The following is a 53,887-nucleotide window of genomic DNA, read 5'->3' as shown; positions in this document are numbered from 1 at the left end:
GCCGTGCCCCCCGCCGGGGCGGTCGCACCCGCCGCCGCGGGCGAGGGCCTCGCGTTCGACGCCAAGAGCCGTCGACTCGCCGCGCTCGCCGGGCGCGAGGTGGTGCTGTACACGGTCGACGGCGGGCTCAAGGAGGTCGCGCGGATCGACGCCGGCGCCCGGGCCCACCAGGTCGTGCCGAGTTACGGCGAGCAACCCTACGGCGACTTCCTCGTGGCCACGGACAACGGCGTCATGACGATCACCGGCGACGCGGGCTCCACGCAGCGCATCGAGGGCGGCGCCCTCACGGTCAGCCTCTACGGCGGCGAGTCCGGTGACGCCGAGAAGGTCTGGGGAATCGCGGGAACTCCGGCGGGCGAGATGAAGCTCCTGCGGGTGTCCGACCAGCCCCGCACGATCACCGGCCCCGTCGAGGCGAGCCGAGTCCTCACGGACGGCTCCGACGTGGTGGTCGTGGACCGACTGCAGTCGTCGATCACCCAGGTCGACGTGGCGGGCGGCAAGATCGGCAAGGGCCTGCGGGTGGGCCGCGGCGTCACGAACGCGACGATCACGCCGGACGGACGGGTCTTCGCGGTGGACACCGGCAAGAACCAGGTGATCGGCTACACCGCCGCGCCCCTGATGGAGCGGTTCCTGTACCCCGAGAAGGGCTCGCCCTGGGCGGTGGACTACGACGAGACCGACAAGCTGATGTGGGTCACCCGTACCGCGACGAACGAGGTGGTGGGCTACGCGCTGAACAGCGGCATCCCCGAGCAGCGGAAGCTGTACCCCACCGTCCGCCAGCCCAACGCGATCGCGGTGGACGCGAAGACCGGGACCCTGTACGTGCAGTCGGCGACGGGCGCCGGCATCCAGGCGATCCCGACTCGATAGGGAACGGACATTGACCAGCAGCACCCGGAGCGCCCCCGACGAGGACGAGTACGATTTCCTGCCGTTGCGATTGCCGCGGGAGGTCTCCCGGGTGACCGCGGCGATGCGGCTGACCATCGAGGCCGAGTTCGGCGGGTGGGAGCTCTCCCGCGTGCGGCTGTACACCGACGGCTCGCGCCGGGTCCTGCTGCGCCGCAAACGCACCAAAACGTCCGGCATGCTGCCGCCGGACGCCACGAAGGGGTTGTGAGCACCATGTCCGCGCTGTCCCAGGCGATCTACCGATCGCTCCTGAACGTGCTGTTCCTCGTCTCGCCCGAGCGGATCCACCACTGGGTCTTCGGCCTGATCCGGGGCACCACCGCCGTCCCGCCGGTGCGGGCCGGGATCCGGCAGGGCCTCGCGCACCGCGATCCGATCCTCGAGCAGACCGTCTTCGGCGTCCGCTTCCCCGCACCCGTCGGCCTGGCCGCGGGCTTCGACAAGAACGCCCGGGCCGTCAACGGCTGGGGCGCGCTGGGCTTCGGCTTCGCCGAGATCGGCACCGTCACGGCCCACGCGCAGCCCGGCAATCCCACGCCGCGGCTGTTCCGGCTCCCCGCGGACCACGCCCTGATCAACCGGATGGGCTTCAACAACTACGGCGCGGGCGCCGCCGCCAACGAGCTGCGCAAGCGCGACGCCGGTCCGTCCGCCGTGCCGATCGGCGCGAACATCGGCAAGACGAAGGTCACTCCGCTCGAGGGCGCCGCCGACGACTACCGGATCAGCGCCATGCTGCTCGGCCCGCTGGCCGACTTCATGGTCGTCAACGTCTCCTCCCCCAACACCCCCGGCCTCCGCGACCTGCAGGCCACCGAGTCGCTGCGCCCGCTCCTGCAGGCGGTGCTCGACACCGTGACCGTGCCCGTGCTGGTGAAGATCGCCCCCGACCTCGCCGACGAGGACGTCGACGCCGTCGCCGACCTGGCCGTGGAGCTGGGTCTCGCCGGCATCGTCGCCACCAACACCACCATCAGCCGCGCCGGCCTGTCCACCCCGGACGCCGAGGTCGAGGCCATCGGCGCGGGCGGCCTCTCCGGCCGCCCCGTCAAGGCGCGCTCGCTCGAGGTGCTGCGGCGCCTCGCCGCCCGCGTCGGCGACGACCTGGTGTTGATCTCCGTGGGCGGCATCGAGACCGTCGACGACGTGTACGAGCGCATCCGTGCCGGCGCGTCGCTGGTGCAGGTGTACACCCAGTTCATCTACGGCGGCCCCACGTGGACCCGTTCCGTGCACAAGGAGCTGGCGGCGCGGCTGCGCGCCGACGGCTTCGCCTCGATCGCCGAGGCCGTGGGCGTGGACCGCTGACGCCCTGACCGCACGACGAAGGCCGCGCCCGGGGACTCCGGACGCGGCCTTCGCGGTGGATCAGACCTGCGCGTACGTCGCGGTGATCGAGCCTCGGGCGATCGCGGCGCCGAACAGGTTGAACCCCAGGTAGGCGGGCGTCGCGGTGGCGGGCAGGTCCAGCTTCTCCACGCCGAGCGCGTGCACGACGAAGATGTACCGGTGCGAGCCGTGGCCCGCGGGCGGCGCCGCGCCGACGTACCGCGGCAGGCTCGCGTCGTTGTTGAGCGTGAGGGCGCCCTCCGGGAGTGAGCCCGGCGCACCGTCGCCGGCGCCCGCGGGGAGCGAGGTGACGGAGGCGGGGATGTTCGCGACCGCCCAGTGCCAGAACCCGGAGGCGGTGGGGGCGTCGGGGTCGTAGCACGTGACGGCGTAGGACTTGGTACCCGCGGGCGCGCCGCTCCAGGACAGCTGGGGCGAGACGTCCTCGCCGCCTGCGCCCATGATGCCGCTGCGGTGCGCGACGGGCAGTTCGGCACCGTCGACGATGCTCTCGGAGGTGACGGTGAGCGCCGGCAGGACCGGCAGCCCCGCGTACGGATCGAACGGAACGGTCATCTCGAAATCCTCTCGTGTTGCGCGGTTCTCGGGTTTCTAGGAGTTCATCAGGAAGTGCTCGAAGACCTGCGTGCCGAACTTCAGCGCGTCGACGGGCACCCGCTCGTCGACGCCGTGGAACAGCGCCGCGAAGTCCAGCTCCTCGGGCAGCCGCAGCGGCGCGAAGCCGAAGCAACGGATCCCCAGCTTGGCGAACGCCTTCGCGTCGGTCCCACCCGACAGCATGTACGGGACGGTCCGGCCGTCGGCGTCGAACGCGAGGATCGCGTCGTTCATCGCGTCCACGAGGTCGCCGTCGAACTGCGTCTCGTAGGAGTCGAGCTTGGTGATCCACTCCCGCTCGATGTCGGGGCCCAGGATCTCGTCGAGCTCCCTCTCGAACGCGGCCTGCCGGCCGGGCAGGACGCGGCAGTCGATGACGGCCTCGGCCGTCTGCGGGATGACGTTGGCCTTGTACCCGGCGCGGAGCATCGTCGGGTTCGCGGTGTCGCGGAGCGTGGCGCCGACGATGCGCGCGAGGCCGCCGATCTTGGCGAGTTGCCCCTCGAGATCCGGGCCGTCCACGTCGATGTCGATCGTCGACTCGCGATCGAGCGCCCGCAGGAATTGGATCACCGTGTCCGTGAGGACCAGGGGGAACTTGTGCCGGCCCAGCCGCGCCACGGCGTCCGAGAGCAGGGTGACGGCGTTGTCCTCGTGCACGAAGGAGCCGTGCCCGGCGCGGGCCTTGGCGGTGAGCCGCATCCAGCACATGCTCTTCTCGGCGGACTCCACGAGGTACAGGCGCCGCTTGTCGCCCGACGGGGTGTCGACGGTCAGCGAGAAGCCGCCCACCTCGCCCACGGCCTCCGTGACGCCCGTGAACAACTCGGGGCGGTGCTGCACCAGCCAGTGCGACCCCCACGTCCCACCGGCCTCCTCGTCGGCCAGGAAGGCGAAGGTGATGTCGCGGGGCGGGACGGTGCCGGTGGACTTCAGCTGCCGCGCGAGCGCCAGCATGATGCCGCACATGTCCTTCATGTCGACCGCACCGCGGCCCCAGACGTAGCCGTCCTCCACGGCGCCGGAGAACGGGTGCACGCTCCAATCGGCGGGCTCGGCGGGCACCACGTCCAGATGACCGTGCACCAGCAGCGTGCCGCGTCGGGGATCGGCGCCCTTGAGCGTGGCGAAGACGTTGCCGCGGCCCGGTTGCCCGGACTCCACGTAGACCGTCTCGTAGCCGACCTCCTCGAGGCGGGCCTGCACCCAGCGGGCGCACTCGGCCTCCCCCTTCGTGGTCTCGAGCTCACCGGTGTTGGAGGTGTCGAATCGGATGAGGGCGCTCACGGTCTCGACGACCTCATCGAGCGCGTTCACTGCAGTAGCCACACCCATATGAGTACCACGGAGCGCCGACCGCACCGTCGTGCCCGCGGGGGTCCCGACGTGGCGATTTGGTTTCGCGGGCGGGCGTGGATTACTGTGAACGAGCTTCCCAGCGCGGGTGGCGGAATGGCAGACGCGCTAGCTTGAGGTGCTAGTGTCCTATTAACGGACGTGGGGGTTCAAGTCCCCCTCCGCGCACAGAACGAGAACCCCGGCCCCGGCCGGGGTTCTCGTGTTTCCGGGCAACGGATTCCGGGCATCGGATTCCGGGCGACGGATGTTCTTACGGAATGATGACATCGCAACGCCCCGCGACGTATTCGCCCCGTACGGGAGGTCCGGCGCTTCTACGCTCTCATCGTGAAGATTTCGAGGAAGAACGTCGGCATCCTGGGCCTGCACGTCATCCGCGCGGGCCTCGTCATCAACATCGGCTGGAACGGCGTGGCCAAGTTCACGGCCGAGGAGGCCACCGCGATCGAGCCGCTGGTCCGTCGCAGCCCGCTGATGTCGTGGCTTCTCGACGCCGCGCCGCTGCGCACGGTGTCCTCCGCGATCGGCGTCGTCGAACTGGGTGTCACCGCGCTGCTCGCCGCCGGCACGACCTCCCAGCGCGCCAACGACCTGGCGGTCCTCGGGGCGGCCGGCATGTTCGTCGGCACGTCCTCGTTCCTGGTCACCTCGATCGATTACGACCTCGGGCCGATGCCTCCCGATCCGTTCATCCTCAAGGACATCGTGCTGCTGGGTGCTGCGCTCGCGCTGGCGGTCGGCACACCGGCGTTCGAGAAGGAGGGCGCCCCGATCGCTACCGGAGCGATCGAGGCCTGAGACTCACTGCACCGGCTGCGGCGCGAGCACGATCCGGTGCGTCGGCTCCCAGAGCACGTCGTCGTGCAGCGAGAGGAAGCTGTACTCGACCTTCTCGGTGCCGTCCGATTCGTCCAGCCGGAGGCCCGAGAGCCGCCCGGCCGCCAGCAGCCGGCCCTCCGCGTCGAAGATCCGCGCATCCCGATCGGTGATGGCGTCGTAGTCCGCGTGGAAGGCCTCGTACAGTTCGCGTCCGGTGAACGTGTCCATACCGTTCATGGTCCTCCCGTTCGCGCCCGTCCGCGACGAATTCCACGGCGTATCGGACATTCGGAACAGTTCCCCCGAACCTGTCCCCGCAGCGCCGGAGCGGAGCACGACGGCGCCCCGTCTGGCAGTCTGACGATGTGCCTGAGTCGATCGAGCCCACCCGTCTTCGCAAGCTCCGCGACATCACACCCGTCACCCGGTTCGGGGTCGGCGGCACGGATCTGGGCGTCGCCTGCCGCGTCGACGACGAGGTGCTCTACGTCTTCGGCGACACCTTCGAGGGGCTGAGCATCGGCGCCGGCGAGTGGCGCTCCCCCGTCGGCCTGTTCGGCGACCGCAACGGCGTCATGAGTCGCGCCGCCGGCCCCGATCCGGAGCGCGCCCGGCAGTTGCTCGACTACTCGCACGACACGGGCCTGTTCACGACGATCCTGCCCACGACGTGCATCCGCGTCGACGGCGCGTTGTACCTGCACACGATGACGATGCAGAGCCTCGACACCGTCGTGCAGACCGGCCTGTGGCGCAGCGACGACGGTGCCGCCACCTGGCGGGAGGTGGCGCAGTACAACGCCGGCCACGCGGACGGCGCCTGGTGCATGTGGGCCCTGTGCCCCGCGCCCGACGGCTACACCTACAACGTCTCGACGGGCGGCCTCACCCGCGACAAGGGACTGCGACTGCACCGGATGCGCACCGAGACCCTCGGCACCCTCCGCAACGGCGTCAACGTCGAGTGGGAGTCCTGGGGCTGGCGGCCGGACACGGGCTGGGCGTGGGGCAACCCGCCGACCGATCTCGCGCTCGGCCAGGGCTACGGCGAGCTCAGCCTGTCGATCGTCGAGGGGACGTGGGTGCTGACCTACTTCGACGCGGCGGGGTACCGGATCGCCGCGCGCTTCGCCGACCGGATCGACGGTGTCTGGTCCGATCCGGTGACGCTGCTGCAGGGCAGCTCGTGGCAGGACGAGGACCACGCGGCCGGCCGGGTGGCGCAGCTCTACGGCGGCTACCTCGTGCCCGGGTCGACGATGGAGTCCGCGCGGCTCGTCGTCTCGCAGTGGAACACCGCGGTGGGCCACCCGTACAAGTCGATGATGTTCACCGGCGCGCTGCGCCGCCCCTGACGCTCAGCTCCCCTCGGGGGTACTCGTACTCGGCGGCGTGACCGCGGCGATCGCGACCCGCGGTTGAGCAGAACATGTTCTAATCCGGGGATGGAGGACGCCTTCGCCCCCGCCCGGCTCGGCCCCGTCGACCTGCGCAACCGGATCGTCAAGGCCGCGACCTTCGAGGGCCGCACGCCCGACGCCCTCGTGACCGACGACCTGATCGAGTTCCATGCGGAGTTCGCCCGGGGCGGCGTCGCCATGACGACGGTGGCCTACTGCGCCGTGGCGCCGGAGGGGCGCACCGAGCGCCGTCAGCTGTGGATGCGCCCCGAGGCGGTCCCCGGGCTGCGCCGGCTCACCGACGCGATGCACGCCGAGGGCGCGGCGGCCGGGGCCCAGCTGGGCCACGCCGGTCCCGTCGCCGACGGGGCCGAGCACCGGCGCCCCGTGACGCCGAGCCGGATGATCAGCCCGTTGGCGCTGCGTCCCACTCTCCGTCCGGATACGACGCACGTCCGCGAGCTGGTCCGGGCGCACGCCGACGCCGCCCTGCTCGCCGAGGAGGCCGGCTTCGACGCCGTGGAGCTCCACTTCGGGCACAACTACCTCATCAGCGCCTTCCTCAGCCCGCTCCTCAACCGCCGCCGCGACGCCTACGGCGGCGATCTCGCGGGCCGCTCCCGCCTGGCCCGCGAGGTCGCCGAGGCGGTCCGCGAGGCCGTCGGCGGGCGCCTGGCCATCACCGCCAAGCTCAACATGACCGACGGGGTGCCCGGCGGCCTCAGCCCCGACGACGCCCTGCGCACCGCCCGCCGGCTCGAGGCCGACGGCACGCTCGACGCGCTCGAACTCACGGCCGGGAGCTCGTTGCTCAACCCCATGTACCTGTTCCACGGCACGCCGCCGCGCCGCGAATTCGCCGCCGCCTTCCCGAGCCCGGCGCTGCGGGCCGGCCTCCGCGCCGCCGGCCCGGTGTTCCTGCGGGAGTACCCGTACCGCCCCACCTACCTGCTCGACCTCGCGCGACGGTTCCGCGCGGCCCTGACGATGCCGCTGATCCTGCTCGGCGGCATCGCCGAGCGCGCGGCGGTGGACCGGGCGATGAGCGAGGGCTTCGAGTTCGTGGCGATGGGCCGAGGCCTGCTCCGCACCCCCGATCTGGTGCGGCGCATGCAGGAGCATCCGGGCGAGCCGGACCGCTGCACGCACTGCAACCTCTGCATGCCGACGATCTACACCCGCACCCGCTGCCCGGTCGCTGACGCGGAGGCCGGCTGACCGTCAGGCAATGCCCGGGACCTCCGTCGCCGCGAAGTCGGCGAGGGCCTCGTGCACGATGTCGGGGATGTCGCCGGACACGTTCACCGTGACCCCGAACTCGTCGGGATCCAGGGGCTCGAGGATCTCCAACTGCGATGCGAGCATGCCCGCCTTCATGAAGTGGCCGGCGCGGCTGCCCATGCGCTCCTGCAGCAGTTCCTCGTTGCCCGTGAGGAACACGAAGTAGACGCTCGCGCCCGCCGCCCGGATCCGGTCCCGGTACACCCGCTTGAGCGCCGAACACGCCACCACCGTGGGCCGGCCCGCGATCATCTCGTCGCGCAGATAGGCGCCGATGGTGCCGAGCCAGGGCCACCGGTCGTCGTCGGTCAGCGGATGCCCGGCCGCCATCTTGGCGCGGTTCGCCTCGCTGTGGAAATCGTCGCCGTCGGCGAAGCCCCGGCCCAGGCGGGCGGCCAACTCGGCCCCCACCGTGGACTTCCCCGAGCCGGATACGCCCATCACGCAGATCTGGATCGTCGCCATCGGTCGAGTACATCACGCCCGCCCGGGCGGGCGCGGGGCAAGCGCGCACCTGCCGCCCACGGGCCCGCCGACGGGCACCGCATAATGGACCCGCACGAGGGAGGGAGACCGGATGCCAATGCCCGTCGTGGCTGCGATCGCGGTCGTCGTGCTCCTCGCGCTCACCCTGGTCGCTGCGGAGGTGTGGGCCCGCGCCCGGGTCCGTTCGGAGATCGTGCGCGCGGCCGCGGAGCCGCTCGGCGCCGCGCCGACGGTCACCCTGGGCCCGCGCCCCGCCCTGGGCCCGCTCGCGCGGCACCGTCGGATACCGCGGCTGCACGTCGACACCCGCCACGCCGCGGCCGACCCGCGGGTCCTGGTCCTGTCCGCGCGGGCGATCGACGTGGTGCCGGGCGACGAAGCGATCGCCGTCGGGTCTCTCGATGCGACCGCCGAGTTGCGGCTGTCCTGGATGCGGCACCTGGTGGACACCACCCGGGACGGGGCCGAGGACGCCGCGATCGTCGTCCGCTCCCTCACCCTGCTTCCGCGCCGCCGCTCGGTGGCCGTCACCGTCGGGCTGCCCGTCGCCTTCGGGCTCGGCGTGGACGTGCGCGTCGTGGTGGCCGCGTCGGTCCGGGACGGCCGGGTCGCGCTGCGCGCCACGGACCTGTCGATGCCGGTCAGCGTGGTGCCCGTGCCGATCCCGATCGCCTGGGCGATCGACTCGTGGATCGCCGCGCTGCGGGCGCGGATCGTGCCGCCGGCGGTCGACGCGCTGACGATCACCGACATCCGCTGGTCCGACGACGGCGTGGTGGTCGACCTCACGGCCCACGAGGCGACGGTGCCCCTCGGCCGATGAGGGACAATCGTCCCCATGCCCGAACCCACCGCCCCGATCTCCGCCGACGATCTCGCCGCGTTCCACCGCGTGCTCGAGTCCGCCGCGCTGCTCGACGACGGCGACCCCCAGTCCATCGAAGTGCAGCGCGCCGTCGGGCACATGTTCAAACTGCTCAAGCGCGAGCGCCGTAAATCGGCCCGGGCGAAGGTCAAGGCCGCCGACCGCGACGTGCTCGAACGCACCGCCACGGGCAACGCCGAGCGCATCGACGACGAGACGGCCGGGATCCTGCTCTCCACGCCCACCGTCGGCGACAGCGCGGGCGAGTTGCTCCGGCCCCAGAGCTGCTACATCTGCAAGCAGCCGTACACGCGGATCGACGCCTTCTACCACCAGCTCTGCCCCGAGTGCGCCGCGTTCAGCCACGCCAAGCGCGACGCGACGACCGACCTGACCGGCCGCCGGGCGCTGCTCACGGGCGGCCGCGCCAAGATCGGCATGTACATCGCGCTGCGCCTGCTGCGCGACGGCGCCGACCTCACCATCACGACCCGATTCCCCACCGACGCCGCCCGCCGCTTCGCCGAGCTCGCCGACAGCGCCGAGTGGCTCGACCGCCTGCACATCGTGGGCATCGACCTACGCGATCCGTCGCAGGTGAGCGCCCTCGCCGACGCCGTCGCCGCCCGCGGTCCGCTGGACATCATCATCAACAACGCCGCGCAGACGGTGCGCCGCTCCCCCGGCGCGTACTCCGCGCTGGTCGACGCCGAGGCCGGCGACGTACCGGCCGAGCTCGCGAGCCGGATCATCCGCTTCGGCCGGGCCAGCTCCGCGCATCCCGCCGCCCTCACGGAGGCCCTCGACGGGCACACCGGCAGCGTCTCGGGCGACCTCGCGGCCCTCGATCCGGCGGCACTCACCGCGCTCGCGCTGCGGGGCGGCTCGTCGTCCGCCGCGCGGGTCGAGGACGGAACCGCGATCGACGCGGGCGGCCTCCTCCCCGACCTCGTGCACACCAACTCGTGGGTGCAGACCGTCGAGGAGGTGGAGCCGCTCGAGCTGCTCGAGGTGCAGCTGTGCAATTCCGTGGCGCCGTTCATCCTGATCTCGAAGCTGCGTCCCGCGCTGGCCGCCTCTCCCGCGCGCCGCAAGTACGTCGTCAACGTCTCCGCCATGGAGGGCCAGTTCGGTCGCGGGTACAAGGGCCCCGGCCACCCGCACACCAACATGGCCAAGGCGGCGCTGAACATGCTGACCCGCACCTCCAGCGCCGAGATGCTGGAACAGGACGGCATCCTCATGACCGCCGTCGACACCGGGTGGATAACCGACGAGCGGCCGCACCACACCAAGATGCGCCTCGCCGACGAGGGCTTCCGCGCCCCGCTGGACCTGGTCGACGGTGCCGCCCGCGTCTACGATCCGATCGTCCAGGGCGAGAACGGCGTCGACCTCTACGGCTGCTTCCTCAAGGACTACAAGCCGTCGCCGTGGTGACCGGCCGTCGCGCCGCCCCGTGATCCCGGTCGGACCCGGGCGCTAGGGTCTGAAGCTGTGGCGGAAACGAAGGTCCTGTTCGACTGCGACACCGGCGTCGACGACTCCCTGGCACTGCTGTACCTGCTGAGCAAACCGGAGGTGGACCTGCTCGGCATCGTCTCGACGGCCGGCAACGTGCCGGCGCCGCAGGTCGTGGAGAACAACCTCGGCTGGCTGGAGCTGCTGGGCCGCACCGACATCGAGGTGTTCCCCGGATCCGACTCCCCCCTGTCGACGCCGCTGATGACCACCGAGGAGACGCACGGCCCGTTCGGCGTCGGCTACGCCGAGCTGCCCACGCCGGGCCGCGGACCGTCGGAGATCTCGGGGCCGCAGGCCTGGTCCGACCTGACCCGCGCGCACCCCGGCGAGGTGGTGGCGCTCGTGACCGGCCCGTGCACCAACCTCGCGCTGGCCCTGCGCGACGATCCCGGGATCCTCGCCCGCCTGCGCCGCCTCGTGATCATGGGCGGCGTCTTCTGGCACCCCGGCAACACGACGCCCACGTCGGAGTGGAACGTCGCGGTGGACCCGGAGTCGCTCTGGGAGGTGCTGCGCGCGTACGGCGAACTCGACGGCACCGGCACCCCGCTGCCCATCCTGTGCCCGCTCGATCTCACGGAGACCATCGAGCTCACGCCGGACCACCTGCTGCGGCTCGCCGACGCCGCGGGCAGCAGCCCGGCCGAGTGCCTCGATCCGGAGGACGCCGACGGGACGCGGTCGGGCGCGAGCAATCCGGTGGTCCGGGCGGCGTCGGACGCCGTGCGGTTCTACTTCGAGTTCCACCGCGATCACGACCTCGGCTACATCGCGCACATGCACGACCCGTTCGCCGCGGCGGTCGCGTTGAACCCGACGATCGCCGAGACCCGGGCCTACCCGGTGGACGTGGAGCTCACCGGATCGCTCACGCGCGGAACGACCATCGCCGACGTGCACGGCAGTTGGAACCGGCCGAACACCGCACAGGTGGCCGTCGCCACCGATCCGGCGGCGTTCTTCGACGACCTGCTCGACTCGATCGCTGGGCTGGCCCGTGGCCGCGGCTGAGGGGCAGATCGCGGCCTTCCTCGACGTCGCCGCGGAGACCCTGGACACGATCGACCGTGTGCTCGGCGACCTCGACGACACGACCGTCAACGCCGTGCCGCCGGTTCCCGGCGTGAACTCGGTGTTCGCGCTGGTCACCCACGTCGGCGGGGCGCTGGGCTACTGGGGCGGCTCGCTCATGGCCGGCGAGGACATCCCCCGCGACCGGTCCGCGGAGTTCCACGCGACCGGCACCGTCGACCAGGCGCGGGCGATCGTCGCCCGGCTGCGCACGGACATCCCGCGCTGGGCCGCGGTGGCCGCCACCGGGATCCGCAACCCCGACGCCACCGGCACCACGCGCCGGAACGCCGCCACTGCGACGCCGGAGTGGGTGCTCACGCACATGCTGCGCGAGCTGGCCCAGCACACCGGACACATGGAGATCTGCCGCGACGTCGTCGTGCACCGCGCAGACTGAAGCAATGCTGATTCCGAAGGCCATCGCCGAGGGCGTCCGCGACGGTCGCGTGACCACGCAGTACCGGCGCTGGGACGCGCCGCGGGTGAAGGTTGGCGGCACCCAACTGACGCCCGCCGGGCTGCTGCGCTTCACCCGCGTCACCCGGGTACCGGATGTGGAGAAGATCAGCGACCGCGCCGCCCGCGCGGCCGGCGTCAAAGATGCGGCGGCGCTCCGCAAGCTGCTCACGCCCCGCGATCCGGGCGCGCCGCGGCGCGAGCGCTCCGCCCGCGGCGGCGAGCACGTCTACCGGATCCACCTCGAGTGGGCGGGCGAGGATCCGCGGCTCGCGCTGCGGGAGGAGCTCCCCGACGACGCCGAGCTCCAGGCCATCGCGAAGCGCCTCGCGCGGCTCGACGCCCGCGACAGCGGTCCGTGGACGCGCGACATCCTCGCCTGGATCCGCGACCACCCGCACGTCGTCTCCAAGGAGCTCGCCGCCGAGCGCGGCGTGGAGCTGTTGCCCATGAAGGCGGACATCCGCAAGCTCAAGGGCATGGGCCTGACCATCAGCCACGAGGTCGGCTACGAGCTCTCGCCCCGCGGCGCCGCGTACCTGGCGTGGGCGGATTCCCAGTAGCCACCGGAGCTCATCGCGCGGCGCACTGCACGTGCCTGATCCGAGGGAGGAGCGCGACGCGCTGATCGCCGCGACAGCGATCGTCCACGATCTGACCCTCGTCACCAGGAACGGCAAGCACTTCGAGTGCACCGGCGCGCCTGTCATCAACCCCTGGGAGTCCACCGGTTGATCCCTGTGCGCCGTCAGGCGGGCTGCTCCTCGCCCGCCTTCTCCGCGGCGTCCTCGGCCGTCGACGTGGCCCAGCGGTAGTCGGCCTTGCCGGCCGGCGTGCGCTTGACCTGGTCGACGAAGACGATGGTGCGCGGCACCTTGTAGCCCGCGAGCTCGCCGCGGGCGAAGGTCTGCACGTCCTCGATCGACGGCCGTTCCTGGCCCTCCGCGACGGAGATCACCGCGGCCACGCGCTGGCCGTAGCGGGCGTCCGGCACCGGCACCACGAGGGCGTCGGAGATCGCGGGATGCCCGTGCAGCGTGGCCTCGACCTCCTCGGCGTAGACCTTCTCGCCGCCGGTGTTGATGCACTGGCTGCCGCGCCCGAGGAAGACGATGCCGCCGTCCTCCGCGGGGTAGCCCATGTCACCGAGCACCGAGATCCGCCGACCGTCGGGCAGCGTCGGGAACGTGCGCGCCGACTTCTCGGGGTCGTTGTAGTAGCCGAGCGGAACGTTGCCGACGCGGGCGATGTAGCCGACCTGGCCCGTCTCGGTGATCTGCTCGAAGGACTCGTCGACCACCATCATCTTGTCGGAGGGCGGCGCGTGCAGGTTGCCGTTCTCGTCGAGCGTCATCACGCCGTCGTTACCGGACTCGGAGGCGCCGAAGTTGTCCCGCAGGATCAGCTCGGGCTTGATCGCGGCCATCCGGTCGCGCACGTGCTTGGACCAGATCGCGCCGCCCGAGGTGATCGAGAACAGCGAGGAGAAGTCGGCGGTGTCCTTCTGCTTCTCCATCTCCTCGACCAGCGGGATGCCCATGGCGTCGCCCACGATGAGGATCGTCTGCGTCTGATCACGCTTGATATTCCGCACGATCTGCTCGGCCTTGAAGTCCCGCTCGAGGATGATCCGGGAGCCGAGCACGAAGAAGGTGAAGAGCGAGTACGCGGCGGCGCCGTGCATGAGCGGGGCGGCCACGAGGAACGCGAGCGGCGGGAACTGCTTCGCGCCCTCGCCCACCTCGTCGAGGTTCTGCCGCGGCTCCCCGCCGTAGGGCACGCCGGCCGACAGCGGCTTGCGGAAGAAGTCGTCGTGCTGCCACACCACTCCCTTCGGGTAGCCCGTGGTGCCGCCGGTGTAGATGATGTAATGCTCCTCGCCGGAGCGCTCCTCGAAATCGCGCGCCGTGGACTGCTTCCCGGCGTCGGCGAAGGGCACCAGTGTGACGCCCTCGGCACCGTCGACCGCGGCGGCGAGCGCCGGATCGGTCTCGCCGATCACGAACACGGTCCGCAGCTCGGGGAGCTTGTCGACGAGCGCCGCGAGCGTGCGCTGATGCTCCGGCAGCTCCACGATGATCCCGCGCGAGTCGGAGTTGGTGAAGATGTACTCGAGCTCGGTCGCGGTGTACCGGTAGTTGACGTTGACCGGGACCGCCCGGATCTTGATGAGACCCAGCAGCGACTGCACGTGCTCCACGCTGTTCTTGAGGAACAGCGCGACGTGGTCGTACGCGCCGATACCGTTCGCGGCGAACAGGTGCGCCACCTGATTCGCCTGCCCGTCCATCTCCGCGTACGAGGTCTGATCGCCCTCGAAACTCAGCAGGATCCGTTCCGGAACCGCGTCGACGACCGCCTCGAAGACATCGGCGAGGTTGAACTTCATGCGCACTCCTGTTCCTGACCTGCGAAGCGATTCAGCTCAGCAGAACGTGTTCTAGTTGTAACAGGTTCTACCCCATCCCGGGGCGGAATCGGACGCGAAACACCCCACGATCATCGGCGAATAACGTTCACGGCGCGGGGAATCCTCGTCAGCCGATCGTTCGCAGACCACAGTTGTCGGCCATGACCACCTCGCTGACGCCCCCGAAGTCCGACGCCGAACTCGACGCGACGTTCGGCCCCGTGTACGCCCGGATCGCCGAGGGCGCCGTCGCCCGCGAGCGCGACCGCGAACTCGTGCACGAGCCGATCGCGCAGCTCACGGAGGCCGGCTTCACGGCCCTGCGCGTGCCCCGCGAGCTCGGCGGCAGCGGCGTGACGCTGCGCCAGTTCTTCCGGCAGCTCATCAACCTGGCCGCCGCCGACTCCAACATCCCGCAGGCGCTGCGCGTGCACGTCAACTTCGTCGAGGACCAGCGGCTCGCGAACACCGACCAGGGTGACGCCTGGCTCCGGGCGGTCGTCGACGGCACCGTCGTCGGCAACGCGATCACCGAGCCCGGGGCCGGGTCCGTGGGCGGCTACGCCACGACGCTGACCAAGCAGGACGACGGCGGCTACCGGCTCAGCGGGACCAAGTTCTACTCCACCGGCACCCTGTACGCCGACCAGATCCTCGTCGCCGCCGACCTCGACGGCGAGCGGGTCGGCGTGCTCGTCGACGCGGACGCCCCGGGCGTCGAGCGGGTGGACGACTGGAACGGCTTCGGGCAGCGGCTCACCGCCAGCGGCACCACCGTCTTCACCGACGTCGCGGTCCCCGCCGACCGCCTCCTCGGCGCGGGCTACGGCGCCCCGGGCGCGACCTACGCGACCTCGTACCTGCAGCTGGTGCAGCTCGCGGGCCTGGCCGGGATCGCGCAGCGCGCCACCGACGACACCGTCGCGTGGGTGCAGGCCCGCACCCGCACGTTCTCGCACGCCGCCGCCGACCTGCAGCGACACGACCCGCTGGTCCAGCAGGTGATCGGTCGCCTCTCCAGCGCCGCGTGGTCGGCGAAGCAGTCGGTCCTCGCCGTCGCGGACGTGCTCGACGACGTCCTCGCGGACCGTCGGGTCCACGAGGACCTGGTGCCGGAGGCCGAGCTGGCCGCCGCGCACGCGCAGCTCGCCGTCATCGACACGGTGCTGCGGGCCACCACCGACCTGTTCGAGGTCGGCGGCGCGTCCATCGTCGACGCCGACCTGCGGCTCGACCGGCACTGGCGCAACGCCCGCACCCTCGCGGTGCATAATCCCGCGATCCAGAAGGCCCGGGCCATCGGCGACCTCCTGCTCAACGGCGCAGACCTGCCCTACGCCTGGAACGCGGGCGCCCGCACCGCGTCCACCGGAACCACCGCGCAGTAATCGATCGATCCGACCACCGAAAGGCACGACCATGACCCAGGCACGCATCGCCATCATCGGCGCCGGAGTGGTGGGAGCCACCGCCGCGCTCGTCCTCGCCCGCGCCGGCCACCCCGTCGACCTCTACAGTGACCGCACGGCCGAACAGCTGCGCGACGAGGTCCCCGCCACCGGCACCGCCGTCCTCTTCGGGCACTCCCGGGACGTCGATCACACCCTCGTCGAGGAGCTCTACCCCGACGCGCCGCTGTCCACCGGCATGAACACCCGCCTGAACACCGGCGAGCCGGGCGCGCTCGAGCAGGTGCTCGCGTTCGACCCCGACTTCACCTACCTCGCCGCCGGCATCGACGTGCGGCTGCGCGCGTACGACCGGATCCGGCTGTTCGAGGAGGCCGGGGGCACCTTCCACGTGGAGACCGTCACCCCCGAGGAACTGGACGCCATCGCGGCCGCGCACGACCTCACGCTGGTCTCGACCGGCAAGGGCGGACTGTCGGGCCTGTTCCCCGTCGACGAGGCGCGCACCGTCTACCGCTCCCCGCAGCGGCACCTGCTGGCCGCCGCGTTCACCGGCCTCGGCCACGGCGACGACGTGTTCACCTCCCGGGGGCACGGCGCCGGCAAGCACAACGTCTTCAACCTGCACACCGACCACGGCGAGATCTGGATCGGCCCGTACTGGCACAAGGACGCGGGAGCGACGTGGAGCGTGCTCGGGTTCGCCAAGCCGGACGGCGACTGGGTCCAGCGCTGGGGCGAGGTGACGGACGCGCAGAGTGCTCTCGAGGTGGTGACCAGCGTCTACCGCGACTACTTCCCGGACGACCTGCCGGACATCGAGAAGCTCCGCGTCATCGAGGAGGACCGGCACTCCTGGCTGCGCGGCGCCGTCACCCCGACGGTCCGCCAGGCCGTCGGGTACACGCGCAGCGGCCGCCCGGTCCTCGCGCTCGGCGACTCCGCGATCGCCTTCGACCCGATCGCGGGGCAGGGCGCGCAGACCGGCCTCATTCAGGTCGCGGCGCTGGCCAAGGCCATCGAACACCGTGGCGCGGACGGCGGCGCCTTCACCGCCGAGTGGATCACCGACCAGTTCGACCGGCACTGGGAGGAGCGCGGCCACGCCGCGGCGGAGGTCACCCGGCTGTTCCTCGGCGACCCGGACTACGCCTTCGCCGCGGGCCCGCTGTTCGCCGGGGCCGTCGCCGACGACGCCGTGGGCGCCGCGCTGTTCGGCCTCCTCTCCGAGCCCGCGCCGATCCTCGATCTCCGGACCGAGGCCGACGTCGAGCGCTTCATCGAGGACGCGAAGACGACTGCGAAGGCGTACGAACGGGTGTAGCGTCCCGCGGAATGGACATCCTGCGGACGAAGCCACTCGCCAGGATCAAGGCCGACGGGGCCGCCGAAGGCGGGCTCCGGCGCGATCTGCGCCTGTTCGACCTCATCGGATTCGGCGTCGGCATCGTGATCGGGACCGGCATCTTCACCCTGACCGGAGTGCAGGCCAAGGTGAACGCCGGTCCCGGCATCGCGATCTCCTTCATCGTCGCCGGGGTGGTCAGCCTCTTCGCCGCCCTCTGTTACGCCGAACTGGCGTCCGCGGTGCCGACGGCGGGCAGCGCGTACACGTACGCCTACGCCACGATCGGCGAGGTCTTCGCGTGGATCATCGGCTGGGACCTGCTCCTCGAGTTCGGTCTCGGTGCCGCGGTGGTCTCGCGGAGCTGGTCGGGGTACCTCGCCGACCTCTTCGGGCTGCCGCCGCAGTGGTTCACCGAGGAGGCGCCCGTCAACGTCGGCGCCATCCTGGTGATCGTCGTCCTCGGCGTGATCGCGACGGTCGGCATCCGGGAGTCCGCGCGCGTCACCAACCTGCTGGTGCTGGTGAAGGTCGCGATCTCGGTCTTCGTGGTCATCGTCGGCGCCTTCTTCGTCACCCGTTCCAACCTGGTGCCCTTCATCCCCGATTCGGTTCCGCCCGAGTCCGGCGGCGACGCACTGGACCGGCCGCTCATCGAAACCGTCCTGGGCGGCGCACCGTCGCACTTCGGCGTCGCGGGGATCCTGACCGCCGCCGCGGTGGTCTTCTTCGCCTACACCGGCTTCGAGGCCGTCGCGAACCTCGGCGAGGAGGCGAGGCGCCCCGAGCGCGACATGCCGCGGGCGCTGATCGGAACCCTCCTCGCCTGCACCCTGCTCTACGTGCTCGTCTCCGTCGTGCTCACCGGCATGGTGAAGTACACCGACATCGACTCCAGCGCCCCGCTCTCCAAGGCCTTCGACGTGGTCGGCGCATCCTGGGCCGGCGATCTCGTGGCGATCGCCGCCGTCGCGGGCCTGACGTCGGTCATCCTCGTCGAGCTCGTGACCATGGGCCGGATCGGCTACGCGATGGGCCGCGACGGCCTGATCCCGCCGTCCGTCGCGAGGGTCTCCCCGAAGTTCGGCACGCCGACCCGCCTCACCGTCATCATCGTGATCGTGTGCGCCCTGATGGGCGGGTTCATCCCGATCGAGGCGCTCTCGGAGATGGTGAGCATCGGCGCACTCTTCGCCTTCCTGCTGGTCTCGCTGGCGGTGCCGATCCTGCGACGCACCAAGCCGGATCTCCGGCGCCCGTTCCGTGTTCCCCTCTCCCCCGTGATCCCCGTGCTCTCGGGTCTCGCCTGCGTCTACCTGATGCTGAACCTCGCGGTCGCGACCTGGCTGCGGTTCCTCGTCTGGTTCGCGCTCGGCGTCGCCATCTACCTCCTCTACGGTCGGGGACACTCCGTGTTGGGCAGAGAGACGGCCGTGGCAGACTCTGGCGAATGACGATGCGCATCGGTCTGGTCGGAGCGGGTCCGTGGGCGCGCGAGACCCACGCCCCGGCCCTGGCCGCGCATCCGGGCGTCGACTTCGTCGGCGGCTGGGCCCGCGACCCCGCGGCCGCCGCCGCGGTCTTCCCGCGGGCCTTCGGCTCGCCCACCGAGTTGTTCGACGCAGTGGACGCCGTCGCCTTCGCCGTTCCGCCGAACGTGCAGGTGGAGCTCGCCACCAGGGCGGCCCGCGCCGGGAAGCACCTCGTTCTCGACAAACCCATCGCCCTCGACGTCGACGGTGCCGTCTCCCTCGCCGATGCGGTCGAGGCGGCCGGGGTCCGCACGATCGTCGCCCTCACACGCCGGTTCGCGCCCGAGACCAGGGCGTTCCTCGCCCGAGCCGCAGAGCTCGGGCCGGTCGCGGCGGAGGCGCAGTGGCTCTCCGGGGCGGCGCTCGCCGGGAAGTACGCGGCTTCCGCGTGGCGGCAGGAGCAGGGCGCGCTGTTCGACGTGGGTCCGCACGTGCTGGATCTCCTCGACGCGGTCGCCGGCCCGATCAGCGGCGTGGACGCCGCCCGGTACGACGCCGGCAGTGACACCTGGACCGCGCAGCTCTCCCACGACGGCGGGGCCGCCTCCACCCTCTCCCTCTCGCTGCGGACCCCCGTCGTGCCGACCGTCATGCGCGTGTCCGCGCACTCGGCGCAGGGCACGGCGGTCCTCGAGAGCCGCGAGACCCCGTCGACGGAGTGCTTCCGGGTGCTGCTCGACGAGTTCCTCGCAGCCATCGCCGCGTCCACGGACCACGCGCTGGACGTACGGCGTGGGCTCGCTCTGCAACGGGTCATCGCCGAGCTGCGGGCAGCGGCCGGCCCGACGGTGCCGTGATCGCCGGACAGCCGGGCGGGCCCGGCGATTGGTCCCTGGGATCGAAGGTCGCGCGGGCGTTCATCGACCGCTCGCTGGACGGCTTCTTCGTCCACGACGAGAGCGGCAGGCTGGTCGCGGTCAACGACGCCGCCTGCACGAGCACCGGCTACACCCGGGCCGAGTTGCTGCGCATGAACGCGCTCGACATCGTGCAGGTCACGGTCGAGGAGGCGCGGCTCAACTGGGAGCTCGCCCTCGCCGGCACCGTGTTCGTCATCCCCGCGATGCACCGGCGCAAGGACGGCACCACCTTCCCGATCGAAGCGCACCTCTTCGTCCACGAGGTCAACGGCCGCAGGTACATCGCGGGGCTCACCCGCGACATCTCCGAACGCGTGGCCTCGGTCCGCGCCATGAGCGAAGCGCAGCGCCGCCTCGAGGAGCGCGCGGTGGAGTCCGCGAACCACTCCGAACGGGTGGCCGGCCTCCTGCAGGCCGTCATCGACACCGCACCGGACCTCGTCTACATCAAGGACCGCGAGGGGCGCTACCAGTACATCAACTCCGCGGTGGCGGAGCTCGCCGGCATCCCGCCGACACTCGCCATCGGCGCCGACGACACCGTCGTCTTCCCCGCCATCGCCGACGTCCTGATGGCGACGGACCGGGAGATCATGGAGACCGGCATCGGCCACGAAGTGGAGGAGTACCCGGAGGTCGACGGCGAGGTCCGGACCTACCTGTCGAACAAGGCGCCGTACCGGGACGCCGACGGCCGGGTCGTCGGCCTGATCGGCATCTCCCGCGACATCACGTCCGCACGCCGCGACCAGGACCTGCTCCGCCACGCCGAGGCGCGGTGGCAGTTCGCGATCGACGGCGCCGGCGACGGCATCTGGGACTGGGACGTTCCGTCGGGCACGGTGTTCCGCTCGCACCAGTGGCGGGCGTTGCTCGGATACTCGACCGACGACCTCGGGGCGACCCTCGACGACTGGGCCCGGCGCGTGCACCCCGATGACTTCGAGCGCTCCTGGAAGGTCATCCAGGGCGTCGTCCGGGGCGACCTCACCGACTTCTCCGTCGAGCACCGGATGCGGACCAGGGACGGCGACTGGCGGTGGGTCCACGACCGCGGCCGCGCCATGGAGACCGGGCCGGACGGCATGCCCACCCGGTTGATCGGCACGATCACCGACATCACCGAGCGGCGGCGAGCCGAGTCCGAGATCCGCGAGCTCAACCGCCGGCTGCGCTGGCGCGCGGACCACGACGATCTCACCGGGCTGCTCGGCCGGGCGGGCTTCATCGAGCGCGCCGCCGATGTCGTCGAGCAGCGCCGCGCCGACGGAGACGCCCTCGCCGTGCTGTGGATCGACCTCGACTCCTTCAAACGGATCAACGACTCGCTCGGGCACAAGATCGGCGACCAGGTGCTCCAGGTCGTGGCGCGCCGGCTGCAGTCGGCGAGCCTCCCCACCGACCTGGTCGCGCGACTCGGTGGCGACGAGTTCGTCGTCCTGCGTCCCCGGGTCGACGCGGCACACCGCACATCGGAATGGGCCGAACGGGTGCGGCGCGCCATGGCGAAGCCCGTGGAGGTCGACGGGTTGCAGCTGACCGTGACGTGTTCGATCGGCCTCGTCGAATCCGGGGCGGCGGACGACGGCATCACGCAACTCCTGATCGACGGAGACCTGGCCTTGCTGCAGGCGAAACGCGACGGGCGGAACCGGATCGTGCAGCACTCCGCCGGCCTGCGCGCGCCGCAGCAGGAACGGGTCGCGCTCGCCACCCACGTGCGCGCCCTCGTCGATCGCGGCGAGGTACGGGTCCGCTATCAGCCGGTCGTGGATCTCGCGACCGGCGCCATGGTGGGTGCGGAGGCGCTCGCCCGGCTCACGCATCCCGACGGCAGCGAACTGCCCCCGGCAGACTTCCTCCCCCACCTGGAGGCACTCGGCATGCTGCCGGACCTCGCGCGGGTCGTCCTGGACCGTGCCTGCACCGATTTCGCCGCCGATCCGGACCTCGGGTGGGTATCGGTCAACCTCGCGTCGGAGGACCTGGCGGACCCGCAGCTGCCGCACGTCGTGGAGAGCACGCTCGCGCGCACCGGGCTGCCCGCCGAGCGCCTCATCCTGGAGATCAACGAGCGTGTGGTCCCGGAGCGCCACGTCCTCGCCGCGGCGCAGCGACTCGTCGAAATCGGCGTCAGGATCGCCCTGGACGACTTCGGCACCGGCTGGTCGAGCCTCGCGCAGCTGCGGGATCTCGACCTCGCGCTGGTGAAGATCGACCGGTCCGTCGTCGTCGCCTCGACGGGCCACGACGACCCGCAGCTCGAGGCGATGCTGGACGCCGCGGTCGCCATGGCGCGGGCGCTCGACCTCGATGTCATCGCCGAGGGCATCGAGTGTCCGGCGGAGTCCGCCGCGCTGGCCGCGGCGGGCGCGCAGTACGCGCAGGGATTCCTGTGGAGCCGGCCCGTCGACATCGATCACCTGCCGAGCTGGGCCGATCCGGGCGACGCCGGCGAGTGACCTCGGCCGACGCCGCCGAGTGGACCGCGTCCGGCGCTACCCTGGGGTCATGACGCACCCCGGCGACGCCGCGCACCCCCCGAACCCCGAGCCGACGCCCGACGCGGCGACGGCCGACGCGGAGATCGTCGACGTGCCGCCGAGCGGACCCGTCGCCCCGTCGTACGAGGAGGTCACCGGGTACACGACGTCAGGCGTCCCCACGTTCGACCACGTCCGGGAGAAGATCGAGCGCCGCACGACCACCGCCCTGGGTGCCGAGGAGCTCGCCCACGGGACCACCGCCGGGCAGGACGCCGAGCGCGCCTTCGCCGAGCGGGAGAAGGCGGCCAAGGCGAAGCTCGAGGAGATCCGGCGATCGCTGGGCTCGCCCGCCACGCCCCCGGACGCGCCGGGGGCGTAGCGGCGGACCGTCAGGCCAGGCTGCCCGAGAGGTACTCCGCGTACGCGGGCAGGTCGAGCTGGCCGTGGCCGGAGAGACCGATGACGAGCACCTCGTCGGCGTGCTCCCGCGCGTAGTCCGCAGCGGCGGCGATGGCGTGCGTCGACTCGGGCGCCGGCACGATGCCCTGCGACCGCGCGAACAGCACCCCCGCGGCGAAGGCGTCGTTCTGCTCGACCGCGATGCCCTCGACCAGGCCCAGCTCCACCGTGTGGCTCAGCGCCGGCGACATCCCGTGGTAACGCAGGCCGCCCGCGTGGATCGGGTCCGGGACGAAGTCCATGCCCAGCGTGTGCATCTTGAGCAGCGGGGTGAGGCCGGCGACATCGCCGTGGTCGTAGCGGTACTCGCCCTTCGTGATCGACGGGCAGGCGACCGGTTCCGCCGCGACGATCCGCGGGTCCTGGCGGCCGTGGATCTTCTCCCGCAGGAACGGGAAGGCGAGGCCCGCGAGGTTGGATCCGCCACCGGCGCAACCGAAGACGACGTCGGCGCCCTTCTCGTGCAGGTTCAGCTGCTCCACCGCCTCGAGCCCGATCACGGACTGGTGCAGCACGACGTGGTTGAGCACGCTGCCCAGGGCGTAGCGGGCCTCCGGATCCTGCGCCGCCACCTCGACGGCCTCCGAGACGGCCATGCCGAGGCTGCCGGTGGTGTTCGGGTCCTTCGCCAGCATCGCGCGGCCCGCCTCCGTCAGGTCCGAGGGGCTCGGATGCACCGTGCCGCCGTAGGTGCGCATGAGGTGGCCGCGGTACGGCTTCGAGTCGAACGAGGCGCGCACCTGCCACACCTCGACGTCGATGCCGAACTGGGCGCCGGCGAACGACAGCGCGCTGCCCCACTGGCCCGCGCCGGTCTCGGTGGTCAGCTTCTTCACGCCGTCGACGGAGTTGTAGTACGCCTGCGCGACGGCCGAATTCGTCTTGTGCGAGCCCACGGGGCTCACGCCCTCGTACTTGACGTAGATCCGGCAGGTGGTGCCGAGCGCCTCCTCGAACCGGCGGGCCCGGATCAGCGGCGACGGCCGCCACATCGACAGGATCTCGCGGACCGGTTCGGGGATCTCGTGATACGGCTCGGTGGACGCCTCCTGCGCGATGAGACCCGACGCGAACAGCGGCGCCAGGTCCTCGGGCTGCACGGGCTCCTTGGTGCCGGGGTGCAGGTGCGGCGGGATGGGCGTATCGAGCTCCGCGGCCAGGTTGTACCACTGCGTGGGGACATCGACGGTCGTGATGTCCTGGTGCGCGGCGGCGTCCGAGAGTGTCATGGCTCACAGACTAGAGGCGGAGAATCCGGCACCTTCCCACAGGTCCGTCTTAGCGGAGGCACCTATCCTGGGCGCGTGCAAGGACGGGAGGACGGCCGGTGAACCCGCTGCGGAACCTGCAGCTCACCGCGGGCCCCGTGCCGCTCCTGCTGCTCCTCGCCGGTGCCGCCGCGCTCGCCGGCCTGATCAGTGCGACCCGCCGCACCGGCTCTGCACGCACCGTCCTCGCGTGTGTGGGCGCCGCGCTCGCCGTGACCGCGCTCGTGGACTACCTCGTCGAATTCGTGTGGCGGCCCTTCCCGGACCGGCTCGACCCCCTGGTGCTGCTGTGGATCGCCCTCGGAGTGCTGGCGCTGCTGTTGGCCGGTGTCGCCGTGGCGCGTACCCGCTCCTGGCGCAACGCCGGGCTGAGCGGCATCGCGGTCGGCCTCGTGGTCCTCATGGGCGCGGGCCAGGTCAACTCGCTGTACTCGGCGTACCCGGCGGTGGAGGACCTGCTGCCCGTGGACTATCCGGCGACGGTGCCGCGTCCCTCCCCCGGTACGGCCGCCGAGCGCGGGGTCGTCGTCCGGGCGACGGTGCCGCCCGCGCGGTCCCGTTTCGCCGCCCGGCAGGCGCTGGTCTACCTGCCGCCGGCCTACCTGTCCGGCGCCCGCGCGCGGCTGCCGGTGCTGATGCTGCTGCACGGCCAACCGGGATCGCCCCGGGACTGGTTCTCGGGCGGGAGGCTCGCGCGGACGATGGACGCCCACGCTCGGCGTCACGGCGGGGTCGCGCCCGTGGTCGTGGTCCCGGACGCGACGGGCGGCCAGTTCGAGAACCCGCTGTGCGCGGACTCGCGACGCACCCGCGCCGCGACCTATCTCGCGGAGGACGTGCCCGCGTGGGTGCGGCAGAACCTCGCGGTGGACACCGCGCCGCAGGCCTGGGCGGTCGGCGGCTACTCCTACGGCGGCACCTGCGCGCTGCAGCTGGCCACCCGGTTCCCCGACGTCTTCCGCACCTTCTTCGCGCTCTCCCCGGAGGCCGAGCCGGACCTCGGCGGCGGGCGCGAGCGTACGATCCGCGACGCCTTCGCGGGCGACCGCGCCGCGTACGCCCTCGCGAACCCGATGACGCAGCTCTCGCTGCGCCGCTATCCGGACTCGGCCGGGGTGCTGGTCGCGGGCATCGACGACGCCGCGTCGACCGCCGCCGCGCAGACGGTGGCCGCGGCGGCCGGCCGGGCCGGGATGGACGTCCGGACCCTGCGCCTGCGCGGCGGGCACGACTTCACCGTCTGGTCGGGCGGGTTGACGGCCGAACTGGACCGGCTCGACCGCCGCTTGGGCCTGCCGGGCTGAGAAGGACCGGCCCGTCACGCTCGGCGGCGACGGGCGCACCCCTGGCCGGACGCACGGCCCACGAATCCGGCCGCACGATGCGCAGTCTCGGCGTTCGCCGACGCGTGATGAGTCATTCTGTTGAAATGATGCAGACGCCGGACCGCACACCGGTACCCGTCGCACCGAAGGAGGTCCGGACCATGGCCAGGTTCTCGTTACGGGGTCTGTACGACGAGATCGAGCGGAGGATCACGCCGCCCGTGGAGTCCGTCGTCCACTCCGACGAGTTCGCGGCCACGATGAAGATCGTCGGCCGCACCCGCGACGCCATCGGGGGCAGGATCGACGCCGTCGGCGCCACGGTCCTGCACGCGGTGAACCTCCCGGCCGGCTCGGACATCCGCAAGCTCCGCCGCCAGGTGGGCGACCTGGACTTCGAGATCCGCCGCCTCCGGAGGGAACTCGCAGAGCGGGACGACAGCGACCGCACACCCGGCGGGGAGGACTGACGTGGGCGTGACCGACGGTCCGCGGGGCGCACTCGACCGGGTCCGCCAGGAGATCGAGCGCAACGCCCTGCGCGCCCGCAACGGCATCAAGATGGCGGCGGGCCTGACCGCCCCGCGGATCGGCGCGTCCCCGCGCGACGAGGTGTGGCGGGACGGCCGCGCTCGGCTGTTCCGGTACCGCAACGACGAGGTCCGGCACCGGCCTCCGCTGCTCATCGTGTTCAGCCTGGTCAGCCGCAGCTACATCCTCGACCTCACCCCGGGGAACAGCTTCGTCGAGCACCTCCTCGGTGCCGGATTCGACGTGTACCTCCTCGACTGGGGCGTGCCCGACGAGCGCGACTCGGCGAACGGCCTGGAGTACTACGCGGACGCCGCGATCCCCGCGGCGATCCGCGAGACCTGCCGCAGGTCGGGCACCGACGAGGTGAACCTGCTCGGCTACTGCTTCGGCGGGAACCTGACGCTGTTGCACGCCGCGCACCACCCCGACTCCCCGATCCGCAGCCATACGGTCGTGGCGTGCCCCGTCGACTACAGCGAGATGCCCTTCAGATCCGTGCTGACCAGCAGCCCGGAGGACCTGGAGCGGGCCCTCGGCGAGGACGGCAACGTGCCCGCCGACGTGGTGTACGGCGCATTCCGCTCGCTCAAGCCCGTCGCGGAGCTCACCGGCTACGTCGACCTGCTCGAGCGGATGTGGAGCGACGAGTACGTCGCCGCGTACCAGGCGATGAACGGCTGGGGCACGGACCACGTGCCGCTCCCCGGCGGCGTCGCCCGGCAGATGGCCACCATGCTCAGCGCCAACAACGGCTTCATGTCGGACCACCTGTTCCTCGGTGGCGACCGGGTGCACCTGTCGGACATCCGGACCCCGTTCCTCGCGGTCGTCGGCGAGAAGGACCACATCGTGCCCATCGCCGCGGCCAGCCCCGTCATGGACCTGGTCGGCGCCGAGGACAAGACCGAACTGCGCCTGAAGGGCGGGCACATCGGTCTCGTCGTCGGGCGCACCGCCGCGAAGACCACCATTCCGACCATCATCGAGTTCCTGATCGACAAGAGCGAGGCCGTCCGATGACCGACACCATCATCCGCACAGTCACTCCCGGCGACGAGGCCGCGCTCGCGGCGATGTTCGCGGGCCTGTCGGAGCGCGATCGCACCGTCATCCGGGAGGACCTGACGGGCCCCACGACCGGCATCGCCGACGGACCCGGGCTCCGGTGGGTCGCGACGACCGAGGACGGCACCGTCGACGGCTACGCGGCGCTGACCAGGCTGCCCGGGTGGTCCGACCACGTCGGCGAGCTCCGGCTCGTGGTCGGGGCCGCCCGGCGCGGCAGCGGAATCGGCCGGCGCCTGGTCCAGGAGGCGTTGCGCGCCGGGATCGCGGCGGGTCTGACGAAGGTGATGATCGAGCTCGCGACCGACGAGGAACGCGTCCTGACGATGTTCAGCGAGCTCGGATTCACCGGCGAGGCGCTCCTGCGCGACCACATCCGCGGCCGCGACGGCGAGCTGCGCGACCTGATCGTCCTGGCCCACCACGCCCACGAGTCCGCGGAAGCCATCGGCCTCATCGGCGTGGCCGACGACCTCGCCTGACCACCCGCACCACCCACCCGTACCTGAGGAGAACGATGACGAACCCCCTGGACCTGTTCCGGCTCGACGGTCGGGTGGCGGTGGTCACCGGCGCGTCGAGCGGCCTCGGCGTCGGCTTCGCGCGCGCCCTCGCGTCGGCCGGAGCCGACGTGGTGCTCGCCGCCCGGCGCACGGACAAGCTCGCGGACACGGCCCGCCTCGTCGAGGGCCTCGGCCGCCGCGCGCTGCCGGTGTCCTGCGACGTGGCCGATCCCGACGCGTGCACCGCGGTCGCGGATGCCGCGATGGCCGAGTTCGGCCGCGTGGACGTGCTGGTGAACAACGCCGGCGTCGCCACCGCGGTGCCCGCGCTCCGGGAGGCCCCGGACGACTTCCGCCGCGTCATCGACGTGAATCTGAACGGCACGTACTGGATGGCGCAGGCCGCGGCGCGGGTGATGGAACCGGGCAGCTCGATCATCAACATCGCCAGCGTCCTGGGCCTGACCAGCGTCCTCATGCCCCAGGCCGCGTACTCGGCGTCGAAGGCGGCGGTCGTCGGCCTCACCCGCGACCTCGCGCAGCAGTGGGGCGCGCGCCGCGGCATCCGCGTCAACGCCCTCGCGCCCGGGTACTTCTCCTCCGAGATGACCGACGAGTTCGAGGACGGCGTGCTCGAGAAGTTCGTCCTGCCCCGCACCGTACTGGGCCGGCTCGGCGCCGAGGGCGAACTGGACCCCGCACTGCTCTTCCTGGCGAGCGACGCGTCCACCTACGTCACCGGCGTCACCCTGCCGGTCGACGGCGGAATGCTGACGAACTGAGGCGAGATGACCACGATCGACGCGGTACCGGCCCCCGGACGGGCCCTCCTGACCACCGACTACGCCCGCGCGCTCTGGGAGGGCGGGGCGCTCGCCTGGACGTGGCCAGCGCTGCTGCGCGCCCCCGGCGGCGACGGCCGGCCGGTCCTCGTCCTCCCCGGGCTCGGTACCTCGGACCTGAGCACCACCACTCTGCGGCACACCCTGCGCCGACTCGGGTACCGGGTCCACGGATGGCGGCTCGGGACGAACATCGGGCCGTCGGAGAAGATCCTGCGCGGCATGCCCGAGCGGCTGCGGTCCATCGCCGAGGCGGAGGGCCCGGTCACGCTCATCGGGTGGAGCCTGGGCGGCATCTACGCCCGCCGCCTGGCGCGCGAGCACCCCGATCTCGTGCGCCAGGTGTTCACGCTGGGCAGCCCGTTCCGGCTCACGAACCATGGGCAGAGCAACGCCCGCCTCGTCTACGAGTTGTTCGGGCGGTGGCACGCGGAGGAACTGGGGCTCCCCCTCGAGCCCGACGGAGCGCCGCTCCCCGTCCCCGCGGTGGCGATCTACAGCCGCCTCGACGGGATCGTTCCGTGGCGACTGTGCCGGGACCCGGCACCGTCGGCGGAGAACATCGAGGTGCTGGGCTCGCACCTGGGCATGGGCGCCAACCTCGCGGTGCTGTGGGCCCTGGCCGATCGGCTCGCGACCCCGCCCGGCGGCGCGGCGTTCCGGCCGCCGCCGGCGCTGCGGTTCGCCTTCCCCCGTCCGGCCGCGTCGGGGTCGTGACGCCCTCCGGCGGAACAGAACCCGGCCGCGCCACCCGCGAGCGCCGGGACGCGGTGATCGCGCGGGCCGCGCAGATGTTCCTCGCCGGGGAGCGGATCGAGATGAACGAGTTGGCCGCGCACGCCGGGGTCAATCGCAACACCCTGTTCCGGTGGTTCGGCGGTCGGGACCGGATCATGGGCGAGGTCGTCTGGTCCATCACGGAGCCCGCGCTCGATCACGTCATCCGCACCGCCGCCGGCGAGGGCGCCGTGCGGATCGCGAACGTCCTCGGCGACTTCTCCTCCGTCGCCAACCGCGGATCGGCGTTCGCGCCCTTCGTCCGGCGCGAACCGGAACGGGCCTTCCGGGTGATGACCACGCGGGCGGGTGGTGTCCAGCACCGCATTCTCGAACGGATCGTCGCGGTGATCGACGACGAGGTCGCCGCCGGCCGCTACACCCCCGAGCTGCCGGTCGACCTGCTCGCGTACGTCCTTCTGCGCACCGCCGAGGCGTTCGTGTACTCCCCGATCATCACCGGCGAGGCCCCCGATTCCGAGAAGGTCCGCCTGTCGTGCGCCGCGCTGCTCGGCGTCGCGTCGCACTTCCTGCCCGCCGCGGTCGACGGCGCGTGACCCTCGCTCAGGTCCCGACCAGCGCGGCCGCCGCGAAGTCCCCGGCGTGCGCGAACGCGGCGAGCACCACGTCCTCCCCGGGACCGATCCGCCCGTCGGCGCGGGCGGTGGCGAAGGTGTGCGGGACGCCGACGGCGAAGAGATTGCCGCACTCGTCGAAGGTGTCGGGATGCCGCTCCGGCGGGAGCTCGAGCGCCTCGCGCCAGTTGCGCAGGAAGGTGCGGTTCGGCTGATTGGTGACGAGGTGGCCGACGTCGGGGCCGCGCAGCCCGCCCGCCGCGGCGGCCGCCAGTGCGACCTCCGGGACGAGCCGGTTGCCGCGGGCGAGCACCTTGGCGATCTTGGCCTCGGTGAAGCCGACGTGCAACTGCCCCTCCCCGGCCTCCCAGTACTTGCGGGGCGGTTCCACGGCGGCGGTCATGTCGCCCGCGTACTCGCTGTGCTGCGCGCACACCACCTCGCGCACCTCGAGACCGCCGGCCTGCGGATCGGCGACGACGAGGGCCGCGGCGGCACCGTCACCGGGAATGGCGGCCTGCGGCAGGTTCCGCACCCGGTCCTGGGTGAAGACGTTCCCGGCGGCGTTGGTGGCGGTGAGCAGCAGCGCCGAGCGGGCGGTGCCGGCGGCGAACATGGTGCGCGCGAGCTGCAGCATGAGGAGGAAGGCCGCGCAGCCTCCGTTGTGCAGATCCAGGACCAGCGACGGCCGCGTGCCGAGCCGCCGCGCGACGTCGCCGCCGCAGCCGACGACGGGCAGGTCGGGCAGCTGGGAGTGGCTCAGCACGACGTCGGCCTGCAGGGCCTCGTCGCCCACCTGCTCTCCCAGCCGGTCGATCGCCGCGCACATCAGGTCGACGTTCGACTCCCCCGCCGCCGCGTGGTGTCGGTACGCGGGCGGAGCGAACATCGGGTTCGAGGTGAGCGTGCGGCTGTCAGCGTCGGCGTACTCGCGGAAGTAGTCGGCGGAGACCCGGTTCTCGGGCAGGTACGACGCGAGCCCGACGATCCGCGGGTTCACCGGTCCATCCATTCGGGCCGGACCGGCTCGCCGTGCGCGTGCCGGTGTTCGGCGATCGCCTTGAGATTCTCGAGCTCCATCTGGTGGCCGGCGCCGAAGGTGTCCCACAGGTCTCCGACCCACACCGGGCGGTCGGGCGGCGCCGTCTCGGGGTACGGGTTCTCGTCGTAGAAGGGGTGATGGCAGTTGACCCACAGCACCACCGAACCGGGGCGGTTCAGCACGAGCTGCGCGTCGACGATCCGCATCAGGTAGATCATCCAGAGGTGCTGTCCCTGGTCCCAGGCGCAGTGGTAGTCGACGGTCCGCGCGTCGGGCTGGGCGACGGTGCGCGTGTAGATCTCGGTGTCGGCGCCGAGCATGTCGCGGGCCACCCACAGGCCCGGCTCGTCGGTCTCGCGGAAGCCGCGCAGGCTGTACGTCCACTCCTCGAGCGAGCGGGTGTCGGAGAGCCAGTCGTACAGCTCGTCGGGCGGGGCGTCGACGTACGACTGCACGGGGCAGAAGTCGCCGTAGATCTGCTGGTGCGGGTACACCGACCGCATGCGGTCGACGAGGATCGGCTGCGCCACCGGGCGCGGATGACTCTCGATCCGGATGGTTCCCTCGATGTCGATGGCCGGGATCATGAATGCTCCTTCGCGGTGTCGGGCAGCAGCGCTGCGAACGGGGGGATCTCCGCGGGGTCGGTCCCGATCTCCAGGCACGACGGTCCGCCGGACGAGCGGGCCAGCAGTTCGGCCGCGGCGGCGCGCGCACCGTCGGGAGTGACCGCGGAGCGGACGGGCAGCGTCGGGAACATCGCGGCGAGGCCGTCCCCGATCCGGCTGGGCCGGAACCGGTTGATGGTGGGCAGGTCGGGGAAGAACCGGCCCTCGCGGACGACGCACATGCCGTGCGCGTCGTTGTTGAGCACGACGAGCAGGACCGGCGCGCGGGCCTCGATCGCGGTGTGGATCTCCATGCCGTGCATGAAGAACGCGCCGTCGCCGGCGAGGATCACGGTGGGGCGGCCGGTGGCGATCGCGGCGCCGATCCCGGCCGCGATGCCGTGCCCCATGCCGCCCATGCCGAGCGCGACGAGGAACCGCTTCCCGGTGCCGAGCGGCAACCGGTGCACCGCGGCCGCGCCGGCGTTGCCGGCGTCCGCGAAGACCAGCGCGTCGCGCGGGATCACTCCGGCCAGCGAGTCCACCGCGTCGGCACAGGTCATCACGCCGGATCCACTCCGGGGCACGACGATCGGCTCGGGCGCGGCCCGGGTCCACGGCTCCCGCCGGCAGGGGCCGGCTTCCGCGGCGAGAGCCCGGGTGTAGGCGGCGAGGTCCCGCACGGACTCGTGCGCGGTGACCTCGCGCAGGGGCGGTTCCGCTCCGACGTGCACGGTGCACGTGACGTCCATCGTCGCGTCCAGGCCGGTGCGGTCCATGAGGTCGAGTTCGGTGCCCAGCGCCAGGATGAGATCGGACTCTGCGGCCGCGCGCACCACCGACGGGTGCCCCATCACGCCGGCGACGCCCACGACCCCGTGCCGAGGCGCGGCGTCGCGGCCGTTGGGGCCCACGGCGATCACCGCGCCGGTCGCGGCGGCGAGATCCGCCACCGGGCCGGCCAACCGTGCCCGGGACGCGGCTTCGCCGAGCAGGATCAGGGGCCGGCGGGCGGCCCGGAGCGTGCGGATCACCTCGTCCGACGGTGCGGGCGCCGGCTGCCGGACGGGCGTGCGGGCCGGCAGCGCGGGGCAATCGGCGACCTGCACGTTCTTGGGCAGCAGCAGCGCCGCGGGGAGTCCGCGCTCGAGGCAGTCGAGCGCACCGTCGAGCGCGGGACGCAGGTCCTCGGGCGCGGAGACCTTCGCCGCGAAACCGGTGACCCCACGCAGCACACCGAGGAGGTCGACGGTGCGCGGCGGGGCGCACATGTCCTGGAAGGCGCCGCGCCCCTCGGCGGCGGTCGGCGGGCTGCCGATCAGCGCCAAGACCGGGACGCGCGACTGGTGGGCCTCGGCGAGCGCGGGGACGCAGTTCATGGCCGCGCCGCCCGAGGTCGCGATGAGGCAGGCGGGCCGCCCGGTCATGCGGGTGGACCCGTCGGCCATCGCCCCGGCACCGAACTCGTGCTTGGCGATGGTCGCCGTGAGGCGGCGGTCGGCGGGCGCGCGGAGCAGCGCGGCGAACAGGTCCTCGGAATTGGCCCCGTGAATGCCGTATGCGTGGCGAAACCCATACGCATACAAAGCATTTGCAATCCGGTCCGCGACCTTTGAAGGCACAAACCTCACAGTAGGCCGCTGTGATGCCGATCACAACAGAGCAGGCGAACGGCGTCCGCTTAAGCGCGCTGCGCCCCCAGTCGGTGCGCGAAGGCCTCGGCCTCCGCGAGATCCTCGGCGCCGGGGTGGCCCCTGTTCATGCCGCCGACCAGCCCGAACGGGCCCATCGTGTCCAGCCCGCGGCAGTGGAAGACCTCCGGTGCGAGCTGGAATCCCGCGTCCGTCAGCAGGTCGGCGAGGTTCCGGGTGTAGCGACGCAGGGGCGTCTCCGGCAGGCCGCTCGTAGCGTAGACGAAGGCGGCGCCCCGCGGCTTCGCGGCGAGGCCGCGGACGAGCCGCAGCAGCTCGGGATCGAAGGACATCCAGTAGACGCCCGAGCCGAATCCGACCAGGTCCGCCGCGTCGATCTGCGCCGCGGTCACTTCCCCGGGCGCCACGACGGGCGCGCCCAGCACCCCGCCGATCCGATCCGCCACCTTCCGGGTGTTGCCGTGATGCTTGGACGCGCAGATCACCAGTGCCGACATGACCCCATCGTGACACGGGTCAGCGACCCCCCGCTCCGGGTCACCGTTCCACCTCCATCCGGACGATCAGACGGTCCCGCGAATCGCGGTATCGGGCATCCGCCCGTCGGTTAGCGTTGCAATCGCAATCGAATCGACACCAGGGTAAGGCGAACACCGACGATGAAGAAACTCATGAGCGCGCTCCTCGTTACGACCTCGGCGATCGCGATGGGATGGGCGGGATCCGGCGTCGCCGCCGCGGCGCCGCTCCCCGTCCGATGGGACACCCTCAGCGCGATCGGACCGGGCCTGTTCCCCGAGAACGCCCCTGCCGGAGCGAATGTTCCGTGCCGGCCCAGCGCTGCGCACCCGAATCCCGTGGTCCTCGTCAATCCGACCTTCGCGAATCAGGCCCTGGCGTACTCCGCCGGGGCGCCGTACCTCAAGAACGCCGGCTACTGCGTCTACACCTTCAACCACGGCAACCCCGCGTACCTCTCGGAGACGCCGATCCAAGCGGTGGACGACATCCGCCGCAGCGCGGAAACGCTCCGGGCCAAGGTGCGCGACGTTCTGCGGCAGACCGGCGCGACGAAGGTCGATCTGGTGGGGCACTCGCAGGGCGGCGGCATCCTTCCGGCCTACTACATCAACGTTCTCGACGGCACGAAGTACGTCGACAAGTACGTCGGCATCTCGCCCAGTCACCACGGCACGTCACTCTCGACGGTCGGCCTCCTCCAGCCCGTGTTCGGCCCGGTCGGGCCCGGCGTGATGAAGATCCTCGAAGTGGTCGCACCGGCATTGACCCAGCAGGCGATCAGCTCCGACCTGGCGGCGCAGGTGTACGGCAAGGGCGACACCCGGCCGGGCATCACCTACACGACGATCGTGACGAGCTTCGACCAAGTGGTGACGCCGGTGTCGCGGCAGTTCCTCTCCGGCGACGCGGTCACCAACATCACGCTGCAGGACGGCTGCCCCACGGACTGGTCCGAGCACCTCTCCACCGCCTTCAATCGCCGAGCCTGGAATCACGTGCTCAACGCGCTGGACCCGAAGCACGCGAAGCCGGTGCGCTGCGAGGCCGTCGCGCCGTACTTCGGTTCCGAACCGCAGCCCTGGGCCTTCGACATGGCGGCGCTGGAGCGATTGGCACGGAAGTAGCGCTTCGCGGCCGGTTCAGCGGTCAGCGGGCTTCGGCGCCCGGCCCCGGCCGGACGGCACGGTAGCGGGTCCGGTCGTGGGTCGGTATCGGGTGTTCATCCGATATGCCCGGGGCGGCGAGTTGCCTAGCGTTCGAACCGGACCGGACACGAAGGAGCCACCATGACCACTTCCGACGCCATCGACCTCGCATGGACCAGCGCCACCGACCTCGCAGCCCTCGTCGCCGGCGGCGGCGTCCGCGTACGCGACGTCGCCGAAGCCGCGATCGACCGGGTCGAGCGGATCAATCCCTCGATCAATGCGATCGTCCACTTCGACGCCGATCGGGTCCGCGCCGACGCCGCGGAGCTCGACCGGCGCCGCACAGCGGGCGAGGACCTCGGGCCGCTCGGCGGCGTGCCGTACACGATCAAGGACCTCACGGCGCAGAAGGGACTGCCCCTCACCTTCGGGATGCTGCCGATGAGGGATCAGGTCGCGGAGGCGGACGCGCCGATCGTGGAGCGCCTGTCCGCGGCGGGCGGGCTCTTCCTGGGACGCACCAACACCCCCGAGTCCGGCTACTACGGCGGCACCGACAATCACCTGTTCGGCCCCACCCAGAACCCGTGGCGCACGGGCTACACCCCCGGCGGCTCGTCCGGCGGCGCGGCGGCGGCGGTGGCGGCCGGTCTCGGGCCGCTCGCCGAGGGCAGCGACGGGGCCGGCTCGGTACGGATCCCCGCGGCACTGTGCGGCGTCGTGGGCCTCAAACCCACCGCGGGGCTCGTGCCCCAGACGATCCTGGCCGGCCGCTTCTATGAGTGGGCGTATCACGGGCCCATCACCCGGACCGTCGCCGACGCCGCCCTCATGCTCGACGTGATCTCGGGCGCCGACCGGCGGGATCCGATGTCCTTCCCCCGGACCGGCCCGTCTTTCGCTTCCGCGGTACGGGAGGCGACCGCGGAGGGACTCCGCGTCGCCTACTCCCCCGACCTGGGGTTCGGGCGGGTCGACCCCGAGGTCGCGCGGATCTGCGCCGCGGCCGTCGACCGGCTCGCGGACGCCGGGGCGACGGTGACCGAGGCGACGCCCGCCTGGGGCGACCCCGAGGAGGCGATGTGGAACGGCGTTTGGGTTCCCGGCTTCGCCGCCGAGCACGACCTGCTCGACTGGGAGGCCGCGCGCGGCACGGTCGACGATGAGCTGATCGAGCTCATGCGAGAGGGCGAGCGCCTGACCGGCGTCGACGTGGGTCGCGCCGACCTCTACCGCGGTGCTATGTGGGACACGTACGCGACCTTCATGGAGGACTACGACGTGCTGATCTCGCCGACGCTCTCGACGGCGGCGTTCCCGAACGACCGGTTCGCCCCGGAGTGGCTCGACGGCGAGCCGCTCCGACGGCGGCTCCTCGGCTGGCTGCTGACCTACCCGTACAACATGCTCACCGCCCCGGCGCTGACCGTGCCCGCGGGCTTCACGGCGGACGGTCTACCGGTCGGACTCCAGATCGCCGGCGGCCACCACGCCGACGCGGTGGTCCTCGGCGTCGGGGCGGTTGTGGAGCGGCTCAACCCGTGGGCCGATACCACCCCCGCGCTCGCGGATTGACGCGACAATAGGGCGATGACCCCGTCCCCGGTGGTACTGCAGGACCGCGTCGCGTGGCTCATCGAGCTCACCCGCGCGGCGCTGCCCAGCGCCGCCGGGGCCCTCGGCCTCCGGCCCACTGCACGAGCGGCGATACGGCCCGTGATCACCTGGGGTTACCGCGCCCCGGTCGAGCGATTCCTCTTCACCGACTTCGTGGAGACCGATCCCGGATTCGCGGCGGTGGTCGCGGCGCCCGAACGCCCCCTGTTCTGGCAGGACCTCCCCGGATTCCGGAACGGGGCCACAGCCCGGTCGCTGCTCGCGCCCGCAGGATTCCGCGAGGGAACGTCGATGGCGTTGACGAACGGGACCGAGCTGATCGGGGCGATGCACCTCAGCTTCGACAGCCCCGACGTTCCCGCGCACGCCCGCGGGTTCCTGGCGTGCCTGCGCCCGCAGCTGATCGAGCTGGCGCGGAGTGTCACCGAACCGGCGCGCGCCGCCCTGACGGCGCGGGAGCTCGATGTGCTGCGACTCCTGGCCGACGGTGCGACCAATCGCCGCATCGCGGGAACGCTGGGGATCGCCCTGTCCACCGTCGGGTCGCACGTCGAGCACATCTACACCAAGTTAGGCGTATCGAGTCGCGCCGCCGCCGTGGCCGCCGGCGCCCGTGACGGACTCCTGCGGTGACGCGCCTGCGGCCGCGGTGAATTCACGGCTCAGCAGCGGTACGAGGCCGAATCCGGCGTCCCGGTCACCTCAGCCGTGGATTCACGGGCGCGAGGAGTGACCGTCGAAGGCGTCGAGGATGCGCTGCGCTGCCAGCGCGGGCGTCAGCGAGCCGTCCTGCACGGACGCCTCGACCTCGGACCGGACGGAGCGGACACCGTCGGAGTGCTCGACCCGGCCGAGGATCGCGTCCCGGACCATCGTCCACGTCCAGTCGACCTGCTGCTGCCGGCGACGACGGTCGAACTCCCCCGCCTCCTGCAGCGTGCTGCGGTGCCGGAGCACGGCGTCCCAGAACTCGGGGATACCGGTGCCCTCGACCGCGCTCTGGGTGAGCACGGGCGGGCGCCACAGCGAGCCGCGCGGGTGGATCAGACGCAGCGCGCTCGAGAGCTCGCGCGCGGCGACGCGCGCCTCCACCACGTGGTCGCCGTCGGCCTTGTTGACGGCCACCACGTCGGCGAGCTCGAGCACGCCCTTCTTGATGCCCTGCAGCTGATCGCCGGTGCGCGCGAGGGTCAGGAAGGTGAACGTGTCGACCATGTTCGCGACGGTCACCTCGGACTGGCCGACGCCGACGGTCTCGACCAGGATCACGTCGAAGCCGGCGGCCTCCATGAGCACCATCGTCTCGCGCGTGGCCTTCGCGACGCCGCCGAGCGTGCCCGAGGTGGGCGACGGCCGGATGTAGGCGCGCGGGTTCACGGCGAGGGTGCCCATGCGGGTCTTGTCGCCCAGGATGGAGCCGCCGGTGCGGGTGGACGACGGGTCCACCGCGAGCACGGCGACCTTGTGCCCCAACGAGATCAGGTGGTTGCCCAGCGCCTCGATGGTGGTCGACTTCCCCACCCCGGGCACGCCGGTGATCCCCACGCGGGTGGCGATCGGCGCGTCCGGTCCCGGGGTCACCTCGAGCAGGAGCTCCTGCGCGCGGGCCTGGTGGTCGGGGCGCCGGGACTCGACGAGGGTGATGGCGCGCGCCAGCACGGCGCGCTTGTCGGCCCGGACCCCGTCCGCGAGTTCGGCGACAGTGATCACGCCAGCTGGTACCCCAGCTTGTTCCCGAGCTCGTGCAGCAGGTTCACCGCGGCGTCGGCGATGACGGTGCCGGGCGGGTAGATCGCCGAGGCGCCCGCCGCGTACAGCTCGTCGAAGTCGCCGGGCGGGATGACGCCGCCGACGACGATCGTGATGTCCGGGCGGCCGACCTCCGCGAGCGCGTCGCGCAGCGCGGGAACCAGCGTGAGGTGGCCGGCCGCGAGGCTCGACACACCGACGACGTGCACGTCGTTGTCGGCGGCCTGCTGCGCGACCTCCTCGGGCGTGGAGAACAGCGGGCCCACGTCGACGTCGAAACCGAGGTCGGCGAAGGCGGTGGCGATCACCTTCTGGCCGCGGTCGTGGCCGTCCTGGCCCATCTTGGCGATGAGCACGCGGGGGCGACGACCGTCGGCCTCCTCGAACTTCTCGACCAGCTCGGTGGCCGTCTGGATGTTGCCGGCGGCGCCGGCCTCGTCGCGGTACACGCCACTGAGCGTACGGATCTCGGCCTGGTGGCGGCCGTAGACCTGCTCCAGCGCGTCGGAGATCTCGCCGACGGTGGCCTTGGCCCGCGCCGCGTCGATCGCGAGCGCCAGGAGGTTGTTCTCCATGCCGCCCTCGGCGGAGCCCGCCGCGCGGGTCAGGTTCGCCAGGGCGACCTTGACCGCCTCGGGATCGCGCTCGGCGCGGAGCTGCTCGAGCTTCGCGAGCTGCTCCGTGCGGACCTTGGAGTTGTCGACCTTGAGGAGTTCGATCGCGGTGTCCTCGGCGACCTGGTACTTGTTCACGCCGATCACCGGCTGGCGGCCCGAATCGATGCGCGCCTGGGTCCGGGCCGCGGCCTCCTCGATGCGCAACTTCGGGATGCCCTCGCTGATGGCCTTCGCCATGCCGCCGTGCTCGGCGACCTCGCGGATGTGCGCGCGGGCCCGCTCGGCGAGCTCGTGGGTGAGCGTCTCGACGTAGTAGGAGCCGCCCCACGGGTCGATCGGCCGGGTGGTGCCGGACTCCTGCTGCAGGACGAGCTGCGTGTTCCGGGCGATGCGGGCGGAGAAGTCCGTGGGCAGCGCGATGGCCTCGTCGAGCGCGTTGGTGTGCAGCGACTGGGTGTGGCCCTGGGTGGCCGCCATGGCCTCGACGCACGTGCGCGCGACGTTGTTGAAGACGTCCTGCGCGGTGAGCGACCAGCCCGAGGTCTGCGAGTGCGTGCGCAGCGAGAGGGACTTGCTGTTCTTAGCGTCGAACTCGGCGACGAGCTCGCTCCACAGCAGCCGCGCGGCGCGGAGCTTCGCGACCTCCATGAAGAAGTTCATGCCGATGCCCCAGAAGAAGGACAGGCGCGGCGCGAACTTGTCCACGTCGAGGCCCGCGTCGATGCCGGCCTTGATGTACTCGACACCGTCGGCCAGCGTGTACGCGAGCTCCAGATCGGCCGTGGCCCCGGCCTCCTGGATGTGGTAGCCGGAGATCGAGATCGAGTTGAACTTCGGCATCATCTGCGAGGTGTACCCGAAGATGTCCGAGATGATCCGCATCGAGGGCGCGGGCGGATAGATGTAGGTGTTGCGCACCATGAACTCTTTGAGGATGTCGTTCTGGATGGTGCCCGCGAGCTTCTCGGGGCCCACGCCCTGCTCCTCGGCCGCCACCACGTAGAGCGCGAGGATCGGCAGGACCGCGCCGTTCATCGTCATCGAGACGGAGACGCCGCCCAGGTCGATGCCGTCGAACAGCTGCCGCATGTCGAGGATCGAGTCGATCGCCACGCCGGCCATGCCCACGTCGCCGGTGACGCGCGGGTGGTCGGAGTCGTAGCCGCGGTGCGTCGCCAGGTCGAACGCGACCGAGAGCCCCTTCTGGCCGGCGGCCAGGTTGCGCCGGTAGAAGGCGTTCGACTCGGCGGCGGTGGAGAAGCCCGCGTACTGCCGGATCGTCCACGGCTGGTTGACGTACATCGTGGGGTACGGGCCGCGGATGAAGGGCACCGCGCCCGGGTACGAGTCGACGGGGTAACCGGCCTCGGCGACCGCGTCGCGGTCCGCGCGGGTGTAGACCGGCTTGACGTCGATGCCCTCCGGGGTGGTCCAGGTGAGCTGGTCCGGCGTGTAGGCGTACGCCGCGGCCGACGCGTCGACGAAGGCGTCCACGTCCGCGCTCGACGGCGCGGCGCCGGGCAGCTCCTCGAACGGGACGTCGGCGAAACTGCCGATGGTGGTGTCGGTCATCTCATGCCCCCAGCCGGGTCAGCAGATCGTCGAGCGCGGCGGCGGCGTCGATCTTCGCGTGCAGGTAGATGTCGATGAGGCCGTCGTCGACGGTGCCCGGCGCGCCGGCGAGCAGCACGAGGGCGCCCTCCTCGCGCAGCGAGCGGGCCAGGCCCTCGCCCTCCGCGGCGTAGCCGGCGTCGGAGCCCGCGAGGGCGGCGATCGTCGCGCCCGGCGAGCCGTCCAGCGTGGCGGCGCCGGCGGCCTGCTCGGCCGCGTCCAGCACCGTCTCGATGCCGCCGGAGGCCAGCAGGTTGGTGAGGAAGGTCGACCGGCCGTTGTGCTGCGCGACGGTGCCGATGGTCACCATCCGGACCCGCGGCCGGACCCCGTGCTCGCGCAGGAAGGCGTCGGAGCGGGTGCGCAGGGCCTCGAAGGGCGCGGCGTAGGACCGCACGACGGGGCCGTTCGTCGCGGCCGACGGTGCCACGGGCGGCTCGGCCAGGTTCGGGAACTCGTTGACGCCGGTGAGCTTGCGGGCCCGCCGGGCGACCGCGGCGTCGCGGCGGTCCGCGGACTCACCGAGCTGCGTGGCGATGCTCTCCTCCGCGGCGCCGCGGGCGAAACCGCCCGCGCCCTCGACGGTCTGGAAGACGCCCCACGCCGCGCGGGCGAGATCGTCGGTGAGCGATTCGACGTGCCACGAGCCGGCGCCCGGATCGACGACGCGGCCGAGGTTCGACTCCTCGAGCAGCAACAGCTGGGTGTTGCGGGCGATGCGTCGGGCGAAGGCGGGCGAATAGCCCTCGACGCCGGCGGGCAGGGCCTCGTCGTAGTCGAGCGTGGTCACGTAATCGGCGCCGCCCAGGCCCGCGCCGAAGGCGGCGACGGTGGTGCGGAGCAGGTTCACCCAGGGGTCGCGCTGCGTGGTCGCGGCCAGCGAGGTCACGGCGTGCACGGGGGCGTTCCCCGCCTCCGGGGCGCCGAGGTGCTGCGCGACGCGGGCCCAGACCGTGCGCCAGGCGCGGATCTTGGCGAGGGTGAGGAACTGGTCGTCGGTGGCGGCCAGGCGGATCGTGAGCTGGCGCAGCGCGGCGGCGGTGGTCAGGCCCGCGGCGGTCAGGGCGCGCACGTGGTCGAGCCCGGCGGCCGCGGCGAGGCCCAGTTCCTGCGCGGCGGTCGCGCCCGCGTTGTGCAGGTCGGCACCGTCGACCACGAGGGCGCGGACGTCCTCGGCGCGGGCGTCGGCGGCGCGGGCGAGCTCGACGGCCTCGTCGACCGAGACGTCGGCACGGCCGACCACCTGCGAGGTGAGCGGAGCGGCGCCCAGGCTGACGCGGACCAGGTCGGCGCGGTAGGCGTCGGACTCGGCGGCCCTGTCGAGGGCGGCGTAGACCTGCGTCGCGGCGTCGGCGGCGCGGCCGCCCGCGGTGAGCAGGATCGGGGCCATGTCCGGGTAGACGCCCTCGAGGAGCGGCGCGGGATCGGGGCGGGTGAGCCACAGCGCGCTCGCGCCGGACTCCAGCGCGCCGAGGACGTCGGCGGCGTCGGTGGTGGCGTCGAAGCGCTCGGCGACCTTCCAGCCCAGGCGCACGTCCGGGGTGGCGTTACCGCCGCGGACGAAGGGGAAGGCGCCGGGCAACGGCGCCTCGGGCAGCTCGTCGCGCTGCGAGTACAGCGGCGCGATCTCCACGCCGTCGTCCTCGGTGAGGGTGGTCAGCGCGACGATCGGATCCTCGGGCGGCGTGCCGCCGCGCGACTTCGCGAGCACGGCGCCGACGGACTCGCGCCATGCCTCGTAGGGACTGTCCACCACGTGGGCCTCCTCACCTGTGGCCGCGCACACGCACGGCCGCGCACCCGCCGTCGCGTCACAACGGCGTCCGAGAACCCACGTTAACCGATTGCGCTTGCTACGCCCCAGTAGGGTCGTCCCGTGGGTGCCAACGAATCTCGGATCCGGCCCGGTGACCGCGGACTGGTGGTCCGAGCGGTCGTCGGCGGCGTCGTGATCCTCGGGCTCGTCGCCCTCGGCATGCTGCTGCCGCACCCCGGCGCGGCCACCGTTCGGGCCTGGGCGGATTCGACCGGGCCGTGGTTCCTCGCGCTGTTCTTCCTCGCCCACACCGTCATCACGGTGTTCCCGATCCCGCGCACGGTGTTCACGGTCTCGGCCGGTTTCCTGTTCGGTCCGGTCGTGGGGATCGCGGTGTGCATGGCGGCGTCGACGGTGGCGGCGTCGATCGCCTTCCTCGGGGTCCGCGAGATCGACCGCCGGCACCCGTCGCGCGTGATCGCGCGGGCCCGGGAGCACCGGGCGTACGCGCCGATCGCCGCGCGGCTGCGCGCCCGGGGCTGGCTCGCGGTGGGGTCGCTGCGGCTCATCGCGGCGGCGCCCTTCTCACTCGTCAACTACGCGTCGGCGCTGTCCCCGGTGCGGTTCTGGCCGTACTTCGCGGCGACGGTGGCGGGCCTCGCGCCCGGCACGATCGCCGTCGTGCTGCTGGGCGACGCGCTGACCGGCGCGTCGTCGCCGTGGCTGGTGGTGATCAGCGGCGTTCTCATGGCGACGGGCATCGCCGGCCTGCTCCTCGACGCCCGCATGCCCGCAAGGCCTGAAGCTTGATTGTCGAATCCGCAAGTAATTGAGCTTGCAGCGATCGCCGGGCGTCGTCGCCCTGCCGCGCTGACTCGTAGAAGATTCGAAATGTCGTACGAGAAAGTCCTTGTCAAGACCTATTATTGTTCGATTCAACAATATAGAATAGAAAGTATGAACTACTCGGACGATGCGTTCACCCTGGGCAGGCGGCTTCTCAACCCGCTGCCACCGATGGTCGGCGGTGCGGTGTGCGGGTTGAGTGCGGCGGGCGCGCTGTCTCGGTTGCGCGTATTGACGGTCGCGCAGAATCGGTTGGAGGCGGAGCGGTCCGCCGTGCTGACCAGACTGTACGAGCTGCGCGATGATGCGCGGCGGGTCCAGGAGGAATCCTCCCGGCGATTCGTCGACGACTGGGACGAATTGCTCGCGGAGGTCGGTGCCGCGCTCGGAACCGGCCGCAGTGCCGCGGACGCGGCGGTCCACCGTGGACTGGATCTGCGCGAGCGCCATCCACGGATGTTCGAGTTGTTCGCCTCCGGGAAGGTGTCGCTGCCGTTGGTGCGGGAGGTGCTGCGCGCGTCGGCGGCCGTCCTCGACGAGGAGGTCGCCCTGGTCTTCGATGAGCGGATCAGCGACTGGCTCGCCGCCCGCAGCGGGCAATCGCTCTCGGTGCGGGCGGTGGCGGACGCAGCGAAGAGTGTCCTGGTCCGGCTCGACCCCGCCGCGGCGCGCGAGACACCCCCGACACCGCCACGGGAGCACCTCGAGTTCCATGCCCGCACGGACGGGCTGGTGGACCTCGAAGCGGTGATGCCGAAGGAGCAGGCGCTCCGCTTGTCCTCACTGGTCGGTCCGGTCGCGCAGTCCGTGTGCAGGGACGACGGCCGCACCCTGGGACAGCGTCAGGTCGCCGCGCTCGTCGCCCTGACCGAGGGCTACGAGAGCCTGGCCTGCCTGTGCGGCAACGAATCGTGCGACCTGCGCGCGGCCCGTCCGAGGACGGGTGCGGTGTCGCAGGAAATCCGGGCCCTGGCCGTGATCGTCCTCAACGACACCGACCTCGCGGATGTCATGGCCGACCCCGCTGACGTCCACGACGACGATGCGACCCCGCCCGAACCCGACCTGTTCGCGCCCGAGCCCGACACCGACGCTGACGCGAGCGATCCCGACTCTCGCGTCGAAGCGGGCCGCGGAGCGGTCCTCCTGACCGAGGATCCGGGCATCACGGGGCCGGTCACCGTCGAACAGGCCAGGAAACTGATCGCCGCCACGCAGACGCAGTGGCGGGTCCTCGGCCGTCGTGACCCGGCGAGCGGCGAGGTCCACGCCCGCGGCGCCGGAGGCTACCGGCCCACCTGGTACCAGCTACTGGTCATGCGCCTGACCTACCCCGCCTGCGTCTTTCCCGGCTGCAGCGTTCCCTCCGATCGCTGTCAGGCCGACCATGTCACCGAATTCGACCACCACGATCCCGCCGAAGGCGGGCCGACGACGGTGGCGGGCCAAGGCACCGCGGGGAACCTGGTACCCCTGTGCGGATTCCACCATCGCATCAAGACCGAAACCGGATGGCTCTCCGACCTGCTACCCGACGGCACCGTCGAATGGCGGCACCCCGCCGGAGGGGTCCACACCGTCCCGCCCGGTACTGCCCGGCAGCTGCTCCCCGGACTCGAGAAGATCATCTGGGACGCGCCCGAACCAACCGGGCGACCGAAACCCAAGAACCCCGACGGACTGGCCACCGCCGCGAAACGGCGCGCGAAGGCCCGCCGCGCCCTCCGCGCCCAGATCCAGCTCTTGCGTGAGGAACACCGCGAACACCGCACCACCGAGGCGGAGGCGCGTGCCCGGGAGCGGGAACGCTCCGAGGCGCACGCGGCCGGATTGGCGTACGACGACACCGCGCCCCTCCGACCGCCACCGTTCTAGTTCACGACATCCCCAACGTTGGCGCGGTCTTGACCGGCTTGAGGTCGAGGCCACGAATGGCGACCACGAGACTGGCGGTCGTCACCGTGCGTGAAGAGGATCTGCGGGTGGTCAACCGTGGCGGGCTCTCTCGTCCAACGCCGGCGAGTGAAGCGTTGACGAATCTCGACGGGCCGGGGCACACCCCGAAGCCGGGCGGCCCGCCTCAGTAGCATCGACACATGGGGCGACGATGACTCCCGAATCCGAGGCCTTCCTGAGGATCAAGCTCACCGCAGATGACGGTGCGCCGTTCACCGTCATGTTCGAGCCGAGTGGGATGACCTACGACCTCGATGGTGGCGGGTTCATGTTCGCCGACGTCGTGGACCCGTTCAGCAACGTGTTCGAACTGGTGAATTGGCAGGGCGGAGTGTCCATCTGGGCGTCCGGGGTTGTGATCACACGCGATGCTGACGGCAAGGAACTGCACCGACTCAACTAGGACATGTCGAGGAGTCCCGGAATATCGACGACGCCGCCGAGGACGTGATCGGCGCCGGCGTCCGAGAGCACCTGCGGGTCGGCCTTGCCGGTGAGCACACCCACGGAGACGGCACCGGCGTTGGTGGCGGCCTGCACGTCGACGGCGGTGTCGCCGGCGGCGAGCACGCGGCGGACGTCGCGGACGCCCGTGCGCTCCATCGCGCGGTGGATCATGTAGGGCGCCGGGCGGCCGGCGGCCACGTCGGAGGTGGTGACCACGGCGTCGACGACGGCGTCGGCACCGTCGCCGATCGTCCAACCGAGCGCAGCGAGCAGCGGGAGGGCGACGGCGTCGTCGAATCCGGTGGTGAGCGCGACCTTGATCCCGCGCCCGCGCAGCGCGGCGAGCGCGGCGGGCACGCCGTCGATGGCGGTGGGCGGGGTCGCGGCGTACGCCTGCTGCAGGCGCTCGCGGAAGCGCGCGAAGCCGGCGTCGACCCGCTCGGGGGTGGGCCCGACGCCGCCGAGGCGGAGCAGGTTGGTGATGGCCTCCACCTTGTCGGTGCCCATCCACACCTGCAGATCGGCCTGCGCGACGGTGGCCCCGCCGTCCTCGACGGCGCCGCGGAGCGCCTCGTAGACGGCACCGCCGTCGTCGATCGTGGTGCCCGCCATGTCCAGCGCGACGAGGTCGATCGGGGCGTTCATGCATCTCTCCTGACGGGGACGGACCGCAGCGCCGGGCTCGGCGCCGCGAAGAGTCGGTTCTCGACGATCACGGTGGTCACGCCGGGCACGTAGCGGTCCTCGGCGTACTCGACGACGTCGCCGGCGGCGTCGGTGGTGGTGCGGCGCACCCGCAGCAGCGGCGCGCCCTCCGGCAGGCCGAGCTGCGCCGCGTCCTCGGCGGTCGCGGCGACGGCGTCGATCTGATGGGTGGAGGCGTAGAGGTCGGCGCCGGCGTCCAGGAGGAAGCGGTTCACCGAGCCCGAGTCGGGGTCGAACTCCATGAGGCGCTTGCCCAGGGCCCAGACGAAGTACATGGTCTCGCAGAGCGCGGGGGCACCGTCGAGCGTGCGGACGCGGCGGAGCTCGAGGACCGGCTCGCCCGGCTCGACCTGGAGGCGCTCGGCGACGTCCGGGGACGCGGGCACGCGCGCCTGAAGGGTGGTGCGCTGGCCGGGTTCCCGGCCCTGTTCGCGAGCCCAGGCGGTGAACGAGCCGAGGGCGCTGGCGCTGTGGCTCGGGACGTTGCGGCGGACGATGGGCGAGCGGCCCTGCCCGCCGACGATCAGCCCCTCCGCACGGAGGGTGGCGAGCGCCTGGCGGACCGGACCACGGGAGGTGCCGAACTCCTCACACAGGAGCGCCTCGCTCGGCGCCTGCTCGCCCTCGGGCCAGCGACCGGAGGCGATGCGCGCGCGGAACTCCGCGGCGAGGCGTTGATGAAGGGGATGAGCTGCAACCACACCACTGAGTATACAAGTGGAAACTCAACCCGCCCGGCCTCACGGTGAACAACGCATGAACGGCCGCAGTACCTGGATGTACAGACGGACAACTTGTATAGACATCATGCGTCCTGTCTTGCCAAGCGGTGCGCCGGGGAGCCACGCTGAGTGCCATGAACACCGCAACGGACGTCCTCGTCGTCGGGGCCGGCGTCGTCGGCCTGGCGCACGCCGTCGAGGCCCTCGAACGCGGCCTGACGGTCACCGTCGTCGAGCGCGACAGCCGCGCCGTGGGCGCCTCCATCCGCAACTTCGGGCACGCGTGCGTCACCGGGCAGTCGGGCGACCTCGCCGATCTCGCTCACCTGGCCCGCGAGCGCTGGCTCGACCTCGACGGGCGCGCGGGCCTCGGTGCCCGCGCCACGGGCGGCCTCGCGGTCGCGCGTCACGCCACCGAGCTCGCCGTCCTCGAGGAGCTCGCCGCCGCCCGCCCCGACGAGGTCGCGCTGCGGACCGCCGACGAGGTCCGCGCCGAGCTCCCCGGTGGCGGCGCCGACGTGGCGGGCGGCGCGGCGCTGCTCGCGGACCTGCGGGTGGACCCGCGGGTCACGGTCGCCCGCCTGGCCGCCTGGCTCGATGCGCAGCCCGGCGCGGACGTCCGATTCGGTACCGCCTACCTGGGCTTCGACGGTACGCGCGCGCACACCAGCCGCGGGCCGATCGAGGCGGAGCGCGTGATCGTCTGCGTCGGGCACGATCTCGATCACCTGTATCCCAGCCTCGCCGAGGAGCACCGGGTCCAGCGGTGCGCCCTGCAGATGGCCCGCGCCGCGGACCCCGGGGCCGACGTCACTCCCGCCGTGCTCACCGCCACCTCGCTGCTGCGCTACCCCGCCTTCGCCGAGACGACCGCCGCAGCCGCGCTCCGCACCCGGATGAAGGAGGACCGGCCCGACCTGCTCGACATCGACGCGAACATCATGTTCACCCAACGCCCCGACGGCACCCTGCTCATCGGCGACTCGCACCACACCGAGCGGACCGTCGACCCGTTCCTCGACGAGGCCGTCACCGAGACGCTCCGCGCCGAAGCCGCCCGCGTCCTGGGCGTCGACGGGTTGCGGATCATCGAGCGCTGGCAGGGCGTCTACGCCTCCAGCTCCCTGCACCCCTACCTCGTCGCCGAACCGGAGGAGCGCCTCAGCGTGCGCATCGTGACCTCCGGCGTCGGCATGACCATCGCCCACGGCCTCGCCCGCCGGCACTTCCCGACCTGACCCGACCGACACCCCGCCNCNCCCTCTCCGCGCTCACGGCCGCGGCCGCGGTCTTCGCGGTCGCCGCGTGCGGCGGCACCGGCGGCGGCACCGGCTCCTCGGACACCGTCACCGTCTACAGCGCCGACGGCCTCGGCGACTGGTACAAGGCGGAGTTCGAGGACTTCACCAAGAGCACCGGCATCAAGGTCGCGCTGGTCGAGGCCGGCTCGGGCGAGGTCGTCTCACGCGCTCAGAAGGAGAAGGCGAACCCGCAGGTGGACGTTCTCGTCACCCTGCCGCCGTTCATCCAGCAGGCCCAGCAGCAGGGCTCGCTGGCGAAGTCCGGGATCGACACCTCCGCCGTGCCCGCCGAGCTCAAGGCCGCCGACGGCAGCTACGTCGCGGTGGTGGGCAACTACTTCGCGATGATCCGCAACACCGCGGCGCAGCCGAAGCCCGCCGACTGGGCCGAGTTCACCGGTCCGGCGTTCGCGCAGAAGATCCAGTACTCGACGCCCGGCAAGGCCGGCGACGGCACCGCGCTCCTGCTGCTCCTGCAGCACGTGATGGGCAAGGAGGCCGCCCTGAAGTACCTCGCGGACCTGCAGCCGAACAACGTCGGACCGTCGACCTCCACGGGCAAGCTCGGCCCGAAGACCTCCAAGGGCGAGCTGACGGTCGCGAACTCCGACGTGCAGATGGCGCTCGCCGCCATCGCCGCCGACAAGGTGGCCTACGAGGTCTTCTACCCGACCTTCCAGGGCAAACGCACCACGCTCCCGCTGCCGTACTACATGGGCCTGGCCGACAAGGCGCCCCACGCCGCGAACGGGACCCGGCTCATGGAGTTCCTGCTCTCGAAGGACGTGCAGCAGAACGTTCCGGCCCGCGCCTGGGGCGCGCCCGTCCGCTCCGACGTGACCGCCTCCGGCCCCCAGGCCGACGCCTTCCGCGCGGCCCTCGACGGCGTCGAGATCTGGTACCCGAACTGGGACGAGGTGCTCGGCGGGCTGGACGCCGACATCAAGGCGTACGAGAAGGCGACGGGGCAGTGACCGCGCCGAGGAAGGACACCGCAGCCGCGTCCGTGCGGGGCCTCGACGACGACGCCGTGGACCGGAGGGTCCGCCGGACCGTGGCCGTCGGCGTCCGGAACGTGAGCGTCACGTACGGCGAGACGGTCGCGCTACGGGACTGCAGCTTCGACGTCGCGCGGGGCGAGACCGTGGCGCTCCTCGGCCCGTCCGGCTCCGGGAAGTCGACCGCGCTCAAGGCGATCGCCGGATTCGAGCGGGTGTCGTCGGGCACCGTCACCATCGACGGCCGCGACGTGACGCACCTGTCCCCGGCCAAGCGCGGGATCGGCATCGTGGTGCAGAGCTACGCCTTGTTCCCGCACATGACCGTCGCGAAGAACGTCGCCTTCGGCCTGAAGTCCCGCGGCGCCGATCGGTCGACGATCGCGCCGCGCGTCGCCGAGGTGCTCGGGATGGTCGGGATGGCCGACTACGCGGACCGGCTGCCGCGGCAGCTGTCCGGCGGCCAGCAACAGCGCGTCGCGATCGCCCGCGCCCTCGCCACCCGCCCCGACGTCGTGCTGCTCGACGAGCCGCTCTCGGCGCTCGACGCCGGGATGCGCAAGGACATGCTCGGCGAGCTGCAGCGCCTGCGCGCCGAACTGCCCGACGTCGCGATGGTCTACGTCACGCACGACCAGAGCGAGGCCCTCGCGCTGGCGGACCGTGTCGCGATCATGCGCGACGCCCGGCTCGAGGCGATCGGCACCACCGACGAGCTCTTCCACCGCCCGCCCACGCGGTTCACCGCGACCTTCCTCGGCGGGGCCGACGTCCTGCCGGGCGGGGCGCTGCGCACGTCGCGCCCGCTGCCCGACGGCGACCACCTGCTCGCGGTCCGGCCGTGGGCGTGGCGGTTCACGCGGACTGCACCGTCGAACGGCCTGCGGGTGACCGTCGAGCAGCAGCAGTGGCGCGGCGCCGTCCGGCACGTGACGGCGCGGGTCGCCGACACGGGCGAGAGCATCGGCGTCGACGTGCCGGTGCTGACCGAGGCGCCGCTCACGGCGGAGACGCTGTGGGTCGAGGCGGACCCCGCCGACGTCATGGTGGTGCCGCTGTGACGGCCGTACTCGACGCGCCGCCCGCGCCCCCGGCGCCGCCCGCCGGCCCGTCCTTCGCGGTCCCGCGCTGGGTGTGGGTGCTGCCGCCGGTCGGGTTCATCCTCGTCGCGGTCGTCTATCCGCTGGTCGGGATCGTCGCGCGCACGTTCACGGACAAGGCGGAGCGACCTGCCGGGTTCGCGACCTGGCGCGAGACCCTCACCGACGGTGCCGTGCTCAGCGCCCTGGGCACCACGGTGAAGGTGGCCGCGCTGTCGACGGCCGGCTGCCTGGTCGCTGGCACGTTCCTCGCGCTGGTGCTGGCCTTCGTGCCCTTCCCGGGCGCGGCGGCGGTCGGGCGGCTGATCGAGGTGGTGGTCTCGTTCCCGAGCTTCCTCATCCCGCTCGCGCTGGGCGTGCTGCTGGGCCCGGTCGGCGTGGCGCAGGCGCTGGGGGTGCCGACGGGGTCGTTCACGACCTCCCTGTGGGGCGTGGTGCTCGCGGAGATCGCGTTCTACACGCCCTTCGTGGTGCGGCCGATGCTCGCCGCGTTCGGCCAGTTCCCCGCGGTGCAGATCGACGTGGCGTCGTCGCTGGGCGCGGGGCCGCTGCGGATCATCGCCCGCGTCATCCTCCCCGCCGTGCTCCCGGCGCTCGCCGCCGCGGGTTCGCTGACCTTCCTGCTCACCCTCAACGAGTTCGGGATCGTGCTGTTCACCGGGGCCAAGGACGTGATCACCGTGCCGATGCTCATCTACACCCGATCGATCGTGGGACAGGACTTCGCCTCGGCGGCCGTCCTCGCCACGGTGCAGCTGCTCATCTCCATCGGCGCGTACGTCGCGTACCGCCTGCTCATGAAGAAGGGAGTGCGCTGATGCTGGTGCGCAATCCGGCCGCGCGGGTCGCCGTCTGGACCGTCTTCGCGGTCGTGCTGCTGGCGCTCGTGATCACGCCGATCGCCGTCACGGTGATCACGGCGTTCAGCGCGAGCTGGACGTCGGTCCTGCCATCCGCTCTGACCACGGACCACATCGCCGAGGTCTTCACCCCCGAGAACGCGGCGAGCATCGGTGTCTCGGTGCAGACCGCGGTCCTCGCCTCGGCGATCGCCGTCGTCGCCGGCACCTGGGCCGCGCTGGCGGTGCCGGGCCTGCCCGCGCGGCTGCGCGGCGCGGTCGACGCCTTCTTCCACCTGCCCGTCGCGGTGCCGTCGGTCGTGGTCGGCCTCGGCGTGCTCGTGGCCTTCTCGGCGCCGCCGCTGGTGTTGGGCGGCACCCCGTCGATCGTGATCCTGGTGCAGGCGATCCTGGTCTTCGCGTTCGCCTATTCGATGGTCTCGGCCGCGGTCTCGCAGCTGGATCCGATGCTGGACAAGGTGGGCGGCTCGCTCGGGGCGTCGTCGCTGCGGCTGCTGCTGACGGTGCGCCTGCCACTGCTGCTGCCGTCCATCGCCGCGGCGGCGGGCCTCTCCGTGGCGCTGTGCATGGGCGAGCTCGGAGCGACGATCATGGTCTACCCCGCGTCGTGGCGGACGCTGCCGGTCACGGTGTTCACCCAGTCCGACCGCGGTGACCTGTTCGGCGCGGCCGCGAACACGATGTTCCTCGTGCTGGTCACCGTGGTGATCCTGGGCGTGCTCTCGGCGTTCCGGCGGCGCGCCCGCTAGCGACGGCCAGGAGAGTATCGACCACCTCGCGCGGTGCGGCGTCCTTACGCCGCACCGCGCGCAGGCGTCGGTGCAGGTCGACGCCCTCAGTGGGGATCTCGACGAGGCGCCCGTCGCGCAGCTCCGCGGCCACCGCGAGTTCACTGAGCACCGCCGCCCGCCCGCCCGCGGCGACCATGATCTTCACGGCGGCGTTCGTGCCGAGCGCGATCGACCTCGGGTCGGGCGCCAGGCCCACCCGCCGCAGCGCGGCCTCGAGGGCGTCGCGGGTGCCCGCCCCCGGCTCGCGGGTCACCAGCGGCAGTTCCGCGAGCTCGGCCGCGGTCAGGGGCCGGTCGTCGCGGCGTCGCGCCAGCCGGTCCCCGGGAGCTGCGACCAGCACCATCCGGTCGGTCCGGACGGTGCGCGAGGCGAGGTCGTCGGGCACCGTCGGGCCCTCGATGAAGCCCAGGTCGGCGACGTGCGCGCGGACGTCGGCGATGACGGCGGCGGAGTTGCCGACGGTGAGGTGCACGGGCTCGTCCGTGTGCACGCGCAGCCGGGCGAGCCAGGCCGGCATGAGGTATTCGGCGATGGTCTGACTGCACGCGATGCGGACGGTGTGGTCGAAGCGCAACGCCTCGGCGCCGGTCTGCAGCGCGTCCATCGCGGCGGTCACGGACCGCGCCCACTCGGTGACAGCGGCACCCTCGGGCGTGAGCTCGGCGCCCCGTGTCCGGCGGTCCAGCAGGTCGAGCCGGAGTTGTCGTTCGAGGTGGCGCAGGCGGGAGCTGGCGCTGGGCTGGGAGATCGAGCACTCGCGCGCGGCGGCCGAGATCGAACCCAGGTCGGCCACGGCCACCAGGAGGCGGAGCGATTCGACCGACGGCGTTTCCATAGCCTCATTCTATGGGTAGATAGGCGCCCTGTGGGTTCCGGGCGCGCCGAGGCCGGGACAGAGTGGTCAGCATGCACATGACGACCACGGAAACCCGCGACGCCCGACCCGCCCGGGCCGGGGTGCTGCGCGATCTTCGCAGCCCGTGGGAGGCCGTCTCGAACCTCACACCGAACTGGTTCGCGTCGGTCATGGGCACCGGCATCATCGCGAACGCGGCCGTGGGTCTGCCCGTGCAGCTGCCCGGCGTGCGCACTGCGGCCGCCGCGGTGTGGGTGGTGGCGGCGGCGCTACTGGTGGCGCTCACCGCCGGCACCGTCGCGCACTGGATCCGGTACCCGGCGTACGCCCGTCGCCATCACCGCGACCCCGTGATCGGCAACTTCTACGGCGCGATGGCGATGGCGTTCCTCACCGTGGGCATCGGCGCGGTGCTGGTGGGCCGGGACTGGATCGGCCTGACGGCCGCCCTGATCCTGGGCACCACCCTCTGGGTCGTCGGTTCGGCACTGGGACTGTTCTTCGCCCTCCTGATCCCCGTCCTCATGGTCCGCGGCGGTCACTACCGCCGGGACGACGCCTTCGCGGGCTGGCTGATGCCGGTCGTCTCGCCCATGGTGACGGCGGCCGGCGGCGCGGTGCTGCTGCCCTACGCGACCGGGGGCGTCGTGCGCACGTCGCTGCTGTGGTTCAGCTACGGGTGCTTCGTGTTCACCCTCATCACCTCTCTCGTCGTCCTGCCCGCGGTGATGCTGCGCCTCCTGCGCGGCCCTGCCTGGGCTCCCGCGATGGTCCCGACGGCGTGGATCGTGCTCGGCCCGCTCGGGCAGTCGATCACCGCGGCGAACGGCCTCGGCGCCACCGCCCACCTCGCGGTGGGCGACGACCTGGCCGCCGGCCTGCAGCGCTTCGGCACCGACTACGGCTGGACCGTCACGGTCGCCGTGCTCCTGTGGACGTCCGTGGCGCTCACCCTCACCGCCCGCACGGCCCTCGGTACGCCGAACGGCCTGCCGTACGCCCTGACCTGGTGGTCCTTCACCTTCCCCGTGGGCACCTGCGCCACCGGATTCAGCGCGATGTCGGCCGCGACCGGCGCCACCGGGTACGCCGTGCTCGCCGTCGTCTACTTCCTGGGCCTGGTGACCGGATGGATCGCCGCCGCCCGGGGGACCCTGCCCCGCGCCCCCGCGAGCGGGGCGCTGCTGCGACACCCCGAACTGGCGGCCTGACCCGGGATCTCCATCGGCAAGTTTCTACCCTTGCGAGAGACCTACGCAAGCCTATACACTTGCTCGATGATCGTTCTCACGGCCGACCAGCGGGGCAGCCGCTCCGACACCGACAGGGTCGAGGCGGCACGCACGCTCCTGGCGCCCCTCGCCTGGCTCCGCCCGCCCGACCGCACGGCGGGCGACGAGCTGCAGGCCGTCACCGACGACGCCGCGGTCGCCGTGGACGCGGCCCTGGCTCTCCTCG

The 53,887-nt window shown here is 72.0% G+C and carries 54 protein-coding genes and 1 tRNA gene (1 of these 55 cut by a window edge); 39 read left to right on the top strand and 16 right to left on the bottom strand.

Translation table 11 applies throughout. The features are described 5' to 3' along the window. The 3 genes from ACNAYW_RS04290 to ACNAYW_RS04280 all read left to right on the top strand — a co-directional run. Window positions 1-882 (top strand): YncE family protein (locus ACNAYW_RS04290; RefSeq protein WP_415848510.1); only part of this gene is annotated, 882 nt, incomplete at its 5' end. Between the two features lie 10 nt (window positions 883-892). Then, window positions 893-1,132 carry a DUF5703 family protein gene (locus ACNAYW_RS04285; protein WP_146487705.1) on the top strand — a complete coding sequence of 80 codons (240 nt, stop codon included), beginning with the start codon at window positions 893-895 and terminating at the stop codon, window positions 1,130-1,132. 26 nt (window positions 1,133-1,158) lie between these two features. Further along, window positions 1,159-2,232, top strand: a complete 1,074-nt coding sequence (locus ACNAYW_RS04280) for a quinone-dependent dihydroorotate dehydrogenase (RefSeq protein WP_415848525.1) — start codon at window positions 1,159-1,161, stop codon at window positions 2,230-2,232. Window positions 2,233-2,292: 60 nt separating this feature from the next. Here the strand turns inward: ACNAYW_RS04280 and ACNAYW_RS04275 are convergent, their stop codons facing one another. Both ACNAYW_RS04275 and ACNAYW_RS04270 read right to left on the bottom strand, forming a co-directional pair. Further along, the gene (locus ACNAYW_RS04275) at window positions 2,293-2,829 is read right to left on the bottom strand and encodes a YbhB/YbcL family Raf kinase inhibitor-like protein (protein WP_415848509.1); all 537 of its coding nucleotides are present in this window, start codon (window positions 2,827-2,829) and stop codon (window positions 2,293-2,295) included. Between the two features lie 36 nt (window positions 2,830-2,865). Continuing rightward, window positions 2,866-4,206 (bottom strand): M20/M25/M40 family metallo-hydrolase, encoded by a 1,341-nt coding sequence (locus ACNAYW_RS04270; RefSeq protein WP_415848508.1) that lies wholly within the window; start codon window positions 4,204-4,206, stop codon window positions 2,866-2,868. A 103-nt stretch (window positions 4,207-4,309) separates the two neighbouring features. Here ACNAYW_RS04270 and ACNAYW_RS04265 point away from each other — a divergent pair. Together ACNAYW_RS04265 and ACNAYW_RS04260 are read left to right on the top strand one after the other, a co-directional pair. Further along, window positions 4,310-4,395: transfer RNA gene (locus ACNAYW_RS04265), tRNA-Leu, on the top strand. Between the two features lie 162 nt (window positions 4,396-4,557). Further along, window positions 4,558-5,028 (top strand): DUF417 family protein, encoded by a 471-nt coding sequence (locus ACNAYW_RS04260; RefSeq protein WP_415848507.1) that lies wholly within the window; start codon window positions 4,558-4,560, stop codon window positions 5,026-5,028. 3 nt (window positions 5,029-5,031) lie between these two features. Here the strand turns inward: ACNAYW_RS04260 and ACNAYW_RS04255 are convergent, their stop codons facing one another. Continuing rightward, complete coding sequence (locus tag ACNAYW_RS04255) at window positions 5,032-5,277, bottom strand: hypothetical protein (protein WP_415848506.1); 246 nt, start codon at window positions 5,275-5,277, stop codon at window positions 5,032-5,034. 137 nt (window positions 5,278-5,414) lie between these two features. Between ACNAYW_RS04255 and ACNAYW_RS04250 the strand changes: the two genes are divergently transcribed. Further along, entirely contained in the window at window positions 5,415-6,404 is a 990-nt protein-coding gene (locus tag ACNAYW_RS04250) for a DUF4185 domain-containing protein (protein ID WP_415848505.1), read from the top strand. Between the two features lie 90 nt (window positions 6,405-6,494). Continuing rightward, the gene (locus tag ACNAYW_RS04245) at window positions 6,495-7,667 is read left to right on the top strand and encodes an NADH:flavin oxidoreductase (protein ID WP_415848504.1); all 1,173 of its coding nucleotides are present in this window, start codon (window positions 6,495-6,497) and stop codon (window positions 7,665-7,667) included. 3 nt (window positions 7,668-7,670) lie between these two features. Here the strand turns inward: ACNAYW_RS04245 and ACNAYW_RS04240 are convergent, their stop codons facing one another. Next, window positions 7,671-8,195: a gluconokinase gene (locus ACNAYW_RS04240; RefSeq protein ID WP_415848503.1), complete on the bottom strand. Its 525-nt coding sequence runs from the start codon at window positions 8,193-8,195 to the stop codon at window positions 7,671-7,673. Between the two features lie 112 nt (window positions 8,196-8,307). On the opposite strand from ACNAYW_RS04240, the gene ACNAYW_RS04235 reads away from it, so the two are divergent. From ACNAYW_RS04235 to ACNAYW_RS04210, 6 genes are read left to right on the top strand one after another with little or no spacing between them, the layout of a single operon-like run. Continuing rightward, on the top strand, window positions 8,308-9,039 hold the full coding sequence (locus tag ACNAYW_RS04235; RefSeq protein ID WP_415848502.1) for a hypothetical protein: 732 nt from the start codon (window positions 8,308-8,310) through the stop codon (window positions 9,037-9,039). A 15-nt stretch (window positions 9,040-9,054) separates the two neighbouring features. Further along, on the top strand, window positions 9,055-10,521 hold the full coding sequence (locus ACNAYW_RS04230) for an SDR family NAD(P)-dependent oxidoreductase (RefSeq protein ID WP_415848501.1): 1,467 nt from the start codon (window positions 9,055-9,057) through the stop codon (window positions 10,519-10,521). Between the two features lie 57 nt (window positions 10,522-10,578). Further along, window positions 10,579-11,616, top strand: coding sequence for a nucleoside hydrolase (locus tag ACNAYW_RS04225; RefSeq protein WP_415848500.1), 1,038 nt, complete (start codon window positions 10,579-10,581; stop codon window positions 11,614-11,616). Beyond that, the gene (locus tag ACNAYW_RS04220) at window positions 11,603-12,076 is read left to right on the top strand and encodes a mycothiol transferase (RefSeq protein WP_415848499.1); all 474 of its coding nucleotides are present in this window, start codon (window positions 11,603-11,605) and stop codon (window positions 12,074-12,076) included. Before ACNAYW_RS04225 ends, ACNAYW_RS04220 begins: the two co-directional genes overlap by 14 nt. Window positions 12,077-12,080: 4 nt before the next feature. After that, entirely contained in the window at window positions 12,081-12,698 is a 618-nt protein-coding gene (locus ACNAYW_RS04215; RefSeq protein ID WP_415848498.1) for an ASCH domain-containing protein, read from the top strand. A 31-nt stretch (window positions 12,699-12,729) separates the two neighbouring features. After that, entirely contained in the window at window positions 12,730-12,870 is a 141-nt protein-coding gene (locus ACNAYW_RS04210; RefSeq protein WP_415848497.1) for a PIN domain-containing protein, read from the top strand. A gap of 13 nt (window positions 12,871-12,883) precedes the next feature. On the opposite strand, the gene ACNAYW_RS04205 is transcribed toward ACNAYW_RS04210, so the two are convergent. Further along, on the bottom strand, window positions 12,884-14,524 hold the full coding sequence (locus tag ACNAYW_RS04205; RefSeq protein ID WP_415848496.1) for an AMP-binding protein: 1,641 nt from the start codon (window positions 14,522-14,524) through the stop codon (window positions 12,884-12,886). A gap of 182 nt (window positions 14,525-14,706) precedes the next feature. Here ACNAYW_RS04205 and ACNAYW_RS04200 point away from each other — a divergent pair, with 182 nt between their 5' ends. From ACNAYW_RS04200 to ACNAYW_RS04175, 6 genes are read left to right on the top strand one after another with little or no spacing between them, the layout of a single operon-like run. Continuing rightward, window positions 14,707-15,933, top strand: a complete 1,227-nt coding sequence (locus tag ACNAYW_RS04200; protein ID WP_415848495.1) for an acyl-CoA dehydrogenase family protein — start codon at window positions 14,707-14,709, stop codon at window positions 15,931-15,933. Between the two features lie 31 nt (window positions 15,934-15,964). After that, window positions 15,965-17,278, top strand: coding sequence for a styrene monooxygenase/indole monooxygenase family protein (locus tag ACNAYW_RS04195; RefSeq protein WP_415848494.1), 1,314 nt, complete (start codon window positions 15,965-15,967; stop codon window positions 17,276-17,278). 11 nt (window positions 17,279-17,289) lie between these two features. Beyond that, window positions 17,290-18,753 (top strand): amino acid permease, encoded by a 1,464-nt coding sequence (locus ACNAYW_RS04190; RefSeq protein WP_415848493.1) that lies wholly within the window; start codon window positions 17,290-17,292, stop codon window positions 18,751-18,753. Continuing rightward, window positions 18,750-19,628, top strand: a complete 879-nt coding sequence (locus tag ACNAYW_RS04185; protein WP_415848492.1) for a Gfo/Idh/MocA family protein — start codon at window positions 18,750-18,752, stop codon at window positions 19,626-19,628. Before ACNAYW_RS04190 ends, ACNAYW_RS04185 begins: the two co-directional genes overlap by 4 nt. Beyond that, window positions 19,625-22,153 (top strand): sensor domain-containing protein, encoded by a 2,529-nt coding sequence (locus ACNAYW_RS04180; RefSeq protein ID WP_415848491.1) that lies wholly within the window; start codon window positions 19,625-19,627, stop codon window positions 22,151-22,153. The genes ACNAYW_RS04185 and ACNAYW_RS04180 overlap by 4 nt, the downstream gene beginning before the upstream one ends. Before the next feature lie 49 nt (window positions 22,154-22,202). Then, window positions 22,203-22,556 carry a PspA/IM30 family protein gene (locus ACNAYW_RS04175; protein ID WP_415848490.1) on the top strand — a complete coding sequence of 118 codons (354 nt, stop codon included), beginning with the start codon at window positions 22,203-22,205 and terminating at the stop codon, window positions 22,554-22,556. Window positions 22,557-22,566: 10 nt separating this feature from the next. On the opposite strand, the gene ACNAYW_RS04170 is transcribed toward ACNAYW_RS04175, so the two are convergent. Further along, window positions 22,567-23,865 (bottom strand): TrpB-like pyridoxal phosphate-dependent enzyme, encoded by a 1,299-nt coding sequence (locus ACNAYW_RS04170; protein ID WP_415848489.1) that lies wholly within the window; start codon window positions 23,863-23,865, stop codon window positions 22,567-22,569. 98 nt (window positions 23,866-23,963) lie between these two features. On the opposite strand from ACNAYW_RS04170, the gene ACNAYW_RS04165 reads away from it, so the two are divergent. The 7 genes from ACNAYW_RS04165 (at window position 23,964) to ACNAYW_RS04135 (ending at window position 29,507) form a co-directional block, all read left to right on the top strand. After that, window positions 23,964-25,208: an alpha/beta hydrolase gene (locus ACNAYW_RS04165; protein ID WP_415848488.1), complete on the top strand. Its 1,245-nt coding sequence runs from the start codon at window positions 23,964-23,966 to the stop codon at window positions 25,206-25,208. Window positions 25,209-25,390: 182 nt separating this feature from the next. Then, complete coding sequence (locus ACNAYW_RS04160; RefSeq protein WP_415848487.1) at window positions 25,391-25,699, top strand: hypothetical protein; 309 nt, start codon at window positions 25,391-25,393, stop codon at window positions 25,697-25,699. Window position 25,700: 1 nt separating this feature from the next. Then, complete coding sequence (locus ACNAYW_RS04155) at window positions 25,701-26,783, top strand: alpha/beta fold hydrolase (RefSeq protein ID WP_415848486.1); 1,083 nt, start codon at window positions 25,701-25,703, stop codon at window positions 26,781-26,783. Further along, complete coding sequence (locus ACNAYW_RS04150; RefSeq protein WP_415848485.1) at window positions 26,780-27,310, top strand: GNAT family N-acetyltransferase; 531 nt, start codon at window positions 26,780-26,782, stop codon at window positions 27,308-27,310. Before ACNAYW_RS04155 ends, ACNAYW_RS04150 begins: the two co-directional genes overlap by 4 nt. A gap of 35 nt (window positions 27,311-27,345) precedes the next feature. Further along, the gene (locus tag ACNAYW_RS04145) at window positions 27,346-28,113 is read left to right on the top strand and encodes an SDR family NAD(P)-dependent oxidoreductase (protein WP_415848484.1); all 768 of its coding nucleotides are present in this window, start codon (window positions 27,346-27,348) and stop codon (window positions 28,111-28,113) included. A gap of 6 nt (window positions 28,114-28,119) precedes the next feature. After that, window positions 28,120-28,890 (top strand): esterase/lipase family protein, encoded by a 771-nt coding sequence (locus tag ACNAYW_RS04140; protein ID WP_415848483.1) that lies wholly within the window; start codon window positions 28,120-28,122, stop codon window positions 28,888-28,890. Then, the gene (locus ACNAYW_RS04135) at window positions 28,887-29,507 is read left to right on the top strand and encodes a QsdR family transcriptional regulator (RefSeq protein WP_415848482.1); all 621 of its coding nucleotides are present in this window, start codon (window positions 28,887-28,889) and stop codon (window positions 29,505-29,507) included. The genes ACNAYW_RS04140 and ACNAYW_RS04135 overlap by 4 nt, the downstream gene beginning before the upstream one ends. Window positions 29,508-29,514: 7 nt before the next feature. Here ACNAYW_RS04135 and ACNAYW_RS04130 read toward each other — a convergent pair whose 3' ends face one another. From ACNAYW_RS04130 to ACNAYW_RS04115, 4 genes are read right to left on the bottom strand one after another with little or no spacing between them, the layout of a single operon-like run. Further along, window positions 29,515-30,525: a 3-oxoacyl-ACP synthase III family protein gene (locus tag ACNAYW_RS04130; RefSeq protein WP_415848481.1), complete on the bottom strand. Its 1,011-nt coding sequence runs from the start codon at window positions 30,523-30,525 to the stop codon at window positions 29,515-29,517. Beyond that, entirely contained in the window at window positions 30,522-31,154 is a 633-nt protein-coding gene (locus ACNAYW_RS04125; RefSeq protein WP_415848480.1) for an SRPBCC family protein, read from the bottom strand. Before ACNAYW_RS04125 ends, ACNAYW_RS04130 begins: the two co-directional genes overlap by 4 nt. Next, window positions 31,151-32,797, bottom strand: a complete 1,647-nt coding sequence (locus tag ACNAYW_RS04120; protein WP_415848479.1) for a thiamine pyrophosphate-binding protein — start codon at window positions 32,795-32,797, stop codon at window positions 31,151-31,153. Before ACNAYW_RS04120 ends, ACNAYW_RS04125 begins: the two co-directional genes overlap by 4 nt. Window positions 32,798-32,856: 59 nt before the next feature. Continuing rightward, window positions 32,857-33,324, bottom strand: a complete 468-nt coding sequence (locus tag ACNAYW_RS04115; RefSeq protein ID WP_415848478.1) for a flavodoxin domain-containing protein — start codon at window positions 33,322-33,324, stop codon at window positions 32,857-32,859. A 174-nt stretch (window positions 33,325-33,498) separates the two neighbouring features. On the opposite strand from ACNAYW_RS04115, the gene ACNAYW_RS04110 reads away from it, so the two are divergent. The 3 genes from ACNAYW_RS04110 (at window position 33,499) to ACNAYW_RS04100 (ending at window position 36,747) form a co-directional block, all read left to right on the top strand. Next, window positions 33,499-34,473, top strand: a complete 975-nt coding sequence (locus ACNAYW_RS04110) for an esterase/lipase family protein (protein WP_415848477.1) — start codon at window positions 33,499-33,501, stop codon at window positions 34,471-34,473. Between the two features lie 162 nt (window positions 34,474-34,635). Continuing rightward, window positions 34,636-36,072, top strand: a complete 1,437-nt coding sequence (locus ACNAYW_RS04105) for an amidase (protein WP_415848476.1) — start codon at window positions 34,636-34,638, stop codon at window positions 36,070-36,072. Between the two features lie 15 nt (window positions 36,073-36,087). Then, window positions 36,088-36,747, top strand: a complete 660-nt coding sequence (locus tag ACNAYW_RS04100) for a helix-turn-helix transcriptional regulator (protein ID WP_415848475.1) — start codon at window positions 36,088-36,090, stop codon at window positions 36,745-36,747. An 81-nt stretch (window positions 36,748-36,828) separates the two neighbouring features. On the opposite strand, the gene meaB is transcribed toward ACNAYW_RS04100, so the two are convergent. Genes meaB through ACNAYW_RS04085 form a run of 3 tightly spaced genes read right to left on the bottom strand, consistent with a single transcriptional unit; the run spans window position 36,829 to window position 41,847 of the window. Further along, complete coding sequence (meaB, locus tag ACNAYW_RS04095; protein WP_415848524.1) at window positions 36,829-37,821, bottom strand: methylmalonyl Co-A mutase-associated GTPase MeaB; 993 nt, start codon at window positions 37,819-37,821, stop codon at window positions 36,829-36,831. Further along, on the bottom strand, window positions 37,821-40,052 hold the full coding sequence (scpA, locus tag ACNAYW_RS04090) for a methylmalonyl-CoA mutase (RefSeq protein ID WP_415848474.1): 2,232 nt from the start codon (window positions 40,050-40,052) through the stop codon (window positions 37,821-37,823). The genes meaB and scpA overlap by 1 nt, the downstream gene beginning before the upstream one ends. Window position 40,053: 1 nt before the next feature. Then, window positions 40,054-41,847 (bottom strand): methylmalonyl-CoA mutase family protein, encoded by a 1,794-nt coding sequence (locus ACNAYW_RS04085; RefSeq protein WP_415848473.1) that lies wholly within the window; start codon window positions 41,845-41,847, stop codon window positions 40,054-40,056. A 120-nt stretch (window positions 41,848-41,967) separates the two neighbouring features. Here ACNAYW_RS04085 and ACNAYW_RS04080 point away from each other — a divergent pair, with 120 nt between their 5' ends. From ACNAYW_RS04080 to ACNAYW_RS04070, 3 genes are all read left to right on the top strand, one after another. Then, a complete protein-coding gene (locus tag ACNAYW_RS04080) occupies window positions 41,968-42,657 on the top strand; it encodes a TVP38/TMEM64 family protein (protein ID WP_415848472.1) in 690 nt (229 codons plus the stop codon). A 147-nt stretch (window positions 42,658-42,804) separates the two neighbouring features. Continuing rightward, the gene (locus ACNAYW_RS04075) at window positions 42,805-44,568 is read left to right on the top strand and encodes an HNH endonuclease signature motif containing protein (protein WP_415848471.1); all 1,764 of its coding nucleotides are present in this window, start codon (window positions 42,805-42,807) and stop codon (window positions 44,566-44,568) included. A 232-nt stretch (window positions 44,569-44,800) separates the two neighbouring features. Then, window positions 44,801-45,052 (top strand): hypothetical protein, encoded by a 252-nt coding sequence (locus ACNAYW_RS04070; protein WP_415848470.1) that lies wholly within the window; start codon window positions 44,801-44,803, stop codon window positions 45,050-45,052. Here the strand turns inward: ACNAYW_RS04070 and ACNAYW_RS04065 are convergent. Further along, window positions 45,049-45,741: a phosphonatase-like hydrolase gene (locus ACNAYW_RS04065; RefSeq protein WP_415848469.1), complete on the bottom strand. Its 693-nt coding sequence runs from the start codon at window positions 45,739-45,741 to the stop codon at window positions 45,049-45,051. The genes ACNAYW_RS04070 and ACNAYW_RS04065 overlap by 4 nt on opposite strands. Next, window positions 45,738-46,502 (bottom strand): GntR family transcriptional regulator, encoded by a 765-nt coding sequence (locus tag ACNAYW_RS04060; protein ID WP_415848468.1) that lies wholly within the window; start codon window positions 46,500-46,502, stop codon window positions 45,738-45,740. The genes ACNAYW_RS04065 and ACNAYW_RS04060 overlap by 4 nt, the downstream gene beginning before the upstream one ends. Window positions 46,503-46,657: 155 nt before the next feature. On the opposite strand from ACNAYW_RS04060, the gene ACNAYW_RS04055 reads away from it, so the two are divergent. The 5 genes from ACNAYW_RS04055 to ACNAYW_RS04035 all read left to right on the top strand — a co-directional run bounded on the left by ACNAYW_RS04055 (window position 46,658) and on the right by ACNAYW_RS04035 (window position 51,531). Further along, a complete protein-coding gene (locus ACNAYW_RS04055; protein WP_415848467.1) occupies window positions 46,658-47,761 on the top strand; it encodes a TIGR03364 family FAD-dependent oxidoreductase in 1,104 nt (367 codons plus the stop codon). A 21-nt stretch (window positions 47,762-47,782) separates the two neighbouring features. Continuing rightward, window positions 47,783-48,798 (top strand): 2-aminoethylphosphonate ABC transporter substrate-binding protein (locus tag ACNAYW_RS04050; protein WP_415848466.1); only part of this gene is annotated, 1,016 nt, incomplete at its 5' end. Beyond that, entirely contained in the window at window positions 48,795-49,883 is a 1,089-nt protein-coding gene (locus ACNAYW_RS04045; protein ID WP_415848465.1) for an ABC transporter ATP-binding protein, read from the top strand. The genes ACNAYW_RS04050 and ACNAYW_RS04045, both read left to right, overlap by 4 nt. Beyond that, a complete protein-coding gene (locus tag ACNAYW_RS04040; protein ID WP_415848464.1) occupies window positions 49,880-50,740 on the top strand; it encodes a 2-aminoethylphosphonate ABC transporter permease subunit in 861 nt (286 codons plus the stop codon). Before ACNAYW_RS04045 ends, ACNAYW_RS04040 begins: the two co-directional genes overlap by 4 nt. Next, window positions 50,740-51,531 carry an ABC transporter permease gene (locus ACNAYW_RS04035; protein WP_415848463.1) on the top strand — a complete coding sequence of 264 codons (792 nt, stop codon included), beginning with the start codon at window positions 50,740-50,742 and terminating at the stop codon, window positions 51,529-51,531. The genes ACNAYW_RS04040 and ACNAYW_RS04035 overlap by 1 nt, the downstream gene beginning before the upstream one ends. Here the strand turns inward: ACNAYW_RS04035 and ACNAYW_RS04030 are convergent. Further along, a complete protein-coding gene (locus ACNAYW_RS04030) occupies window positions 51,479-52,408 on the bottom strand; it encodes a LysR family transcriptional regulator (RefSeq protein ID WP_415848462.1) in 930 nt (309 codons plus the stop codon). The two genes, ACNAYW_RS04035 and ACNAYW_RS04030, sit on opposite strands and share 53 nt — an antisense overlap. Window positions 52,409-52,485: 77 nt before the next feature. Between ACNAYW_RS04030 and ACNAYW_RS04025 the strand changes: the two genes are divergently transcribed. Continuing rightward, window positions 52,486-53,640, top strand: a complete 1,155-nt coding sequence (locus ACNAYW_RS04025) for a TDT family transporter (RefSeq protein ID WP_415848461.1) — start codon at window positions 52,486-52,488, stop codon at window positions 53,638-53,640. Between the two features lie 66 nt (window positions 53,641-53,706). Further along, window positions 53,707-53,887, top strand: the beginning of a protein-coding gene (locus tag ACNAYW_RS04020; protein ID WP_415848460.1) for a hypothetical protein. The gene runs 419 nt beyond the window's last position; only the first 181 of its 600 coding nucleotides appear in the window; its start codon is at window positions 53,707-53,709; its stop codon lies off the right edge, out of view.

This window comes from Tsukamurella ocularis (assembly GCF_965138335.1).
Taxonomy (GTDB): domain Bacteria; phylum Actinomycetota; class Actinomycetes; order Mycobacteriales; family Mycobacteriaceae; genus Tsukamurella; species Tsukamurella ocularis_A.
Note: the sequence above shows the minus strand (reverse complement) of the source record. Positions and strands in the feature narration are given on the sequence as shown.

Bases quoted from the DNA above. Each gene is read 5' to 3' on its own strand.
- ACNAYW_RS04275 (WP_415848509.1), bottom strand. From the start codon at position 2,829: ATGACCGTTCCGTTCGATCCGTACGCGGGGCTGCCGGTCCTGCCGGCG.
- ACNAYW_RS04270 (WP_415848508.1), bottom strand. From the start codon at position 4,206: ATGGGTGTGGCTACTGCAGTGAACGCGCTCGATGAGGTCGTCGAGACC.
- ACNAYW_RS04255 (WP_415848506.1), bottom strand. From the start codon at position 5,277: ATGGACACGTTCACCGGACGCGAACTGTACGAGGCCTTCCACGCGGAC.
- ACNAYW_RS04245 (WP_415848504.1), top strand. From the start codon at position 6,495: ATGGAGGACGCCTTCGCCCCCGCCCGGCTCGGCCCCGTCGACCTGCGC.
- ACNAYW_RS04240 (WP_415848503.1), bottom strand. From the start codon at position 8,195: ATGGCGACGATCCAGATCTGCGTGATGGGCGTATCCGGCTCGGGGAAG.
- ACNAYW_RS04235 (WP_415848502.1), top strand. From the start codon at position 8,308: ATGCCAATGCCCGTCGTGGCTGCGATCGCGGTCGTCGTGCTCCTCGCG.
- ACNAYW_RS04230 (WP_415848501.1), top strand. From the start codon at position 9,055: ATGCCCGAACCCACCGCCCCGATCTCCGCCGACGATCTCGCCGCGTTC.
- ACNAYW_RS04215 (WP_415848498.1), top strand. From the start codon at position 12,081: ATGCTGATTCCGAAGGCCATCGCCGAGGGCGTCCGCGACGGTCGCGTG.
- ACNAYW_RS04205 (WP_415848496.1), bottom strand. From the start codon at position 14,524: ATGAAGTTCAACCTCGCCGATGTCTTCGAGGCGGTCGTCGACGCGGTT.
- ACNAYW_RS04200 (WP_415848495.1), top strand. From the start codon at position 14,707: ATGACCACCTCGCTGACGCCCCCGAAGTCCGACGCCGAACTCGACGCG.
- ACNAYW_RS04195 (WP_415848494.1), top strand. From the start codon at position 15,965: ATGACCCAGGCACGCATCGCCATCATCGGCGCCGGAGTGGTGGGAGCC.
- ACNAYW_RS04190 (WP_415848493.1), top strand. From the start codon at position 17,290: ATGGACATCCTGCGGACGAAGCCACTCGCCAGGATCAAGGCCGACGGG.
- ACNAYW_RS04185 (WP_415848492.1), top strand. From the start codon at position 18,750: ATGACGATGCGCATCGGTCTGGTCGGAGCGGGTCCGTGGGCGCGCGAG.
- ACNAYW_RS04175 (WP_415848490.1), top strand. From the start codon at position 22,203: ATGACGCACCCCGGCGACGCCGCGCACCCCCCGAACCCCGAGCCGACG.
- ACNAYW_RS04170 (WP_415848489.1), bottom strand. From the start codon at position 23,865: ATGACACTCTCGGACGCCGCCGCGCACCAGGACATCACGACCGTCGAT.
- ACNAYW_RS04160 (WP_415848487.1), top strand. From the start codon at position 25,391: ATGGCCAGGTTCTCGTTACGGGGTCTGTACGACGAGATCGAGCGGAGG.
- ACNAYW_RS04150 (WP_415848485.1), top strand. From the start codon at position 26,780: ATGACCGACACCATCATCCGCACAGTCACTCCCGGCGACGAGGCCGCG.
- ACNAYW_RS04145 (WP_415848484.1), top strand. From the start codon at position 27,346: ATGACGAACCCCCTGGACCTGTTCCGGCTCGACGGTCGGGTGGCGGTG.
- ACNAYW_RS04140 (WP_415848483.1), top strand. From the start codon at position 28,120: ATGACCACGATCGACGCGGTACCGGCCCCCGGACGGGCCCTCCTGACC.
- ACNAYW_RS04125 (WP_415848480.1), bottom strand. From the start codon at position 31,154: ATGATCCCGGCCATCGACATCGAGGGAACCATCCGGATCGAGAGTCAT.
- ACNAYW_RS04115 (WP_415848478.1), bottom strand. From the start codon at position 33,324: ATGTCGGCACTGGTGATCTGCGCGTCCAAGCATCACGGCAACACCCGG.
- ACNAYW_RS04110 (WP_415848477.1), top strand. From the start codon at position 33,499: ATGAGCGCGCTCCTCGTTACGACCTCGGCGATCGCGATGGGATGGGCG.
- ACNAYW_RS04105 (WP_415848476.1), top strand. From the start codon at position 34,636: ATGACCACTTCCGACGCCATCGACCTCGCATGGACCAGCGCCACCGAC.
- ACNAYW_RS04100 (WP_415848475.1), top strand. From the start codon at position 36,088: ATGACCCCGTCCCCGGTGGTACTGCAGGACCGCGTCGCGTGGCTCATC.
- scpA (WP_415848474.1), bottom strand. From the start codon at position 40,052: ATGACCGACACCACCATCGGCAGTTTCGCCGACGTCCCGTTCGAGGAG.
- ACNAYW_RS04075 (WP_415848471.1), top strand. From the start codon at position 42,805: ATGAACTACTCGGACGATGCGTTCACCCTGGGCAGGCGGCTTCTCAAC.
- ACNAYW_RS04070 (WP_415848470.1), top strand. From the start codon at position 44,801: ATGACTCCCGAATCCGAGGCCTTCCTGAGGATCAAGCTCACCGCAGAT.
- ACNAYW_RS04065 (WP_415848469.1), bottom strand. From the start codon at position 45,741: ATGAACGCCCCGATCGACCTCGTCGCGCTGGACATGGCGGGCACCACG.
- ACNAYW_RS04055 (WP_415848467.1), top strand. From the start codon at position 46,658: ATGAACACCGCAACGGACGTCCTCGTCGTCGGGGCCGGCGTCGTCGGC.
- ACNAYW_RS04035 (WP_415848463.1), top strand. From the start codon at position 50,740: ATGCTGGTGCGCAATCCGGCCGCGCGGGTCGCCGTCTGGACCGTCTTC.
- ACNAYW_RS04030 (WP_415848462.1), bottom strand. From the start codon at position 52,408: ATGGAAACGCCGTCGGTCGAATCGCTCCGCCTCCTGGTGGCCGTGGCC.
- ACNAYW_RS04025 (WP_415848461.1), top strand. From the start codon at position 52,486: ATGACGACCACGGAAACCCGCGACGCCCGACCCGCCCGGGCCGGGGTG.